This is a genomic window from Acinetobacter sp. WCHA39 (assembly GCF_002165385.1).
Classification (GTDB): Bacteria; Pseudomonadota; Gammaproteobacteria; order Pseudomonadales; family Moraxellaceae; genus Acinetobacter.
Genome location: NZ_NHRP01000011.1, coordinates 1 through 55844, shown reverse-complemented (window position 1 = coordinate 55844; position 55844 = coordinate 1). Strand labels below are relative to the sequence as shown.

General features: G+C 37.5%; 68 protein-coding genes and 1 tRNA gene (1 of these 69 running past the window's edge). 27 read left to right on the top strand and 42 right to left on the bottom strand.

The features are described 5' to 3' along the window. From CDG56_RS07515 to CDG56_RS07355, 32 genes are all read right to left on the bottom strand, one after another. Window positions 1–807 carry the 5' portion of an ATP-binding protein gene (locus CDG56_RS07515; protein WP_087547461.1) on the bottom strand. 249 nt of this gene lie to the left of the window's left edge, so the window shows 807 of its 1056 coding nt (coding positions 1–807); it begins with the start codon at window positions 805–807; its stop codon lies off the left edge, out of view. Window positions 808–948: 141 nt separating this feature from the next. Next, window positions 949–1404 (bottom strand): hypothetical protein, encoded by a 456-nt coding sequence (locus CDG56_RS07510; protein ID WP_087547460.1) that lies wholly within the window; start codon window positions 1402–1404, stop codon window positions 949–951. A 127-nt stretch (window positions 1405–1531) separates the two neighbouring features. After that, complete coding sequence (locus CDG56_RS07505) at window positions 1532–2167, bottom strand: hypothetical protein (RefSeq protein ID WP_087547459.1); 636 nt, start codon at window positions 2165–2167, stop codon at window positions 1532–1534. Next, window positions 2155–3597, bottom strand: coding sequence for a hypothetical protein (locus tag CDG56_RS07500; RefSeq protein WP_087547458.1), 1443 nt, complete (start codon window positions 3595–3597; stop codon window positions 2155–2157). The genes CDG56_RS07505 and CDG56_RS07500 overlap by 13 nt, the downstream gene beginning before the upstream one ends. Continuing rightward, the gene (locus tag CDG56_RS07495; RefSeq protein WP_046739123.1) at window positions 3581–3919 is read right to left on the bottom strand and encodes a hypothetical protein; all 339 of its coding nucleotides are present in this window, start codon (window positions 3917–3919) and stop codon (window positions 3581–3583) included. The genes CDG56_RS07500 and CDG56_RS07495 overlap by 17 nt, the downstream gene beginning before the upstream one ends. After that, window positions 3916–4281: a hypothetical protein gene (locus CDG56_RS07490; protein WP_087547457.1), complete on the bottom strand. Its 366-nt coding sequence runs from the start codon at window positions 4279–4281 to the stop codon at window positions 3916–3918. Before CDG56_RS07490 ends, CDG56_RS07495 begins: the two co-directional genes overlap by 4 nt. 150 nt (window positions 4282–4431) lie before the next feature. Then, on the bottom strand, window positions 4432–5808 hold the full coding sequence (locus CDG56_RS17280) for a hypothetical protein (RefSeq protein ID WP_227519049.1): 1377 nt from the start codon (window positions 5806–5808) through the stop codon (window positions 4432–4434). An 83-nt stretch (window positions 5809–5891) separates the two neighbouring features. Beyond that, window positions 5892–6560: a DUF4760 domain-containing protein gene (locus CDG56_RS07475; RefSeq protein WP_171295124.1), complete on the bottom strand. Its 669-nt coding sequence runs from the start codon at window positions 6558–6560 to the stop codon at window positions 5892–5894. 574 nt (window positions 6561–7134) lie between these two features. Then, a tRNA-Met gene (locus CDG56_RS07470) sits at window positions 7135–7211 on the bottom strand. Window positions 7212–7276: 65 nt separating this feature from the next. After that, window positions 7277–7624: a hypothetical protein gene (locus tag CDG56_RS07465; protein WP_087547455.1), complete on the bottom strand. Its 348-nt coding sequence runs from the start codon at window positions 7622–7624 to the stop codon at window positions 7277–7279. Between the two features lie 32 nt (window positions 7625–7656). Next, on the bottom strand, window positions 7657–8172 hold the full coding sequence (locus CDG56_RS07460) for a hypothetical protein (protein ID WP_087547454.1): 516 nt from the start codon (window positions 8170–8172) through the stop codon (window positions 7657–7659). 84 nt (window positions 8173–8256) lie between these two features. Then, on the bottom strand, window positions 8257–8550 hold the full coding sequence (locus CDG56_RS07455; protein WP_087547453.1) for a hypothetical protein: 294 nt from the start codon (window positions 8548–8550) through the stop codon (window positions 8257–8259). Then, the gene (locus CDG56_RS07450; RefSeq protein ID WP_087547452.1) at window positions 8543–10765 is read right to left on the bottom strand and encodes a hypothetical protein; all 2223 of its coding nucleotides are present in this window, start codon (window positions 10763–10765) and stop codon (window positions 8543–8545) included. The genes CDG56_RS07455 and CDG56_RS07450 overlap by 8 nt, the downstream gene beginning before the upstream one ends. Before the next feature lie 58 nt (window positions 10766–10823). Further along, a complete protein-coding gene (locus CDG56_RS07445; RefSeq protein ID WP_046739128.1) occupies window positions 10824–11264 on the bottom strand; it encodes a hypothetical protein in 441 nt (146 codons plus the stop codon). Beyond that, window positions 11251–11433: a hypothetical protein gene (locus CDG56_RS07440; RefSeq protein ID WP_087547451.1), complete on the bottom strand. Its 183-nt coding sequence runs from the start codon at window positions 11431–11433 to the stop codon at window positions 11251–11253. Before CDG56_RS07440 ends, CDG56_RS07445 begins: the two co-directional genes overlap by 14 nt. Window positions 11434–11443: 10 nt before the next feature. Beyond that, window positions 11444–11701: a hypothetical protein gene (locus tag CDG56_RS07435; RefSeq protein ID WP_087547450.1), complete on the bottom strand. Its 258-nt coding sequence runs from the start codon at window positions 11699–11701 to the stop codon at window positions 11444–11446. Beyond that, on the bottom strand, window positions 11698–11913 hold the full coding sequence (locus CDG56_RS07430; RefSeq protein WP_087547449.1) for a hypothetical protein: 216 nt from the start codon (window positions 11911–11913) through the stop codon (window positions 11698–11700). The genes CDG56_RS07435 and CDG56_RS07430 overlap by 4 nt, the downstream gene beginning before the upstream one ends. Before the next feature lie 3 nt (window positions 11914–11916). Then, window positions 11917–12594: an adenylosuccinate synthase gene (locus CDG56_RS07425; protein ID WP_087547448.1), complete on the bottom strand. Its 678-nt coding sequence runs from the start codon at window positions 12592–12594 to the stop codon at window positions 11917–11919. Next, the gene (locus CDG56_RS07420; protein WP_087547447.1) at window positions 12591–12884 is read right to left on the bottom strand and encodes a hypothetical protein; all 294 of its coding nucleotides are present in this window, start codon (window positions 12882–12884) and stop codon (window positions 12591–12593) included. The genes CDG56_RS07425 and CDG56_RS07420 overlap by 4 nt, the downstream gene beginning before the upstream one ends. Then, window positions 12877–13740, bottom strand: a complete 864-nt coding sequence (locus tag CDG56_RS07415) for a hypothetical protein (RefSeq protein WP_087547446.1) — start codon at window positions 13738–13740, stop codon at window positions 12877–12879. The genes CDG56_RS07420 and CDG56_RS07415 overlap by 8 nt, the downstream gene beginning before the upstream one ends. A 2-nt stretch (window positions 13741–13742) precedes the next feature. Beyond that, a complete protein-coding gene (locus CDG56_RS07410; RefSeq protein WP_087547445.1) occupies window positions 13743–14447 on the bottom strand; it encodes a helix-turn-helix domain-containing protein in 705 nt (234 codons plus the stop codon). Beyond that, a complete protein-coding gene (locus CDG56_RS07405; RefSeq protein WP_087547444.1) occupies window positions 14447–15133 on the bottom strand; it encodes a RusA family crossover junction endodeoxyribonuclease in 687 nt (228 codons plus the stop codon). The genes CDG56_RS07410 and CDG56_RS07405 overlap by 1 nt, the downstream gene beginning before the upstream one ends. Beyond that, the gene (locus CDG56_RS07400) at window positions 15126–15608 is read right to left on the bottom strand and encodes a hypothetical protein (RefSeq protein ID WP_087547443.1); all 483 of its coding nucleotides are present in this window, start codon (window positions 15606–15608) and stop codon (window positions 15126–15128) included. The genes CDG56_RS07405 and CDG56_RS07400 overlap by 8 nt, the downstream gene beginning before the upstream one ends. Beyond that, window positions 15605–16354 (bottom strand): hypothetical protein, encoded by a 750-nt coding sequence (locus CDG56_RS07395; protein ID WP_087547442.1) that lies wholly within the window; start codon window positions 16352–16354, stop codon window positions 15605–15607. Before CDG56_RS07395 ends, CDG56_RS07400 begins: the two co-directional genes overlap by 4 nt. Then, window positions 16347–17324: a YdaU family protein gene (locus CDG56_RS07390; RefSeq protein WP_087547441.1), complete on the bottom strand. Its 978-nt coding sequence runs from the start codon at window positions 17322–17324 to the stop codon at window positions 16347–16349. The genes CDG56_RS07395 and CDG56_RS07390 overlap by 8 nt, the downstream gene beginning before the upstream one ends. Next, a complete protein-coding gene (locus tag CDG56_RS07385) occupies window positions 17324–18478 on the bottom strand; it encodes a DNA-methyltransferase (protein WP_087547440.1) in 1155 nt (384 codons plus the stop codon). The genes CDG56_RS07390 and CDG56_RS07385 overlap by 1 nt, the downstream gene beginning before the upstream one ends. Beyond that, window positions 18475–19029, bottom strand: a complete 555-nt coding sequence (locus tag CDG56_RS07380) for a hypothetical protein (protein WP_087547439.1) — start codon at window positions 19027–19029, stop codon at window positions 18475–18477. Before CDG56_RS07380 ends, CDG56_RS07385 begins: the two co-directional genes overlap by 4 nt. Then, window positions 19026–19817: a hypothetical protein gene (locus tag CDG56_RS07375; protein ID WP_227519048.1), complete on the bottom strand. Its 792-nt coding sequence runs from the start codon at window positions 19815–19817 to the stop codon at window positions 19026–19028. The genes CDG56_RS07380 and CDG56_RS07375 overlap by 4 nt, the downstream gene beginning before the upstream one ends. Then, window positions 19814–20101 (bottom strand): hypothetical protein, encoded by a 288-nt coding sequence (locus tag CDG56_RS07370; protein WP_087547438.1) that lies wholly within the window; start codon window positions 20099–20101, stop codon window positions 19814–19816. The genes CDG56_RS07375 and CDG56_RS07370 overlap by 4 nt, the downstream gene beginning before the upstream one ends. Further along, window positions 20101–20904: a hypothetical protein gene (locus tag CDG56_RS07365; RefSeq protein ID WP_087547437.1), complete on the bottom strand. Its 804-nt coding sequence runs from the start codon at window positions 20902–20904 to the stop codon at window positions 20101–20103. Before CDG56_RS07365 ends, CDG56_RS07370 begins: the two co-directional genes overlap by 1 nt. 60 nt (window positions 20905–20964) lie before the next feature. Then, window positions 20965–21630 (bottom strand): Rha family transcriptional regulator, encoded by a 666-nt coding sequence (locus CDG56_RS07360; RefSeq protein WP_087547436.1) that lies wholly within the window; start codon window positions 21628–21630, stop codon window positions 20965–20967. 53 nt (window positions 21631–21683) lie between these two features. Further along, entirely contained in the window at window positions 21684–21911 is a 228-nt protein-coding gene (locus CDG56_RS07355; protein ID WP_087547435.1) for a hypothetical protein, read from the bottom strand. 144 nt (window positions 21912–22055) lie between these two features. Between CDG56_RS07355 and CDG56_RS07350 the strand changes: the two genes are divergently transcribed. The 15 genes from CDG56_RS07350 to CDG56_RS07280 all read left to right on the top strand — a co-directional run bounded on the left by CDG56_RS07350 (window position 22056) and on the right by CDG56_RS07280 (window position 31968). Beyond that, entirely contained in the window at window positions 22056–22787 is a 732-nt protein-coding gene (locus tag CDG56_RS07350) for a S24 family peptidase (protein ID WP_171295123.1), read from the top strand. A 169-nt stretch (window positions 22788–22956) separates the two neighbouring features. Beyond that, window positions 22957–23283 carry a hypothetical protein gene (locus tag CDG56_RS07345; protein ID WP_004661656.1) on the top strand — a complete coding sequence of 109 codons (327 nt, stop codon included), beginning with the start codon at window positions 22957–22959 and terminating at the stop codon, window positions 23281–23283. 45 nt (window positions 23284–23328) lie between these two features. Then, window positions 23329–24147 (top strand): DUF2303 family protein, encoded by an 819-nt coding sequence (locus CDG56_RS07340; protein WP_087547433.1) that lies wholly within the window; start codon window positions 23329–23331, stop codon window positions 24145–24147. Window positions 24148–24255: 108 nt separating this feature from the next. Continuing rightward, entirely contained in the window at window positions 24256–24717 is a 462-nt protein-coding gene (locus CDG56_RS07335) for a hypothetical protein (RefSeq protein WP_087547432.1), read from the top strand. Beyond that, window positions 24717–25298, top strand: a complete 582-nt coding sequence (locus CDG56_RS07330) for a hypothetical protein (protein ID WP_087547431.1) — start codon at window positions 24717–24719, stop codon at window positions 25296–25298. The genes CDG56_RS07335 and CDG56_RS07330 overlap by 1 nt, the downstream gene beginning before the upstream one ends. Window positions 25299–25310: 12 nt before the next feature. Continuing rightward, complete coding sequence (locus CDG56_RS07325) at window positions 25311–26051, top strand: hypothetical protein (protein ID WP_087547430.1); 741 nt, start codon at window positions 25311–25313, stop codon at window positions 26049–26051. A 46-nt stretch (window positions 26052–26097) separates the two neighbouring features. Further along, on the top strand, window positions 26098–26349 hold the full coding sequence (locus CDG56_RS07320) for a helix-turn-helix domain-containing protein (RefSeq protein WP_087547429.1): 252 nt from the start codon (window positions 26098–26100) through the stop codon (window positions 26347–26349). Then, window positions 26349–27596 (top strand): hypothetical protein, encoded by a 1248-nt coding sequence (locus CDG56_RS17275; protein WP_087547428.1) that lies wholly within the window; start codon window positions 26349–26351, stop codon window positions 27594–27596. Before CDG56_RS07320 ends, CDG56_RS17275 begins: the two co-directional genes overlap by 1 nt. Then, on the top strand, window positions 27589–28470 hold the full coding sequence (locus tag CDG56_RS17270; protein WP_227519047.1) for a hypothetical protein: 882 nt from the start codon (window positions 27589–27591) through the stop codon (window positions 28468–28470). The genes CDG56_RS17275 and CDG56_RS17270 overlap by 8 nt, the downstream gene beginning before the upstream one ends. After that, entirely contained in the window at window positions 28463–28909 is a 447-nt protein-coding gene (locus tag CDG56_RS07305) for a hypothetical protein (protein ID WP_087547427.1), read from the top strand. The genes CDG56_RS17270 and CDG56_RS07305 overlap by 8 nt, the downstream gene beginning before the upstream one ends. Further along, complete coding sequence (locus CDG56_RS07300) at window positions 28902–29159, top strand: hypothetical protein (protein WP_087547426.1); 258 nt, start codon at window positions 28902–28904, stop codon at window positions 29157–29159. The genes CDG56_RS07305 and CDG56_RS07300 overlap by 8 nt, the downstream gene beginning before the upstream one ends. Beyond that, complete coding sequence (locus tag CDG56_RS07295) at window positions 29156–29710, top strand: hypothetical protein (RefSeq protein WP_087547425.1); 555 nt, start codon at window positions 29156–29158, stop codon at window positions 29708–29710. Before CDG56_RS07300 ends, CDG56_RS07295 begins: the two co-directional genes overlap by 4 nt. Before the next feature lies 1 nt (window position 29711). Next, window positions 29712–29987 (top strand): hypothetical protein, encoded by a 276-nt coding sequence (locus tag CDG56_RS07290; RefSeq protein ID WP_004661643.1) that lies wholly within the window; start codon window positions 29712–29714, stop codon window positions 29985–29987. A 543-nt stretch (window positions 29988–30530) separates the two neighbouring features. Next, window positions 30531–31076 carry a 1-acyl-sn-glycerol-3-phosphate acyltransferase gene (locus CDG56_RS07285; RefSeq protein ID WP_413772784.1) on the top strand — a complete coding sequence of 182 codons (546 nt, stop codon included), beginning with the start codon at window positions 30531–30533 and terminating at the stop codon, window positions 31074–31076. Between the two features lie 142 nt (window positions 31077–31218). After that, window positions 31219–31968 carry a YebC/PmpR family DNA-binding transcriptional regulator gene (locus CDG56_RS07280; RefSeq protein ID WP_005160602.1) on the top strand — a complete coding sequence of 250 codons (750 nt, stop codon included), beginning with the start codon at window positions 31219–31221 and terminating at the stop codon, window positions 31966–31968. A gap of 43 nt (window positions 31969–32011) precedes the next feature. On the opposite strand, the gene CDG56_RS07275 is transcribed toward CDG56_RS07280, so the two are convergent. Both CDG56_RS07275 and CDG56_RS07270 read right to left on the bottom strand, forming a co-directional pair. Beyond that, complete coding sequence (locus CDG56_RS07275) at window positions 32012–32482, bottom strand: Lrp/AsnC family transcriptional regulator (RefSeq protein WP_004661600.1); 471 nt, start codon at window positions 32480–32482, stop codon at window positions 32012–32014. Between the two features lie 456 nt (window positions 32483–32938). Further along, window positions 32939–33709, bottom strand: coding sequence for a glutathione S-transferase family protein (locus CDG56_RS07270; RefSeq protein WP_087547423.1), 771 nt, complete (start codon window positions 33707–33709; stop codon window positions 32939–32941). Window positions 33710–33916: 207 nt separating this feature from the next. On the opposite strand from CDG56_RS07270, the gene ychF reads away from it, so the two are divergent. After that, a complete protein-coding gene (gene ychF, locus CDG56_RS07265) occupies window positions 33917–35008 on the top strand; it encodes a redox-regulated ATPase YchF (RefSeq protein ID WP_004661588.1) in 1092 nt (363 codons plus the stop codon). 21 nt (window positions 35009–35029) lie between these two features. Continuing rightward, window positions 35030–35875, top strand: a complete 846-nt coding sequence (locus CDG56_RS07260) for a GGDEF domain-containing protein (protein WP_087545698.1) — start codon at window positions 35030–35032, stop codon at window positions 35873–35875. Here the strand turns inward: CDG56_RS07260 and CDG56_RS07255 are convergent. After that, window positions 35868–36773: a GlxA family transcriptional regulator gene (locus CDG56_RS07255; protein WP_005160606.1), complete on the bottom strand. Its 906-nt coding sequence runs from the start codon at window positions 36771–36773 to the stop codon at window positions 35868–35870. The two genes, CDG56_RS07260 and CDG56_RS07255, sit on opposite strands and share 8 nt — an antisense overlap. Window positions 36774–36920: 147 nt before the next feature. Here CDG56_RS07255 and CDG56_RS07250 point away from each other — a divergent pair, with 147 nt between their 5' ends. Further along, window positions 36921–37709: an alpha/beta fold hydrolase gene (locus CDG56_RS07250; protein WP_087547422.1), complete on the top strand. Its 789-nt coding sequence runs from the start codon at window positions 36921–36923 to the stop codon at window positions 37707–37709. Between the two features lie 28 nt (window positions 37710–37737). Here CDG56_RS07250 and CDG56_RS07245 read toward each other — a convergent pair whose 3' ends face one another. Continuing rightward, a complete protein-coding gene (locus tag CDG56_RS07245; protein ID WP_087545699.1) occupies window positions 37738–38313 on the bottom strand; it encodes a hypothetical protein in 576 nt (191 codons plus the stop codon). 134 nt (window positions 38314–38447) lie between these two features. After that, window positions 38448–38981 (bottom strand): DUF962 domain-containing protein, encoded by a 534-nt coding sequence (locus tag CDG56_RS07240; RefSeq protein WP_087547421.1) that lies wholly within the window; start codon window positions 38979–38981, stop codon window positions 38448–38450. A 106-nt stretch (window positions 38982–39087) separates the two neighbouring features. Here CDG56_RS07240 and CDG56_RS07235 point away from each other — a divergent pair, with 106 nt between their 5' ends. Beyond that, window positions 39088–39789 (top strand): Crp/Fnr family transcriptional regulator, encoded by a 702-nt coding sequence (locus tag CDG56_RS07235; RefSeq protein ID WP_087547420.1) that lies wholly within the window; start codon window positions 39088–39090, stop codon window positions 39787–39789. A 65-nt stretch (window positions 39790–39854) separates the two neighbouring features. Here CDG56_RS07235 and CDG56_RS07230 read toward each other — a convergent pair whose 3' ends face one another. Then, a complete protein-coding gene (locus tag CDG56_RS07230) occupies window positions 39855–40319 on the bottom strand; it encodes a hypothetical protein (protein ID WP_205666493.1) in 465 nt (154 codons plus the stop codon). Window positions 40320–40513: 194 nt separating this feature from the next. Between CDG56_RS07230 and CDG56_RS07225 the strand changes: the two genes are divergently transcribed. The 4 genes from CDG56_RS07225 to dapC all read left to right on the top strand — a co-directional run bounded on the left by CDG56_RS07225 (window position 40514) and on the right by dapC (window position 46180). Further along, on the top strand, window positions 40514–40903 hold the full coding sequence (locus CDG56_RS07225; RefSeq protein ID WP_087547418.1) for a tautomerase family protein: 390 nt from the start codon (window positions 40514–40516) through the stop codon (window positions 40901–40903). A 120-nt stretch (window positions 40904–41023) separates the two neighbouring features. Then, window positions 41024–42241, top strand: a complete 1218-nt coding sequence (gene purT / locus CDG56_RS07220; RefSeq protein WP_171295127.1) for a formate-dependent phosphoribosylglycinamide formyltransferase — start codon at window positions 41024–41026, stop codon at window positions 42239–42241. A 24-nt stretch (window positions 42242–42265) separates the two neighbouring features. Next, complete coding sequence (gene glnD / locus CDG56_RS07215) at window positions 42266–44929, top strand: [protein-PII] uridylyltransferase (RefSeq protein ID WP_087547416.1); 2664 nt, start codon at window positions 42266–42268, stop codon at window positions 44927–44929. A gap of 81 nt (window positions 44930–45010) precedes the next feature. Beyond that, window positions 45011–46180: a succinyldiaminopimelate transaminase gene (dapC, locus tag CDG56_RS07210; protein ID WP_087547415.1), complete on the top strand. Its 1170-nt coding sequence runs from the start codon at window positions 45011–45013 to the stop codon at window positions 46178–46180. A 50-nt stretch (window positions 46181–46230) separates the two neighbouring features. On the opposite strand, the gene CDG56_RS07205 is transcribed toward dapC, so the two are convergent. Next, window positions 46231–46851: a LysE family translocator gene (locus CDG56_RS07205; protein WP_087547414.1), complete on the bottom strand. Its 621-nt coding sequence runs from the start codon at window positions 46849–46851 to the stop codon at window positions 46231–46233. A gap of 134 nt (window positions 46852–46985) precedes the next feature. On the opposite strand from CDG56_RS07205, the gene CDG56_RS07200 reads away from it, so the two are divergent. The 3 genes from CDG56_RS07200 to CDG56_RS07190 all read left to right on the top strand — a co-directional run bounded on the left by CDG56_RS07200 (window position 46986) and on the right by CDG56_RS07190 (window position 51941). Beyond that, window positions 46986–47438: an Lrp/AsnC family transcriptional regulator gene (locus tag CDG56_RS07200; RefSeq protein ID WP_087536207.1), complete on the top strand. Its 453-nt coding sequence runs from the start codon at window positions 46986–46988 to the stop codon at window positions 47436–47438. A 161-nt stretch (window positions 47439–47599) separates the two neighbouring features. After that, complete coding sequence (locus CDG56_RS07195) at window positions 47600–48790, top strand: efflux RND transporter periplasmic adaptor subunit (RefSeq protein ID WP_087547413.1); 1191 nt, start codon at window positions 47600–47602, stop codon at window positions 48788–48790. Between the two features lies 1 nt (window position 48791). Next, window positions 48792–51941, top strand: coding sequence for an efflux RND transporter permease subunit (locus tag CDG56_RS07190; protein WP_087547412.1), 3150 nt, complete (start codon window positions 48792–48794; stop codon window positions 51939–51941). 54 nt (window positions 51942–51995) lie between these two features. Here CDG56_RS07190 and CDG56_RS07185 read toward each other — a convergent pair whose 3' ends face one another. After that, window positions 51996–52484, bottom strand: a complete 489-nt coding sequence (locus CDG56_RS07185; RefSeq protein WP_087547411.1) for a glutathione peroxidase — start codon at window positions 52482–52484, stop codon at window positions 51996–51998. Beyond that, window positions 52481–52900 (bottom strand): peptide-methionine (R)-S-oxide reductase MsrB, encoded by a 420-nt coding sequence (gene msrB, locus CDG56_RS07180; RefSeq protein WP_087547410.1) that lies wholly within the window; start codon window positions 52898–52900, stop codon window positions 52481–52483. The genes CDG56_RS07185 and msrB overlap by 4 nt, the downstream gene beginning before the upstream one ends. A 238-nt stretch (window positions 52901–53138) precedes the next feature. Here msrB and CDG56_RS07175 point away from each other — a divergent pair, with 238 nt between their 5' ends. Further along, the gene (locus CDG56_RS07175; protein ID WP_087547409.1) at window positions 53139–54569 is read left to right on the top strand and encodes a pyridoxal phosphate-dependent aminotransferase; all 1431 of its coding nucleotides are present in this window, start codon (window positions 53139–53141) and stop codon (window positions 54567–54569) included. A gap of 184 nt (window positions 54570–54753) precedes the next feature. Here CDG56_RS07175 and CDG56_RS07170 read toward each other — a convergent pair whose 3' ends face one another. Then, window positions 54754–55650, bottom strand: coding sequence for an SEL1-like repeat protein (locus CDG56_RS07170; protein ID WP_087547408.1), 897 nt, complete (start codon window positions 55648–55650; stop codon window positions 54754–54756). Between the last annotated feature and the right edge of the window lie 194 nt (window positions 55651–55844).

The following is a 55844-nucleotide window of genomic DNA, read 5'->3' as shown; positions in this document are numbered from 1 at the left end:
ACTAGCCAATTGTATTCTTTGTGCATCATTGATTCGTCCCCAATCAGATAAATCAAGCTTAAGTAGTTGAGACAAAACTACTTTACTTTTATCTTTAAGATTTCTTGGAACCGAAACAGGAATTGTTTTTCCCAAATCAGAAATTACTACACTACATTTCGTTTCATCAATTGCAACAAATGCCAACCATTCCTTATGGCTTTCATCAGAATCATAAGCATGATCTACAACATTATTAATAGCTTCCGAAATAGCTTCATTAATAATATAAAATTCTTCATTATCAGTACTAAAATGATCCATCAGAACTTTTTCAATAACTTCGTAACCATTTGTTAAATCACTATTTGTTCCTCTTGCAATACACCATTTATTAACTTTGGACTGATTGCAAAAATATTTTTTTAAACCTAACTTTCGGTGAACCCCTAATTTTGTCAGCATAGCTCTGACAACATTTTTTTTAGATGGCTTACCTTTCATTCTTACATTTTGATATTTGTTTAAATTATGCACGAATAGGCTTGTCGAACATGCATCAAGACTTGTTAATTTTGAGAAGTCCAAGTACAGCGGTTTTTGTTCTATATCCCATTTTTGAATAACATTAATATTTTCTAAAAGTTCCGTCCTATTTGCAGGTTTGTAAATTGCTAATTCACCTGTAAAATTTAAAATTCCTGAATATTTTTTCCATGCTTGCCTCTTAAATACTTTTTTCAAATTATTTAATTTTGTATTAAAACGCAAAGTTCTAAGATTAATTTTTTTCTGTAATTGAATTTTTTCTGTATCAATTTTTTTCATTTATAAAAACTCTAAAACTTAATATCACGTAAGATACTAATTTTTTTATTAAATTAAAAGTATATTTAAAGTCATAAATCAATTTTATATATTATTTTTTAAATGCTCAGAGCAGTTTGGCTCTGAGTCTAGTCAAATCGATTATTGGACCTGTTGTCCTTCAACACCACGCGCTTGACGTTCCGCTGTGCGTGCATCAAATGCAGCTAAAGCCGTTTGCATAGCAGCAATAGCTTGTTTGTTCTGGTCTGATGGGAATTTACTGTCTAGGTATTGAGTACGATGAATCAGGATCTTTAATAATGATTCATTGGTCGCGCCATTCACACCATCAATAAATGTTGGGCCATCTTGGAAATGGAGATGAATATCAAAAGGTTCGTTATAGTCAGTAGAGCTAGGATCGGCTGAAATTTTGTAATAGGTTGCTGGTTTATAGGCTGTTACGCCTTCTACCGTTTGACCAGCCATTAATTTTTCAAATTCTTCGTCGCCAATATCTTTATCTGCGAACCCTAAGAATTGCTCCACAAGAAGATCACCATCACTACCCACATCGGTTGTTAGTGCAATTTCTTCATTATTGTCTTGAGTCATGTATAAATCCTAACAATGGTTTATGTTGTTTCATCAAACAAATACATAAAACCATTGTTAGGTGTACTTAGTTTTCTTGAGTTCCAATTATCAAACGAGTATCAAATTGCTTTCTGGTTATGGGCAATTAATTTTGAGTTATCCCATCACTTTCATCATAAATCAGATAACTTTTGCCAATTACAGCTATGCTTAGGTCCGTATGACTTTCTAGGTCTGTTTCTAATCCGTTTGCGATAACTTTTACTACAATATTAGCTGGAACTAATCTTCTTAAAATTGGTGACAGTTCAATAATTTCAGAAAGCTCTATTGAATCATCAATTGATATTTGAATACGGCTAGTTAGAAAATGATCAGGTTTTTCTTCATCAGTTAAATATAAGGGATAACTATTAATTAAGTTAATAGGATGCCACATCCTTTTAATTTGCCACTTATCTGTCCAGATCATTCTCAAAATAAATTCAAGAAAGCCTAATCCACGCTCACTTGCCAAACTGGACCAATTTGCATAAATCACTCGCATTAACGTATCTGACGTAAATGGACGGCGCAAAACAACTAATCCATCTTTTTTTGTAAAACGATCTACGACCGTACGACTGCCTAAATGTGGCGCTCCATAGTCCAAAACATCCTGTAATCTTTGCTGATAAACGTCTGCAAAGACCTGTTTAAAAGCCTTTGACATTACTGTTTCTAAGCCTGTGTGGTTGTTTGGCTGCTCATCAATTGGTCGAGTAAAACTTACAGGAACCATGCTTCACCTGTCTCTGCTGTTCGCTCAATATTAAGTGTAATACTCTCATTAGTAACAAAGACCCATTCATGTGGTTTATTCAAAATCTTTGGAACATTTACAGAGAAATCACTAATGTTATCTTGAAAGGCGACAATATTTTTTCTGAGTTGTGTAGAAATTTCTTGTGTATTAAAGCCATTCATTAACCAACGATTTGATCTTAATTGCGTCCGTCCATAGCGTTCAATCAACAACCCTTTAATCTGGCTTTTCACTCCATCTAAGTCATGTACAGAAGCTAAACGGCCATTAAGAGTGATAATAAATGGTTTTTCTTCCACGATATGAACACGTACTCTCTCTTTATAAAGACTATCAAGTTGACCAATATATTGAATGATTTCTTGCTCTAAGCTTGCTTGCTCTAAATTATTCTTTGCAACTATGGCGATATGTAAATGGTTAATATCTTGGTAAGTAACACCGTAATATCGATTCTGTTCGTTCTCATTCCATACGGCGATATAGTGGCATCGGGCCATATACTTTTGCCGTACTAAGTAATCAAAATTACCTAAGAAAACTGCATTTTCATCATAGAGTGCAGGATATGTCGAAAGCACTTTTAACTGTGAAATATTAAGTGGGTCTGCACCTTGCCGAACTACAGCTCCTTGCTTAAAACGTACTGATACTTTAGTTTCATCTAAAGTTAAAACTTCAGCTAAGGAGGCATCTTTTAGCCTTGAAACGTCAACGTCACCATAGGTCTCAAGAATACCAAAAGTAAACGTCTGGTTTGCTGCAGCTGTTCGACCTGCTCTGTCATCATCCCCAAACTCAATAAATATACGGCGTAGGCTGTCCGTTGTAAGATTAAATGCATATTCCAAAGGTGCTACATTCATCCAACGTTTTTTTTGAATATAGTTCTGATTTGTATTATCACGAACAGACAATCCAGCTAATGCCAGATCATCTTGTAACTTTAGTTCGACACGATGAAAAGTCTCTGAATTTGCGACGGTGTATTGCACTTCTCTGTATTCACTTTGTTCTACTGTTACTTCCCCAGTAGACCCAGCTTGAACTGTGACTGGTTGTAATAATCTCCAATACCGCCCACCACTATTGTCCTCAATTAATCGTCCTTGGCTGAGCGTAATACTATTCGCTGATCGATTGATAACCTCCAAAATATGCTGTGTTGGCATCCCAATAGGTAGAATACCCTTATTCGTCGCATCCGCTATAACTGAACGATCACGAGTTTTTACAAATGGTTCAAGTTCTGAGATTTCAAATTCTTGACCGAATAATGCTAGATATGCACCTAAAGAGCGTAAGAACCTTAGGACGATTGGATCTTGTGCGTTATACCGTTCCAGTATTTCAAAATCATCTATATTGGCAATCAATCGTGCTTCAAAATCAGCTTGCGTCAACATCGAAGGTTTCTCCATTTCGCGCTAATTGCTTCTCGCGCACTTCATTTAAATTAATTACGATCTGTTGACCAATTCTTAAATAGATAATTTTGGTCTCAAAACCTTCGTCTTGTGCCCACATCTGAAATTGATCTGCGCTTAACTGCTTTAAGATCGGAATATCGCTTTTCATTTTTTGAATAAATGTATTGGCGACTGGTGCGCTTAACGGTGCTAAAAACAAACTATTAAAGTCTGGGCCATAATCTGAACCAATATATCCATTGATCTCTGACTCTAACCAATGCGCAATCATTGCTAAGATTTTGTTGTAATCGATCATAAGCCTGACCTTTGTGCTGTCATCAACAACAATTTACAGAAAGTGAAAGCTGCTAAAATCGCAAAGCTATAGAGTAAAAAAGTGCTTAAAAGAATATAAAGTCCATAGCCATTCACATTCAGGAATAAAAGCAACTCATAGCTTCGCCAAGTAACAAGACAAGAAAGACATAAACAGAGAAATGACAAACCAAAAATCAATCGTTTTACTTTCTTATAAATAACATCCGTAACACCCTTATTTAACAAAGCTGATAAAGGTCCAGACATTGTTTTAATACTGCCAAATGCTAGATATACGTGCAAAATAAATGAAGTAATAATGAAAATATCGACAATCACAGATTGATAATTAAGATACATGGCTGACTCCAAAGCTTTATGTTTAGGTTATTGCTTCAGAGCTACTATTTTTTATTCTTGTTCCAATAAAAAAGACTACCGAAGTAGTCTTTTTTTGAAAGAATTAGTTTAATTTTTTGTTAGTTAAGTTGCATCATAATTGCATGAGCTTCACGTTTGTTTTGACGCAATGATTCGATCTCTGACTTCGTCAACTGTTTTACCTGAGTTGAGGATGTATTTTGCTTCCCACTCGGTGAGTTTTTTAAAGTCATACCCGAATGTTGATTTCCACCAATTTTCAAGATCGCCATATTTTACTCTCAATTCAGATAATGTAGTTTCATTTAACTTCAACTGGGATGAATATTGCTTACCAGTTAAAGCATACGCTCCAATCACCCTATTAGAACCAAGTGCTTCAACATGTCCTTTCAAAGCAGCAAACGTGCCACCTTGTGTTTGGGTGTCGTCAATCATAATAACATGATTATTATCGTTTAACATACCATCAAAACTTGGAGGGTTTGCTAACCGATGCCAACCATCTCCACCCGTTCTTGAAACCTTTATAGCTTGAACAATATTACTGTCCACTTCAACACCAAGTTTTTTTGCAATAACGATTGCTGTGGCTAAAGGAATCATATTTCGACCAACCGATTCTTCAGCATGAACAGGAACAATCGTAATATTGCGCTCACCGATAATCCCTGATAACCGATTAATCGCATCGTTAGAAACTAAATCTTTTGCAAGTTGATATGCATCCTCAATATTTCCACTTTTCGCTGACTCATATAGAGGATGTGAGGTTGCATCACCAAGAGAGCGGTCTATTACTGTATTGGGGAAATCACCCCAATCAGTACGGTATAAAGGCATATTACGATGTTGATTTGATTTTTTGGAGTTTGATTTTACACTAAATTTCCCATTCTCATCTCTTGGATGCTGCTTTTCATCCCAATCAATTGAATCAAAAGCCGAGGATTGTCCCTCAGCTATCTGCTTTCCCTGAGTGGCTACACCACCCTCCATTTGTATTTGTGCTTGTTTTAATTGATCGAGAAGTTGATCTCGTTGTGCTGTCAGATTTGATAGCTCTTGATCGAGTTGTGTTTCTTCTTCACGCTTATCACTGATTTGCTGCTGGATACTACGATTTTTTCGTGGTGGCAATTTAACCTTTTCTTTTTGGTTCTGTTGTTCCACCTTCGGCTGAGCCTCACGAATCAGTTTGGCAATCCCTGAAACGGCGTTATCAAAAGTCTGTTGGTAATCGTCACTGAAATCACCTGGTAAAACGATCTCTTTTCCATTCAATTCAGATTTGAAGACATCTGCACTTGCACGAGCGAAAAGTGTTAGCTCTTGTCCACCAGCAAATACTAAAAAGATAGGTACAACGCTTACACCACCTTTACGCTGAACCTTTTTAATTTCAACCAATGGAATGCTTTGACCTGTTGCCTTTTCCAAAGCTGATTTGATTTTTTTGATATACGGCGTATCTGGTGTAACTGCCGTTAAGTTTAAAGTACCCATATAAGAATAGCCTTATAAAATATAGAGCTATTCTCACTTAATATCAAAAACTGTTAATTTAGAAGTTCCAAAAACTTAGTGTTTCATTTTATATCATTACTTTTTAGAGGCTTTGCTTTCCATCGAATTGCTAAACATTCAAATTCTTTAAACAAAGTATCTTTCTTAACTGTTTCTCTGAGCTGGGAAACGGCTGGATTACAAATTGCCCAAAATTTAAGCATTGTAGAACAATACATTCTTTTAAACATTTCTTCATCTAATAAGTTTTTATTTATACCAATAGCATAAAACTCATACCGGTTTAATACTTTTAAAAGGTGCATCCTTACAATGGCTTCTTGTTCTGTAAGTTCTCCCTCCTCAACACTTAACAGGCTTGCTAACGTTTTACGAGAACTTACTGTGTCTTTTAACTCAGAAAAATACTTATCTGGCTTATCATTAAATCTTAATACAACTGTTTTAGAATGAAATAAGGTTTCATCTTTATTGTCATCTAGTATTGTATCTAGCGTAGCACGCTCACGAGCTGTATCACGTGATGAATGAATAGTTGAATAAGCTATGTAAGCAGAAACAGCAAACACAATTAGTTGAGAAAAAACTAACCAATCAGGAATTTTCCATTGTCCTAAGTTTAATAAACTGTAAATATTCCCAGCAATTAAAAACATGGATACTAAAAAGGCAGTTAACGCTAACAAGAACGTTACACTGCCTTTATTAAGACTAGATGTGTGATTAGCCATCCCAGCCCTCATAGAAGTTATTCATAAATATATGTTTCATAAGCTTATCCCCATATGTTGATTTTTTTATAATTACAAATCCGTTTAAATAAAATGCTTATTAGCGGTAGGAAGATACATCCAACCACTCAAGAGCACTTTTGGGTGATCTAAAAAAGGTTGTATTTTTGGCATGAACTCTACTCCTAACTCACTGTGGAATTGATTGTGAACAACTTTGTGCATAAGTTCACTATCAATTTATGCAATTATAAATACTATATGCAGCCATGCAAGAGATTTCCAAGCTAACGATATAAAATTATATGATATTGAACATAACAACAGTATATAGTTTCAATAACTTACATATCCTCCAGTTATTTTAATTTTATGTGATAAGTAATGTTTTGTTTTATGTTTAACAATCTAAATTATTTTTTGTAATCCTAAACTTAAATTTGAATAAATATAGTTTTCTAGTGATAAAGCCATTTAAGACTTCTTCATGAAAATGAAAAATTATAGGTGCAAAAAAAGTCCACTTATGTGAACTATTTTTTACTACTTACCCAAGTCAGATAGTAGTTTTAATTGGTAGCGGGAGCTGGATTTGAACCAACGACCTTCGGGTTATGAGCCCGACGAGCTACCAGACTGCTCCATCCCGCACCGACGAGTTAGCTTTGTACGCCTATATCGACTTATAAGCAAGATTTATTTAAATTTTCAATGAATTAAGTACACTTAATACTCAACTTGTTTGCATAATAGTCAGTAGCTAACTTCAAATCTTTCTTTAAGCTCATCTCATTATTCTCTTTTGGTGATAGCTTTAATAGTGCTGGCATATACACTGTGTTATAAAGCCGTGGATAATCCTCACAAAGTATTTTTGTTTGCAGCTCTTTAGATGCTTTAGGATCATCAAGTACATCTAAATACTCACCTATTTTTTTATCCGATTCATTGAATTGAGCTTCTACTTTTGAAAGTTCAGCATCAGTTAGCTTTGTTTCAGGTTGCTTTTGGCAACCAGCAAATAAAGTTGTAAGAATTGTTAAAATTATAAATTTAGTTTTCATATGCATAAGTCTTTTTATTTCACTATTTAATTTTAATTTTTACCAGCAATCATTTCCTTGGAAGCTTGCGTTATATCCTCTATTAACTTCTTGGCTTGATCTGAATTTTTAAAGTTATCCCAATCAGCATCTTTGTTCTTTAAAATTACTCCAAGCTCTCTAAATAAAGGCTCGCATTTTTCATTTTTTGGTACTAGATACGAAACTGTAAACTTATAAATTTCGTTTCTATTTCCATTACTAATATATTTTAAAGAGTCCGACTTTATTTTTTGTTGATGTGTTTTATAGCTGTTCAAAGCATATTCAGGAGAAGATAAGTAACCAGCATACAATGCCATTCCTGCTCCACCAAAAATAAGAGCTTGTGACTCTCTATCACTTTGCTGGTTAAAAGCTGTTTTTATTAATCCTGTGGTTAATGCACTTGAAGCACATTTTGTGTATTGATTTGCTTTAACTTCTTTAGGTTGTGCTTCTGTATCAGCAGCATCTGCTAATGCTGAAATACTTAATAAAATGACTAAGCTGATAATAAATTTTTCCATGTTATTAACTCTAATTTCTATATTAAACTTACAAACAGTATCACTAGATTTATGATGATAAATCTAGTGATTTTATGGCGCAAACTATTGTTTTGTCTTATCTAATTTACAAGGAATCCATTGCTTAGCAGATTCTGAAGCATCACTACGAAATGCCCCCCAGCAATACCCCTTTTTTTCAATTTTTTTTATTATATGTTCTCGTTCATCACATGCTTTCATAGTTTTAGGATCATCCCCTGAACCACCACGACACTTATCATCTAGTATCTCTGTTTTCTCTATAAGACTTTGGACATCTTTAGGCGGAAAATATCCTGCATGTACAAGAATTAAAGGCGAAAACATTAGTGAACCGATTATTAATTTTTTAAGCATTCCATTTATCCCCCATACCTAAGCCACCTGTTATTGCATGAGCTAATAATCTATTGCTCACATTTTGATTGATATTACCACTATTTTGATTAGTAACAATAACCTCCTGTGGTGTAGGTGATGTTAAAAATTCTTTTGCTGGAAGCACATTTGTATCAACTTTTGGAGGTCTATAACTAGCATCCCACGTGTTTGTGCGCGCAGCTAAAGGTTTAATTGAAGATTGCATATTCAAAACTGGTACATTGTCTTTTGCCTTTTGTACGATTGATTCTGCATTTTTCGATATCTCTGAATGTGCCAATGGTGATGACTTTTTGCTTGATATTGTATTATTTTGAGGTGTTACTTTTGCATTTTGGATTATCTGAGTTTTACCAATCGAAAAACCTTCTTCTTTTTCCATTGCATCCATAATTTTTTTTCTATCCGCAGCAGAGTATTCAGACATTTTCTTATTTTGTCCATTAACCGCAGCCAATATATTCCGTTGATATTTTAATGTATCGTTATTATCTTCAATTGGCGCATATGAAGCTATTGTTTGCTTTAAAGTTTTATCTTTATATCCTAAGCCTTGCCCATAATCTAATCTAGTAGACAAACTTTTTGCCCTGTTACTTTCAAAGATTAAATGTTCTTTTGCATTTCGACCAGAATCATAATCTGGAAAAATTGCGAATCTACCATCAGAACCTATTGCTCCATATTTTTTTGCTAATTCGCCATATTCAATATTGCCAGGATTATTATTTCTCCAATTCCTATTACCAGTGCGCTTAACCACCGAACCATCAGCTAATTCAACTATATTTGACCTACCACTTCTAGGAGTCACAATCTTCGTGATAGCTGAGCTATTTGTATTATTTGCAGCAGCCCCAAACTTAACTGGCTCCCCACCATTTTCCCCTTTCCCACCATATTGGCTTCTTAACAGGTAACTTGGATTAGGTTGTCCATTAAATTTTTCATTCCATTTTTCTTTACCCCAGTCATACAGGGACTTAGCCATTCCAGCAGGTGTAAGTTTCAAAGCAGCACTGACAAGCTTTGAAATCATTGACGGTATATCAGCCTCAATTAAAGAATCCGTCCATTCTTTTACATACGGCGCTACGATACCACCTAGCTTCTCACCAACCCATGAACCAATTGCTGCCCCTGCAATTGTCCCAACGGGACCAAAGATACTTCCTATCGCACCACCAGCAACTCCACCAACAGCCGAACCTACTGTACCGCCCTTTTCTTTAGTTGATTTAGTACCCCAATCGCTAAATGACATAGCTGTGAGTAATGCGCCAATTACAGGTAATCCTTTACCAAATTTAAGGATTTTAGCTAGACCTTTGCCTAAGCCTTTACCTTTGCCAAGTAGACCACCCAAAAGGCCACCTAGTAGACCACCACCAGCACCAAGTAGCTTTCCTAATCCACCAAGCAAACCGCCCCTAGATTGCAAATTATCAGCAATTCGCTGAAGTAGTTTTACTTGTTTTCGATTATGGTCACTTTGTTCTTTAGGCAAGGGCTCATTACGTTTGCGTGACTTCATCCAACCAGTAAGCGGACGTAGCATAAATCCAGCAGCTCGCTTCACTGGTGATAGTACCGTCGCAACTTCATTAATTGCGTCAAGTGTAGGGTCTACACCTTGCGGATTTGAAGGCATTACGCCCTTAATCGTGCTACCTATAGTCTGAGCAAGTTTGCCTAATGTTGATTGTTCTGAATTAGCTCCTATGAAACGCCCATTAGCATCACGTCGACGTTCACCAGTATTGCCAAATTCTCTTATAACGTCCTCAGTGCTATTGATTTCAATCGCACGGCGTTTAGGCTTTGCTTTAGGCTGTGGTTTGCTATCTTCTGTTTTAGTTGATTCAGCTATTAAGTCCTCAATAGACTTAGCAACACGGTCTAAAGCTAGTGAAGATTGAACTAAAGGATTTGCCTGTTCGCGGATTAGATCAGAAAAATCAGCTGGTTTAATCTGGGCATCAATGAGTGCTTGTTCTAACGCGCTTAATTTTGGTTTTGGTTGGTCCTCTTGTCGCGAATATTGGTTCTCAATATCTTTGTGCAAACCAATTAAAATATCGCGGATTTGCTCCACGTTTTTATCAATTTTGGATACGTCTTTTCCTGTTTGCTTCAGGCCAATAAGAAACCCAAGTTCATCATACTGTAAGCCACTTGCTGAATTAGACATAAAAAAATCACCCTATTTTTACATAGAGTGATTTTGCGCCATACCTAGCTCTAACATTTTATATGGTTCCAGCTTGTTTTCCTTTAATTGTGTTGAGACCAAAAGCATCTCGAATGCTCTCGATTTTCCACTTTGGCCAACGCTTTACCTGTTCCTCACATCTGTTTAAATATTCTAACAAAGATTCATTTTTTGATTGCTTGATTTGTCTATCCATAGTGAAAGACTTTCGAGAATTGTTATTTAAATTACAAACTCTTATTGCTTGACCGTTGTTTGATTCTAATCTATGACCTACGGCGACTTCTTCTTTAGTCGCTTTTCTATAATTGGTACCATACTGACTTATAACTTCACCAGACTCAGTATTTTTGATCATGTATTTCTTTCTATTAAGATATTCATCGTCCTCAATACCAATGACCTCATCAACTAAATTAAACTCATTGCCATAAATACCTAAATATAAAATTTTTTCTCCTATTTCAAACTGATTCATGGCAAACCTCATCATCGCAAAGTGATTGGTCTATATCACCTGTTAAAGCTTCAATAATATCGTTTGGATTAACTACCTGCGGCAACCAAATAAACTCATTACATGATTGAACCCAGCCACAATAACCGCAAACTAAACCACCTTTTGATCTACCGCATAATGGACACATGATTAATCACCTATAACCCTGTATTGTGGTTGACTATGTCTGAGTCTGTACCCAATCCGTTAGGCTCACCGATATGGTCTATTCTATGACCTGCTGTAATTTCTTCTGATGTTGCATGTCTTATTTGAATGCTCAATCGTCCGTAGAATAAATCATCTGGACCTTTTAGCTGATACATGCGGAAAGGTTGACCTACGACTGTAAAAATAGAGTTGTAATCATCTTCATCAGTCATAACGACTTGATCACCTACGTTGATTGCATTCATTGGCTTACCCTTTTATTTTCAAATTGATTAAATGCTCGTCTTACGGCGTAACTTCTCGCATAAGATGCGACAAAGAAAATGGCTTGAAGTTGAACGCTTTCATGAGTAGATAGCCCATAGAAACGTAAAATAATGAACGCAATAATCAACCCAAGCACGTTTTGTACTATTGTTTCTGCATGGCTTACATACCACTTTTGACCATTTTTCATTGCTCAAAATTTCTCCAAAGTTGCAATACAATTATTGAGATTTACATCTTGCTGTAGCTTTCGAATTTCATGCGCTTGTCTTTGGCATTCCATTTCTAACCGGGTGAAATTTCGTTGCATGTAAAGAATCTTTTCAGGATCTCTTAATCGAGCTAATGCCATCGTCAATAAATTGAACTCGTTCTGTACATTTCGATCATTGAAAGCAAAATCGATAAAGCTTTGTTCTAATGCTTTACCATTGCGCCAATATTGGGAATTTTGATTCCATTCATTGTCATACTTCTCTTTAGGTACAGCCATTGCGCCTTTAATGTATTTGCACCGCTTTCCATTCGAAACGTAGATCAACCCCCATCGCTCTGGTAATTCTTCAGGTTGAATTAGGTCTGTCGGGCAAATGAAATAGCGCCATTTACCAACACCCATTGCTGGATCAATACGATGTGGTTTTTTCTTATCAGCCAAGAAATCAGAACGGCTAGTTTTTGCTTCTAAAAGAATAGTACCGACATCATATCCATTGCCGTGGCGAATGCCGAAAACATCGGGATTCTCTCCATAGCAAGAAGGCTCTACGATTGAAAAATGGCAACCGTGTCCATTAGCAGATTCAGGTTTTCTCAATAACGCAGCGCCGACTTCACACAATTCTCTATGAGTTAAATTTGTTTTGATCATGCAATTGCCTCTTGTTGTACTTCAATTTTCAAACTCGCCTTAACTCTAACGATTGGTGTTAATTGCTTTTCGCTGTACCAATGACCATCATCAAGTAAATACATACGTTTGAAAAAACAGCTCCACAATCTTTTAACTTTTTTAATTTTGGATCTCTTGTAGATAGAATTTTTTTTATAATTTTCTTTGATATATTCCCTTGTAAAATCTATCGGAAATACATAAATTTTAAGATTAATATCTTGAAGTATGTGTAAAGCTACTGTCTCACCAATTTTAAAATTACCCATTTGCTATTTCCTCTTGTTCTTGTTGGTCAGGTTCTGGATCACCTGCCTCAATCATTGCTAACTTACGTGCAAAGGCTGCTTTTTTATCAGTGGCCATTTTCTCTTTGGCAAGTCTCATTCTTTCTTCAGCACCAGCAACAACCGCAGAGCGTTTCGACTGAATTTCAGACTGATCTTTGAGTTCTTCAATTTCAAAGCCCCAAAACAAGGCTTCGGATTTTGCGATATTAGCTAGAGTGATACTTTGCTTTACATTCAGTTCAACGATTTGACTGATCAAACCCATTTTGAACTTCAAGCCATTAATAACTTTGATAGCTGCTTCATCTTCTGGATCTAAATTTCCTACATCGAGCTGTAAAACTTCATCTCTGATATGAATAACACTGGTAATTGTGTCACCAGCTAATTGGCCCAAATCAGCCAGTCGAAGCCGATTCTGTTGAATAATCTGTGCTGAAGTCAGTCGATTAAGATCAGCTGTACTAAAACCCTTATTTGCATCTGATTTTTGACCCCAAATCTCAGCAATATTTGACGGCTTTTTGACAGATTTTTGACTAGTATTTACTCCTTCATTTTCATTATCTTGGGTGCTTTCTTGACTAGTCTTTTTACTAGTCAATTTTTTAATTTCGTTATTGAGTTCACGGGCAGTCTTTTTGACTAGGTTTTTCGTGCACTTTTTCCATTTTTCAGCGATTGCTTTACGGCGCACAACTGAAGGAGAAGGCATTTCACAGCCTAACTCCTCACCGACTTGATCAACCAGTTTTTGCCAGGTGATCTTAGGGGATGACTCATAAACTAATTTGAGTCGATCCCATATTTCTTGTGAGTATGATTGCACTGCCATGATTAAACCAATCCAGTACCAGATAAAAAATCAAGTTGCTGATCGTCATCATCATCCTTTTTGTCTTTTAGCGTTGTTTGAGTGAACCGTGTTTTACGTTGGCTCTTTAAGTCTTGAAGTATTTTCTCTTGAAGTTGATCCTCATCACGATCTGAAATATCTTCCAAACCTTTGGCAATATGATTGAATTGAACTGCGCGCTCTTTTTCACATTCTTGAATTGTTTGGATTAAATCCATCATTACAGGTTGTAATTTCTCTTGTTGAACGCGATCTAGTTGCAAAAATTGTTTTGCGACAGTTTTTGATTGCTCTAATAGCTGTACCTGTAGCGCCTTTGGAAATGAGCTGATATGTCTCGCACATAACAAAGAAATCTGTGCTGTAATCGCGTTTAGATTGTCAGCAAGAATATCGCCAACACTATTGAACAACACCCCTGCGACAGATTCAGTTTCATTAAGTTCAGGATTAATCGTAAAACCTAATACCCAATCGACAGAGACCCGATACATGCTACACATGACTTGCAGTAGCTCAGCGTCAGGCAATGTCTTACCGTTCTCCATTTCACTAATACGGTTCTTTTGCTCAACACCAAACAATTCAATAGCAACTTCGTGTTGAAGCATCCCACGGCGTTCTCTTGCAAGGGCAAGTTTACGACCGATCATGACTCTTTTTTCTAAATCAGTTCTTTTAGCCATTATGCAACTCTCCCAGCAAGCCAGTCGAAGTTCACTTTCTTATCTAGCCAATTTGTTTCGTTGATAAATACACATGAAAGCCATACACAACCATCTTCAGTAGGTTCTGCAAATTCAATTTTTTCTTTCACAAAAATGTTGTCATCTTTAAAAAGTAGCTCTGTACCTTTCAAAGAGTCGATTAGCAGTTTTGGATAGTTATCAATATCAAAGCGCGGATATGTTGATGCACTATAACTACGAGTTTTTCGTGGTGGCTGAACAAGCAATCGAATTTCACATTGTTGTGAAGTTGCTTTCCATTTAAGCGCTTTAAAAATTGGTGCATAAATTTCAAAAACTCGACGTTTAAATTTCTTAGCACCAACCGATAAACTATTACGTTGTTTACCTGTGCTCTCATCAATCGTGGCACGCCAAATATCATTGGCACTAATGCCATAAGGTAGTTTTACAGTGATAAAGCCTTTACCTGTAATGACTAATCCGCCTGTACTGCCTTGATGCAGTTGATCACCGTTTACAGTTTCACTAGTTACAGCACATGGCAAAATAACTTTTTTATCTAAAGCTCGACGTGCGCGTGCTTGGCGATTCGTTTTGGTTTCAATCAGTGGATGCATAGCAAAGAATTCAGTTTTGCCGTTTTTCGCCCACTGTTCCCATAAATTACGACTTTTACCCATGATGATCACCCTTTGAAGCAGTGTTCAACGTATTGAGTTTATGAAGTAAAGCCTTAGTTTCAGCACGGCTTAAGCGAAGTTCTTTCCAGAGTTCAAATGCCAATGCTACAGCTAATTTTTGATAGCCGTCGATTGAATCGTAAGTAAAAACATCCACACCATATTGATTAATCAATACTGAATATTGGTTTTGCTGTTTTAACCATGTTTCGAATTCTTCACGAATTTGCTTAATTAGTTCCAGTGAAGTGAGTTGAACAAAGTTTTCAGGGCACATAAACGGGGTGCCTTGTTCCAATTGACCGTAGACATAACCATCTTCATGGCGATCTACAATTGCATAACCTTTGATATGTTTTCCTGAAAACTCAGTGCGCGAATCACTAATGAAATCTACGTGTACTCTTGTACCCTTTTTAAATTGCGTTGTTTTCGCTTCTGTTGGCTCTTTTGCTTGAGCTATTGTCTGATTCATGCTGTACCACCAATATGCTTAATAACGGTTTTAGGGACATTCAGACCATCACGCTCACATGCTTCTAAATATTCGTCTGGTTGATCGAATGGATCAGGCCACGGCTCTTGAACTGCTGGACTTGCCAAGTTTTGTTTTGGTTCAAGTTTTTGCGGTTGTTGAATTGAGCGATTATTAATATTTAGCTTCTGCTTCAATGCGTTAAGGCGCTGTACAGCTTCATCATTAGATACTGGTACATGGCTTTTTTTCTTGTGTTCCAATTGCTTTGGCGGTACATACATTTCTTGGGTACGTCCAACTTGCTGAGCTTTGGCAACAAAGGCGTTATATGTATTGGAAAACTGTTCTCGTGCTGTTCTCATATGACCTTCATAGATCAATTGAATAACTTCATCGAGGGCAACTTTTGTTATTTGCGTGATTTGCACACTTTTGTCAGCTGTAAAACGACATGCACGCGCCCATGCTTCATCTGCTGACATCCACGTCTCACCAATGCACCAATCACGGAAATCAGAGAAAGACGGCATAAACTTTCCACCCGATTTAAGTAATCTGGTCCGTGCGCGTTCAAACTGATCTACATTGACATCACACAGGCATTCCATCGCTTTTGATTCAACAAACTCCATCGGTACGGCATTATCACCCGTTGTTGGAAAATTCTTGTTGAATTGCGCAGCGTGAATTACACGTAAATCTGAAATTAGGATGCGGATATCCTGAATCGTAATTTTATGCATGTCCGTACTCCCCACTAGCTATCAGCTTTTTTGAAGGCGTTACGTCCACAATGGTGTTTGCGCTTTGTTCTTCATCAAGAATGCGCTCAAAATAGCCCTTAGCTGGTTGATTAGTATTTACAGGTTGATTCGCTTTGGTTTGCTTTTCCCGACGTTTAATCACGTCTTGAATATTGTTTTGAATCCAACTAAGCCATTTCACAAACCAAATGCTTGGCGTGTTTTTATCGTTTTTCGCTGCAAAGAAATCACAATAATCTTGTAGCAAGGTTTGAAAATCAGTTGATGAAATTGATTCATGTCTTGGTACCGCTAGATCAATAAAGTCCATTTGAAATTGTGAATGCTCGCTTGCAAGCTCAAGTAACGAATAAAATTCTTTGTCATGTGCTTGATAGGTTGCAAACTGAATCGGGAAAAAACCAACTTTTCCATCGCTCGCGTTATTACCATTACTATCTTGGTTATTGGTTAGTGGTTCTTGGTTAATGGTTATTGGTTTAGGCTTTTTTTGGCTTTCCGTTGGGTTTTCTTGGTTAAGCGGTGGGTTTATTTCGCTTTCCGTTGGGTTTTCTTGGGTTTGTCCAGTTAGTTGTTCTCCCTGTTGAGATTCACCAGAATCATTACCTGTTTTCGCCTTGTTTTTAGACCCTTTCGGACGGCCACCTTGCTTACCATTCTCTGCCTGTTTAGCGATATAAGTTTTATATGCAATCAAATCTTCTTGTATATGATTCTGAATGTAGATGCCTTCCTCATTCATAACAAAGAATTTTTTCAAAACAAACTTAACTGCTGCAATTTCTTCATCAGTTTCAGCCCAGACCCAATCAATCGCTTGTGCTTCAGTTGGAAATGCTTCGCGGTCATAACAAGCATCCATAAGCAAGTTATAAACACCATGCTGTAAAATATTAAGGCGTCCTGCTTTACGATGGTAATCACCAATTTTCTTTTCGTAGTAATGCATTAGAGCGCCTCCATAAATAAATCTTGCTGATCTGGCATTTTTGAACTAATGCCTTCTTTGACAAACTGACATCTAGCATTAGCAATTGCGAAATACTCTGCTTCGCGCTCAATACCTACAAAGCCAAAACCTTCTAATATTGCTGCTTTGCCTGTACTACCCGACCCCATAAACGGATCAAGCACTACACCACCTTTAGGCGTAACTAATCTGCACAAATAGCGCATTAATTCCGTAGGTTTTACAGTTGGATGAAAATTCCCATTTCGCTTAGACCAATCAACATTTTCACAATCTCGCATTGTTGAATTCATCTGCAGCATTGGCTTATTTGAGCTTTCGGTACCTTCATTTCGATCTGTACGATTTGCTTTAGCGCAATAGAAAAATCTTGCTGCTGAACCTCTATCACCATATGAAACAGTTTCAGTGCCATAAGGACGGCTTTCTTTACCAAATGAATTACTGGTATTACCGTTTTGGTCCTTGCTTGAAGCTTTTATTTTGTTGTTACTTCCACTGGCGGTAATGGGAAAATTATCCATAACCTCATCACTACCATCGTGAATCAGATTTGTAGGCCAACGTCCTACCGTATCTGGCTGATTTGCACATACAGGAATGTAATTGTCAGATTGTCCAGTCAAAGATGGGCGTCCATTTGCCTTAGATTTATATCCGCCATTTAATGAAATACGACATTCATCAATATTTATTGCACCCGTTCCATGTAGTTGTACATTTTGAGCAACCGTACCAATTAAAGGCTTACGTGCGAAAGTAATCGGTTCAAGCGCTGGTTTTAATGCGGTACCCCAACCTTGCCATTCTCCATCGAGGTTATGAGATTTTGGAAAGCCTGAACCATAGATCCAAGCAATCATGTCCCTAATCTCAAAACCTGCATCTTCAATATTGCAAGCCATTCGATGCTGTGTACGAGTACCAGCAAATGCTAGTAAGTGCCCACCTGGTTTAAGAACGCGAATACATTCTTGCCAAATTTCAATGCTTGGTACTTCACAATCCCATTTTTTACCCATGAATTTCAGTCCATAGGGCGGATCAGTGACAATGCTGTCTATTGAGTTATCAGAAAGGTCTTTCAAAACCTGTAAACAATCACCTTGATATAAATTGAATGGTTGTGTCATACGCTATGGCCTTTAACTACGTACTTAACCTCTCCATTCAAGATGGCTTGGATCAAACGTTTGTGTTGGGGTGCCCAATATAGGGATTTGACGTATATCCTTAATTTTCCATAATCATGTTGTTTACGCTTAATAAACCAATCAGCTTCTTGGTACGTTAAGAAAACACCAACATCAAACCATTCAACTTTAAAATTTGTTTTATAAAGATGTAGGTCATTATCTTTTGAGAAGTTTTTTAAAACATCGCTTTGATCACATGCATCAAGATCAGTAAAGAGCTCACTATGAACATCAATTGCTAAAGCATTGAGTTCATGTTTATCTTCTGCATCTAGTTCATTAAAGTAATCAAGTGCAGTATCGAACTCTGTACCCTCTTCTCCATCTACCCAGCAACTCTTATCTGAATATTCTGAATTAAATCCATAAACCTTTTTTTCTTCCTGAACATGGAAAATTGGACTTGCAGTACCAGCATTTAATTCAGTTTGAGAAGTTTTAAGGTCAGCAACTAGTTGCAACCATTCATCAAATGTAAATTGGCTCATACCATCACCTCATCTAATTTCTTAAATTCGGCAATGACATCTTTCAGAATGTCTAATAGAAATACATAGTGGCTATTGGGCAAGCTAGGATTTTTATCCCACCACCAATCATCCCCAAGTAAATTACTTAATAACTCTAATGAATCGCTATCAAGCAAATCATAGAGGTGTGAAGCTCCATTAAACTGCTTATCTGAAATATCTTTATAAGCGGAACGCAATTTCTTTTTAGTAATTTCACCAGACTTACGTGCATCTTTAAGAACATCAAGATAGCTGGTTGCAAACCATTCAAAAAATTCCTCACCACTTTGAACAGGAACGGTATCCATCAATTTAGGGAAAAGTTTTTTTATCAAATAATATTCATCACATTGCGCAATGAACTTTTTAAATGAGGCTTGACCTACATGACTAAAAAAACTACTTCCAGCGAAATCATCACAAACTAATGTAATTCGTCCACCGCCAAGGCTATAGGTAGAATTAGGTTCAATATAGACAATTGCCCAATGATCTTTGTATGGGCCAATACTTGATAGAACTATCTTCTCAATAGGCTGGATTTTTTCTTCAGGCAAACGCTTATTAGCTTCTGCCTCTTTATTTGTCGCTTTACGTTCGATCTGTGATTCAAGATGAGCTGTTTCAGAAGATGTAGAAAGGTTCAGTAACCGATACTTACTCGTTCTTTTTCCTATATTGAAAACCTTAACGATCTGAAAAATATGATTAGATTTCTTTTTCAAAATTAAATCATTGATTTGAAACTTAGGTGTTTTTTTCATGCAGCACCTGCCCGTGCTTCATCAGCAACTACAACAAAAACGCTTTCACCATTAAAATTGATTAAGTTCGAAGCAAATAACGATGATTCAATTTGCTCACAAACGTCATCTTTTAATTGATGCTCAAAAGCCAAACGTGCTTTCCAGTCCTCACGCCAAACTTGATCGTCTGGAGAAGATGCCTGAATTGCTTCTTGCTGCATTTCTAACAAAAGAGAAATTGCCGACTTATGGAAATTGAATACACATTGGAGGTGTGAACGATTATTTTTGTTTGATTTCATTATCGAGCACCTACCAATTTTTGTAGGCGATCAAGATCAAATTTGCTTTGACATGACTTTGTTAAATAAAACCACAACAAATATGCACCATCAGCTTGATTATCAAAAGAATCAGCTTCTGAAAGATTTCCATCTTGTTGTGCAATCAATTTTTGATTGTTGAAAAACTCAATGCGGTCAACTGTGCTTTGTGTAATTTGTTCATATGTAAAATTACTTTCTGCAAAAGTTGGAATAACCTTAGGTTGATATGTCTCTAAAGTATTTTTCAGATCATTGATTGCAATACTCTCTGCAATAGCCTTACTGAATCCCATGATTCTTAATTCTTGTTTAGACCAATCGCCTTCAACCCAAATAAAGATTTCTTTTTTTAGAAAATCAATTTTCTCGAAATAACGATCAAAATGAGTCGCACCAACTGGTGCATTCTCAACAAGATATTTAATTGCTTTGATGCCACCAAAAACCGCGACAAAGTATTCATTACAAGCATTTTGAAGCTTTTCAAGAGAAATTAAATTCGATCTAACTTCAGAATCGTAGTAGTAATTCTTTTCTAATGAATACCAGTCAAATGCATCTGGATTATCATTAAGAATTTTTAGTGCCTGGTTAATGCCTCCAACCACACTTAGTAAGTGTTGTTGTGGTTGGATGTATGCAGACTCTGGTGCTAAACCTAAAGCAGCTTCTTGCTTTTCAATATGCTGAATCATGCAGTGATTACACTGCTCACCCTGTGCTTTAAAATCAGTACATTTGTTTGCACAACGATGTTCTGATAAAGTAATTGAGTTCATTTTTACCTCGAAATGAAATGAATAAAATTTTTGACCGCTTCTTGCTCCAACAAGAGGCGGTTAAACCAAACCTTCACTGGTTAATTTTTCGATTACCCAAGCCTCTCCTTTTGTTGTGAACATCGGCTGTGAAAAGCCAAGCTCTGTTTGTTTCACTTCTCCAAAACCTTTATCGATAAACCACTGTTGGAATAAACGCGCACGTTTAACGCCTTTGTGATAAACATCAAAAATGTCTAAAAGCTTGTTTAGTTTTACTGCTGAAATTTTTATTTTCTGAGCGACCTGCGAAGCATTAAGCAGTGTTGAGCGCTCAACGATCTTGTCGTAATACTCGACTTTAGGCGCTGCTAGTTCTAACTGACGTGCTTGATTTGCAGCTAATTGCAAAGCTTCAGAATATGTTTGTGGGATAGTTGGTCTAGGTTGCAGTTGGCTTTCCAATTCATGTAAACGCTGAATGACTTGATAACGCAACTTGATGCTATAGCCTGTGATTAATGTCTCGACCAAATCTTTAGGCAATAAATATTCAGTTTGTTGACGATTCATACTATCTAAATAGATACCCTCAAATTTGAGTGCATCTATTTGAAGCTCTTTAAACATCACGTCACAGTCACGCTTAACATTAAAATGTTCTTTGCCTGTCAACTCAGCAACTAACCGAGTGGACATGGTTAAAGTCTGTTGCTTGGCTTGTTCTGAAAAAGCAATTTGATTCATAGTTTTTCAACCTCTCCCTTTTCTAGCAACACAATTCCCAAAAGACCCAAAAATTAAAGATTAGAGGCAGTAGTATTTTCTCTTTTAATTTCAAAATAGAATTTTCTTACTGCATCTACTTTTTCAAATGTAGGTCTCTTGAAAGTTCCCTCTTTAAATCTAAAAATGTCTGACTGAGTGACTTTTACATTGGAGAATTTTGAAACCCTTGAAGCCAATTCTTGTTGTGTCAAACGACCATCAGTCATAAGTTCATTTACATAATTTTGGACATCATTCATCTATGACATTCCCTAACGCTATAATGAATAATATTATTCATTTATGAATTATTGTCAATCAATATTGTATTTCTTATGAATTGGACTTATTCTAATGTGAATAATTAATATAGGCACTGAAATATGAATTATGGATTTGCTAATATGTCTGTTCAGAAAAATTTGCAATATTTATTAGCTCAACGAAATTTAAATGCTAATTCATTAAGTGAAGCTTCGGATGGTATGTTAGCTCAACCTACTACTCGGCGAATTTTACAAGGTGAAAGTACAGATATAAGAGATAAAACTCTTGATAAGTATGCAAAGTTCTTCAATGTGGATTTAAAAGACTTGAAATTCGGTGATCTTGAGCATGGGATTAGTATCACGGAACAAACAGATAATGTACATTTATCTGACTTCAACTTATGGGACTCAAACACTCCATTAGAATCAGATGAAATTGAACTACCATATTTTAAAGAAGTTTTATTTTCCGCAGGAAGCGGTGCTACACAAGTCATTGAAGAAACGGCAAAAAAATTGAGATTCAGTAAAAGAACTTTGAAGAACGCTGGTGTTGATCCAGAAAATGCAGCATGCGGTACAAACCATGGTAGAAGCATGGAAAATACAATTTTAGATGGTGCAGCACTGGGAGTTGATAAGAGCAAACTAACCATCAAAGATGGAAAAATATTTGCTTTTGATCATGGTGGAATGTTTAGAGTTAAGCGATTACATAGATTACCCTTTGGAGCGGTTCGCATATCAAGCGACAATACAGATAAAAATGAATTTCCAGATGAAATCATGTCGGCTGAAAAATGGGAAAGTGAAGTTAAGCTTTTAGGATGGGTATTCTGGTGGTCAACAATTGATACTTGGAAATAATTTACCTAAATGAAGCCACTCAATTTGAGTGGTTTTTTTTCGCCCATGAATTAAAAATACAAAATAATAAAAAATAATTCACTTTTGAATAATTAATTATTGACTAAAATAATTCAATATTGAATAATCATTTCACCAACAACAAAACCTAAAATTTAGGTGGTGAAAAATGTCAAACAAACCAACCGATGCACAGCAATTTATCGAAGATATTGGCGCTGGTGTATTTTCAAAACAATTTGGCGTAGCCATTACAGAAGTCGCAAATAGCGTTGTTTCAACTGGCAAAGTCGGTGAAATCAATATCAAACTTAAAGTTAGCAAACTTGCAGACTCTCAAGTCCAAGTAGAAAGCAAACTCTCATTTAATGAACCTCTTGCAAAAGGCAAACGTGTTGAAGAACACAACGAAAAAACACCTATGCACGTCAATTTAGGTGGTGACGTTTCCCTTTTCGCCAAGCACACCGAATCCCTTTTTAAAGACGAAGTTTAATACTTCACCGTAGCTCCCCCTGTACTTACTAGGATTTTAAATCTCATGTCACTAGAAAAAACCGAAGTTGCTTCTGTAGTTGAATTATGTTCTCCGTTCAAACAATTTGACCGTGGTTCGTTAATTGCTTTGCACCAAAACTTCAATATCCATGATACTGAAGAATATCAAGGTGGTCGTAATCGCGCTCGTGGTTCTTTTAAAACCCCTTCATTTGTTGATTTTAAAAGTTTTGTTTTGGATAACACCACCCCTCATAAGCATGACGCTGCACCGATTTTTGTCGATCACAAAAATATCACCGCTGTTTCTGTGTTGAATTTTGATGAAGATAATCTGCCTCAAGGCCATTGCGACTATACGGCTACCTTAGAACTTGAACCAACAGTTCTTTGGAAAAAGCTTAATGAGTTAAAAGACAAAAAGTTAAATCAAAAATCTTTCGCTGTTTTACTTGAAGATTGGGCAGATGTAATTATTGCTTACTCTGCAAATGATGAGCAAATTGCAAGTGGTGCAGCGATTCATGCTGTTCGAAATATGACAATTGGTAGTAGCGTTAAATCTGACTCAGTAGTTAATAACACTAGTGAATCACGTTCTAAACTTGAACAAGTTGAGATTAATGCTACTGAAAATTCCCTGCCAGCATATTTCAAAGTTACAGACCCCGCTTACATTGGTTTAACCCAAAAAGTAATCCGTTTACGTCTAATCGTAAATGCTGGTGATCAAGATCCTGTTTTTGCGATTCAAATTGTCCGTGAAGAATTATTGAAAAATGAAATCATTCAGGATTTCAAAGAAAAAGTAATTGAATTGTTACCTGACAACCCAGTTCGTATCGGAACATTTAAAGCATAACCTTTAAATTTTAAACAAAAGAAAGCCCCGAAATTTTGGTAGAGGACGGGGCATTCTTAAGGTCAATCTTCTTTGCGATTAGCAAGAAAATTATGGAACGAGAGCATTATGGAACAAAAGCTATCTCAAAACAATATTACATTTAGTTTCTCAAATGTAATGTTTATCTCAGCAGTTATTGCGTTAATAGTGATTGCTGGAATCACAATCGCATTTTCTCAACCTGTAAGCTCTAAAGCTGATGAAACCACATTTATCCCTGATACACGCCCTTCTAGCTTGGGCGTAATCTATATTTCAATTACGTCAAAAGATACTGGTATCGGAACAGTTAATCTTGATGGTTATCTTGTTCCTGTGGAATTCAAGTTTGAAGCAAAATTAAGGGATTATGGTGTAACTGAAAGCCAATATCCTGATGTAACTATTACACGTTTGGATATCGGAAAAATTAAAAATAGTGTGACCGGCGAATACGTGGATGACTTCACAATTTACCAAGATCATAAACAGATCAACGAAGCAATTAAAAACTTTATTGAATCTAATAAATTGGTGGAGGTTCGCTAATGTCTACAGCAGCCCAACACCCAAATCAAGATCCATTCGAAGCTTTCAATCAAACGATTAGCCCTGCTCAAATGCTTGAATCTTTAAGCAAAGGCATCGGTATTGAATATGCAGAAGTTGATACAAAAGACTGGACCTTCATAGAAAAGAATTGCCCAATTTCAATTGCAGATATTTTTAGCGGTTGTCTTAAGTTTCGCTTTTCAATGAAAACTTATGAGACTCAAAAGCATAAGGAAAAATCTTCAAAGTATTTCTGCGAATACTTAAATAACGATGGTGATGGTAATGAACGTTATCGCGTGGGATTCGAGAATTACTCTGTGTATGTACTTAAGCGCAATCCTGATTCTAAATTGCCTATTGGTTTAACCAAATATTTGACTTGGGGAACTTATCTTAACGGCTTCGATTTTTATGTCGAACGGAATGGTCAATTAATTGCTATTACACCGTCCGAAAAAGTCACACCTCATCTATATAAAGCTAGACAAGCAAAAGAGTTAGTACGTCGTACTAAATATCTTGATGAAAAAGGTTTTTTCGAAAGTGACCCTAAACAACGCACGATTTTAGGTTAGGAGGTTGTGATCATGGGAAATGGTAACAACCAAAACATGGATTTATGGCATTCAGTTTGTATTACTGATCCGACACAAACCAAAGATATTGTAGGTAAACCATATAAAGGAACTTCACCAAAAGCTTATTGGTTAATTCAAAGAGCTACTGAGACCTTCGGACCTATTGGTCACGGTTGGGGCGTAGATGTAAAAGATCATGGATTCCAAAAAATTGATGATGTGACTATACACCATTGGATAGTAATCACGCTCTGGTACATGAAAGATGGTCAAAAGTGCTGTTTTGATCAAACTGCTGGTTCAAAGGCTTTATATAAAGCAAGCACTGGACTGGTTTATGACGAAGACGCGATTAAGAAGTCAAAAACCAATGCAACTGTTAAAGCTTTAAGTCTACTGGGGTTTGCTGGCGATATTCATGCTGGATACTGGAATGCACCAGGTTATCAGCAAAGAGCTTTTGACCATTATTACAGTAATTCTCAGACTGTAAATTCAAATCAGCAAGCTCACCAGCAACAGGCCACTGTAGTTAAAGAAACTAAAGACGTTCAACAAAATGTGAGTGAATCCAAGCCTAAGCGCACTGAAAACCAGCTTTTTAATGATGTAATTTCAGCAATTAACAAAGCTACTGATACTTCCGTTTTAGATGCTGCATATAACCGTTTTAAAGGCACTACTTTCGAAAAAGCCATCGTTGCAGCATGTAAAAACAAAAAAACTCATGAGCGATGGGGCCAAGCCTAAATTTTGGTGCCCTTCTCTAAAGCTGTCTCAAATATTGGAAAAGTAAATGAATACAAAAGTTAATTTGCCTATTTACACCGAACAACAAGTCAAAGCGATTGTTCGCTCAATTATCGAGTCTAAAGATAGCAATATCTATAACGAAGTTGTGCAAGTTTTCGAAAAGCCACTTATTGAAGAATTACTAATTCAAGAACGGGGTAATCAAACACGGGTAGCACTTCGATTAGGTCTAAACCGCGGTACTCTTCGCAAAAAGTTATACACACATGGTATTTTGAATGAGGGAAATTTCTAATGGATAATAAAATACTTGTTCCCCTTGCCCTCCTTCGAGCTGCTTTAATTGCATCAAAAGATGAAGATGAATGGGATTTCAGAAATTTAGATGCAATCGCAATCAACAAAGGACATATTGTTGCAACCGATGGGTGCATCCTTTTTTATGCAAAATTGGATAATGTTGAAAATGATATTTCTTTTATTATTCCTAAAGCTTATGCCCAAAGCTTTGTAAATAAAACTGAATGTTATTCTGGTTTGACTAATTGCCAGATTTCATATGATGCCGAAACCAAAACAGGTTTAATTGAAATCCCAAATCATCATAATGCTTATGAAGGTTTCAAAATATTTTTAAGTGAATCATACATTGATTGGCAGAAAGTTTTACCTACAAACGATGTCGAATACAAAGGCTTTGTTCGTTTTGGTGGGGATTACATAAAAAAGCTTGAGGAAATTTCAGGCTTACTAGGCAGTATTTGTTGCCATAATTTGAAACCAACAGGATTAGCCAAAGCAGCAAATATTAATTTTACATTTAGTGATTTTGAAAATGTAAATGCTATTTTGATGCCTAGAAGTAACAATCCAGATGCAGAACTATTTTGTGTAGCTATCTCAGATAGTCATGAAGATGAAGTATCACTGTTACCAGCTGCAACCGCAGAATTAGCATTTAAAGCTGCACAACGTCTGAGAAAAGACTTTATTTTTAATCCAAGATTTTCAGATGACTATTCACCATTTAGTGATGGAGCAAGTTGGATTTATCCAACCGTCTGGAATGGTTCTAAAGACGCTCATGCAGATCAATTAGAAATAACAGAAGAATGGTTTTCAAAGCCATTAAAACGTTATGACGATGCAGAATTAGCGATTAAATACATCAATGCGGTTAATGACTGTGTTGAATGTTATATCGGTGATAAATCAATTACAGCAACTACAGTGGATGAAGTGACAAAGTTCTTTGATGAAAATAAAGCTTTGATCAAGGCAAAGCTTTGGAGTGTAAATATTCCTGAAGAACCAGATTCACCACCAATTTTACACCCTGTCCCTTCCCAGAAAATTGGAAAGCAATTAGTACACAGGCTAAAAAAGGAGGCATTGAAGCAATTCCCTACCGTTGGTCAATCTATTGCTGATGCTGTAACACTTGAAGAATGGAACGGTACTGAAGCTGAACATGCTGAGTATTTAAAATCAAATCCGAAATGGTGGAATGACACAACGTTTTTGGAGAATGGTGATGCTTGATCTTAATTTTGCTAACGAAATCCAGTCTTGGATTGCTGTTAAGTCATTTGCTGTTGAAGATGCACATCCTGATTTGCCAATTATTGATGCAAATGAGCTTGCTGATTTTATTACTAGTCTTGTTTCTAAGTATCAAGATGAAGCCAATATATCTAATTTGAGCCCAGATACAAATGAGCTAATTGATAACTTTGCGCGTCAAATGAAAGTTAAATTACATAAAGCTCAAGAGAAATATGGATATAACGACAATTGGAAAAATTCAGATTGGGAAACTGCATGTAAAGTTGAACTATATCGCCACCTCGATAAAGGCGATCCAATAGATGTAGCTAATTATTGTGCATTTATGCATTTCCATAAGTGGCCTACAAATTTTGAAAATTCAGCTTATTCACTTATGCCATATGAACCAACCAAAGAAATGATGCTTGGGGCTTTACAAGCTATCAAATCCGAAATTGGTAAAGAACATATTGATGTGAAAATTATCCATGCATGGAAATCCATGTTCCATACGTTCAACGTAGCAGTAGCAGATGCTGCGAATCAATTGTTTTTAACCATTAATACATCATCAATTCCGCCTGACCTACGTGATGCATATATTCATGGGTTAGATGAAATAAAAGCAACTCAAGCTAGACCGAAATTAAGTGTCACACTCAGTTGCAATGATTTACTTGAAGTTTTGCATTATGGCGCACCAGATTATGCCAATGAAGATGCAAATTGCGATGATATTCAGCAGCAACTAACGACTGAAATGACTATTGAGCTATGGGAAAACGGTCATAGTGGTAAAGGCTACTATGCTTTTTACACCGAATACCCAGAAGAAGGTTCGATTAAATTGGGTGGTAATGATGAGTAATTTATTAGACAAAATCGAATTAATTATTCGTGATATTTGTGAACTTTCAGATAGATCAAGCCCTGAAGAATACCCTGATCATTTGCTTGTTCTACCAGATGAACTAGAAATGTTTATTAGTCAACGTTTGGCTGAATGTTTCCCAAATATTTTAGAAGCAGCTACAGAAATCTGGTGTGACAATGGCATGATTAATCGTCATGAGCCATACGGTGTAAAAGTTGAATTATTAAATCAATGGTTGATGACTTTAGACAGCAATGAATTAATGTTGGCTGAAACAGAGCTGTCTAAATTAAGCGAAGATGATCTTCATACTCTATGCTGCGGTGAAGAAACAGAACAAGAGCGCATTGGTTCGCCATTCATCAATGAATTTCTAAATAGAATTTTTGATGAAGAATATGAGCCAAAAGCAGCGAGGGACGGAAATGAGTAATCAGAAAATTAAAACTTGTGACCATTGTGATGATGGAAATGGAGAATGTATTTTTCCTTATTTCGGACTTGGCCCTCATATTCATACAAAACCAATTGGTGGTACAGAATTTTTAGATGCGCCATTACCTGAAAACTTTAGCCCAGATGGCGATGGGCTTGGTGTTTATACTCATTGCTTAAACTGTGGTGGGGACGGAACTTTTGATGGTGTAGTTTTAGAACCGAAAGCAGATACGGAGGAATTATGATTAATTCTAAAAATGAAATTGATGAGAAAATAATTCTTCCTGACTCAAGCGAAGCAGCGTGGCCAATTAATGTGACTGCTTGGCAATCAAAAACAGGACATATTTATCTTGATGAGCGAATTGCAAGATACGATGGTTCTACTCATAGTTTATGCAAGCGCGGACATTTGTATCGTAAACAAAGTTATTGCGAAGAATGTGTTCCTTATGAAAACAAGGAAAAATACGCATCATTCCCTACGCAACAATGGAAAGATGAACCATTATATTCTATGACATTGGACCAATGGTTTTTTGATAAAAAATCTGTTTTTGACGTTTTGCAGGAAACTGGTGAATCAGCACAAGAATTAATGCTTGTTATTTGTGAACCACAAATGGCTTATGAAATAGATCCAGAAGATTTCTATGATGAGCATTTACCAGATGGAATAAATGTGCCAGACGATATCGCAGCAGCATTTGAATCGCTAAATAATGCTATTAGGAACTGTGGAAATCCATTGTGTTACTACCCCTCTAATATAGCAGCTATAGTAAAGGAGGAATGAGATGGCTCGACTAACCAAATTAGATCAAATGACTTCGGAAGAAAAAGCAGCAGAGGCAATTAAGTATTGGGCTGCTCCAAAAGATGCAACTTTCACCCCTGAAGTTTTGGCTATTGTGTACAAAAAATCTTTATCCTGGTTTCAGCTAAAACGTTGCGCTGGTGGAGGAATCCCATTCAGCAAAGAAGGACGTACCATCCTTTATAAGAAGCAAGATGCCATAGATTATTTCTCCAAACAGTTCCATGAAAGTACATCATCAGCCGCTTACATTTAGCGGCTTTTTTCTTTGTAGGCGTGTAGGCGTTTTGTAGGCAGTCTACAAAAAAAACTTGTAGGCAATTTGTAGGCATTTAGATTATTGCGAATTAGTGTATATTATTGCGAATTAGTGCAATTTTTAAAATATAGTGATTTAAATTAATTACTTAGATAGGAATTTTATTGCGAATTATTGTTTGTTATTGTCTATTGTTGCGAGGTATTTTTTGTAACTTTTGAATTATGAGTCCGCTGCTCTAACCAACTGAGCTATAGGCCCTAAACTTTGATCATATATTTGATATGAAAAATGCGACTTAATCTTAGTTAAATTTAACTTAAATTACAAGCATATGATTTTATCAAATTACTAAAATAGTGTTAAAAATCATAAAGTGAGCTGATTCTATATGATCTTTACAGCTTGAGTAAAGATGATATTGCACTATTTTGATCATTAATAAGACATCTAAATTTATTTCGATATGGTCTTGTCGGATATATGTTTTCCTAAAAAGTCGTATTACACTGCTGCAACTCAAAGCCTATGATGATAAACATGAAAAAATTTTTAGGAAAATCTATTTTTAAAGCAACAGGTTGGCAATACAATGTTGATCCAAAACTTCTAGAAAAAAAACAAGTTATTATTGGATTCGAGCATACATCAAACCTAGATACCATCCTTTCTCTGGCTTTATTTGAAATTTTAGAATTAAAAATACATACACTGATAAAAAAAGAACTATTCAAAGGCCCTCTCAAGCCTATTTTAGAAAAACTTGGTGGTATTCCTGTTGATCGCAAAGCCAACAAAGATATCGTGACTCAAATGGTTGATCTATTTAATCAAAATGATAATTTTAATTTGGTTATAGCTCCTGAAGCGACACGAGCAAAAGATGGTGAAGCGCGAAAACCCATTCGCACTGGTTTTTGGCATATTGCAAAAGCAGCCAACGTACCGATCATCTTGATGTATGCAAATGCCCGAACTAAACAAGGTGGCATTTTAGGTAAAATTCACCCTACTGATCTGCAACAAGATTTAGAAAAAATCAAAGCACTATATACCGAATATGATATTGATGTAAAAATTAACTAAATCGTCTGAACCATCTGATCATTTTTTGATGCTTAATCAAAATTTTAAATTTTGAATATGAGCTATGGCAGTTTTCAAGAAAACTATCGCTATGCTAATATTCACGCACTTTTTTGAGTTTTAATTTTTTGGAGTTACTTCCATGGCGGGTCATTCTAAATGGGCCAATATTAAGCATCGTAAAGCTAAACAAGATGCAAGTCGCGGTAAAGTTTTTACCAAATATATCCGTGAAATCGTAACCGCTTCTAGATTGGGCGGCCCAGATGCGGCGAGTAACCCTCGTTTACGTGCTGTTGTTGAAAAAGCACTTTCTGTGAATATGACACGTGACACCATCAACCGTGCGATCCAACGTGGTGCTGGTGGCGAAGATAATGATGATTTAAAAGAAGTAACCTATGAAGGTTATGGTGTTGGTGGTGTTGCAGTTATCGTTGAAACCATGACTGATAACTTAAACCGTACTGTTCCAGATGTTCGCCATTGTTTTTCTAAAACCAATGGTAACTTGGGAACCAACGGTTCGGTGGCTTACCTGTTCACAAAACGTGGCGAAATTTCTTTTGAAGATGTTTCTTTAGAAGACAAAATCATGGAAGTCGCTTTAGAAGCGGGTGCTGATGATATCGAGATCGATGAAGATAGTATCTTGGTAATCACCAGTCCAGAGAGCTTTGGTGATGTTCAGGATGCACTTACAGCAGCAGGTCTAAAATCTGATAATGCTGAAGTTGTGATGAGCCCATCAACTAAAGCTGAAATCAATGATATTGATCAAGCCAAACAAATCATGAAAATGATTGATATGCTTGAAGATCTTGATGATGTTCAAAACGTTTATACCAATGTTGAATTCTCTGAAGATGTATTAGCGCAACTTGATGCTTAATTCATTCAGATCAGTAAAAAATGCATCTTTTTAGATGCATTTTTTATAACTTATTTAACAGTTTATAGCAGTTAAATACGTTGTATTCTTTGATCACGAAACTAGAATGTAGCGCAACGACGCTGTCAATTTTACCAATACGGCGTAATAGAATTTCACTATAGTCATCCATATTACGAGCCACCAATTCCAAAATAAAATCGGCGCTCTGCCCTGTCACTAAAAAGGCATTGGTGACTTCAGGAATATCTTCAATTTCTTGTAGAAATTTATCAAAGGTTTCACTGTCATGTTTGCTCAAAGAAACCTGTAAAAGTATATGTAAACTAAAACCGAGCTTATTAAAATTAATTTCTCGTTTGAGCTGTCCCATCACTTGGGATTCAATCAGGTTTTTAATGCGTCGATGCACCGAACTCACCGAGAGATTAATACGCTCTGAAAGCTCATTTAGATTGACATCTTCATGGGTCAAAATTTCAAGAATTTGTTTATCAAAACGATCCAATTCCATTCTACAGTTCTCACTCTGAATTTATGCTTCTATCGGAACTGCTCACTCAGTAATTTTTAAGGGTCAAGGGAAAACATTCGTTTAACTTTTGACGATGCTGCATGGATAACGCAAACATGATTCCGATAAACTTTTGGTTTATCTTTGTCTCAAAGCCGAAACAAGACCTTTTGAGCAACTGTTCAACTCATCTCCCAATAGTGAACAACTCGTTTCGATCCCCATCACACCCTGAAACATAAGATAGCAAAGACTTTTTATAATTATTTCCCTCTTTTCAGTTTTTTTAAAGTAAATTTGGCAATAATTTCTAATATTTTCTATTTATAACGAATTTTCTTTTAATAATTAATTTTATTCACCGATAATTTTTTACTTTATTGACTATTTTGCTCTTTTCTTTCGCATAAAAAAGCCCCGATTATTTTCAATCAGGGCTTTATTCATCAACAAATCTTATAAACCGCGCCAATCAACCCGTGCATTACGTTCAGTCGCATAAATACGCTGTGCATATTGTCCAAGCGGTAAATCTAATAAATAGTCATGATATTCCTTCAATTCACCCGTGAATTGTTCAATATCATCATTTTCCAATTCCCACGGCGTACCCTTAATCACGAGTAAAGGCGCAAGAATTGAACAAACTGCTATATCTGCTAAACCTAGACGATCGCCAACCAAATAACGCCCTTGATTATCAATCAAGCGTTGATTGACGTCGGTAATCAGCTCAGTCATTCTCACTTTAGATTTTGCGACTTTCTGAGGATTTAACTTATAGTTTGAAGAAACTAAACTCTTTAAAATTGGTTTAGAAATTTTTTCAAACTGACGTAAATAGCCTTGCTCACCCATCATAATTTCGAGTGGATGATCGCCAACAGATAACGCTTGCGCCAATGACCAACGTCGGACATGCACACCCAGCTCACCTGATAATTTATCAATTTCTAAAGCTTGCTCACGTAACTGTTCATCACGTCTTAATAATGCATGTTCAGGATAAGTACTATCAAGATATAAAGCGATTTGTGTTGAATCAGCAACCCAGCGTTTATCATCTTTCAACATCGGCAATAGATATTGCCCAGATTTGAGATAGGTAAATGCTCGGTGAAAACCAGGAATTAAATTATGTGCCACATAGTCCAATTCCTTATGATCTAACAACCAGCGAGCTTTTTCACAATAATGAGACAAAGGAAATTGGTATAAAACCCGCATAAACTCTCCAAATTTATTTTTCTACTCGATCAAACCTAAGGTTTGCTCTACTTTAGAAGTAAAAATGAATGATTACAATGTCGTTTTTTTCCTATCTCCTGTAATTTGGGCAAGATCAAGTTTTCATTACAGCCATGACCTGACTTTGTCATGGCTTTCATGTAAAATCATCAGCAATTTTTAAATAACACATTTGTGAGTGGTTTCATGGGTTTTAATTGCGGTATTGTTGGTCTGCCAAACGTAGGTAAATCTACATTGTTCAATGCATTAACAAAGGCAGCGATTGCAGCTGAAAACTTTCCGTTCTGTACCATTGAACCGAATACAGGCATTGTCCCTGTTCCAGATCCACGCCTAGATAAACTTACAGCGATTGTTAAACCTCAACGTGTTATTCCAACTACGATGGAATTTGTTGATATCGCAGGTTTAGTTGCTGGTGCATCTAAAGGTGAAGGCTTGGGTAACCAATTCCTTGCCAATATCCGTGAAACAGATGCCATTGCTCATGTAGTTCGTTGTTTTGAAGATGAAAACGTGATTCACGTAAATGGTAAAATTGACCCATTAGATGACATCGCAACCATCAATACTGAACTTGCGCTTGCTGACCTTGATACCGTTGCAAAAGCTTTGTTACGTTTAACTAAAGCGGCAAAAGGTGGCGATAAAGATGCGATTGCCACTAAAGCAGCTTTAGAAAAAATTCAACCTTTACTCGATGAAGGCAAACCAGCACGTGCGGCTGACCTTTCGGATGATGAACGTAAAGCGGTACGCGGTTTCGGTTTAATGACGCTTAAACCAACTATGTACATTGCCAACGTGGCAGAAGACGGTTTTGAAAATAACCCACATCTTGATGCAGTAAAAAAACTGGCTGCTGAAGAAAATGCGATTGTTGTACCCCTTTGCAACCAGATCGAAGCTGAAATTTCATTATTAGAAGATGAAGACCGTGCTGAATTTCTGGAAGCGATGGGTATGGAAGAACCAGGCTTAAACGTGGTGATTCGTGCAGGTTATAGCTTACTTGGCTTACAGACTTACTTCACTGCGGGCGTACAAGAAGTTCGTGCGTGGACGGTTAAAGTCGGTGCGACTGCGCCACAAGCAGCGGGTGTGATTCATACCGACTTCGAAAAAGGCTTTATCCGTGCTGAATGTGTTGCTTATGATGACTTCATTCAATACAACGGTGAAAGCGGTGCCAAAGAAGCAGGTAAATGGCGTTTAGAAGGTAAAACTTATGTCGTACAAGACGGCGATGTATTACACTTCCGTTTTAACGTGTAATTATTTCAACATAAAGACACTATGGAAAGAACATTAGAACGATTATTCGCACATAATCCAATGATACGGCGGTTGTTGATTCTGCTCATCACTGCTGTGCTTGGTATGATTGACTTGGCAACAGGTTATGAGTATTCGTTCTCGGTGTTCTATCTACTGCCTGTTTCAATTGCAGCATGGTACGACCAATTTAAGATCACTGTGCTGACCATTATGCTGTCAGGCATGACTTGGTTGATTGCAGACATTCATGCTGGTCATCATTATTCCAATACATTTATCCCTCTTTGGAATGCTTTCGTTCGTTTAGGTTTTTTTTCAATTGTTGCATTTTTGCTGATCCATGTTCGAAAAAACTGGCAAGAAATGAAAAAATTAGCAATGAAAGATCAGCTCACCTCTCTCGATAATAGCCGTGCTCTCGATATTGAATATCGTATTTTGCGTAAATTAAATTTTCGTAAACAGTCGCTGTTCGCTGTTGGAATTATTGATCTCGATGGTTTTAAAGCAGTGAATGATACTCATGGGCATCATCGTGGTGATGAAGTTTTATTACAATTTTCACAAATTCTAAAAAAATCATGTCGTTCTTCAGACATTGTTGCCCGTTTAGGCGGTGATGAATTCGCAATTATTTTATTAGATATTGATGAAACCCAAGCATATCTTTGTGATCATCACTTGCGAACATTATTTGCAGAAAGTGGCTTAAATCAAAAATATGGCGTCGATTTTAGTATGGGTTTAGCCATTTTATCCGAATTACCAGAAAACCTTGAAGATGCAACCAAGACGGCAGATCAGCTCATGTATCAATCAAAATCTTTAGGTAAATCACAAACCACGATTCAATCATTTATTTGACCCATTGCGTTGGTGTACAAGCTGTGACCTTTTTAAATATTCGAATAAAAAAACTTACATTTTCATAGCCCACTTCATAAGCAATTTGCTGAATCTTCATATCTGTGGTTAATAATAACTTCTTGGCTTTATCAACTCTCACCTGTTGCAAATATTGATTGGGAGAAATCTGCGTCGCCAATTGAAAACGCCGTTTCAAATTCCGCTCACTAAAATTAAATTGCTGGGCCAGATCGGCAATCTTGTTTTCCTCAGCACAATGTTCATCTAGCCAATCTTGTACTTGCAATACGGCTTCATCACAATGATTACGATACATCGGTAATACAGGATTTAGTAATTGCGGTGAGGTCATCAATAAATGGCTTGCACACAATTGTGCAAAATAATCCCCTTTATGCTGTGCAACAATGCCCAGTAAAGCATCAAATGTACCCATTAATGTCCCTGTACTATAGATCGATCCTGCGTATAGATAATTTCGATTTTTAGTAAATGAACAGCTAGGAAATAAACCATTTAGCTCACGAATAAAAGCCCAATGGGTTGCTAACAGGATGTGATCAGCAAGTTTAGTTGCTGCAATAAAATAAACACCCGTTGTAACCGCTAAAATAGCAATCTGCTGTTGTATTAAACGTCTAATCCACAGCACTAAATCATGGCTTTGTAATGTTAATGTTGCTAACTGCTTCCCCTCAAAACTAGGAATAATCACCAAATCATAAATGCGATCTAGCATGATATGCCCATTGACATCGATCTGTGTTCCACTTGCACTCTGTTTCGCTAATCCATCGATACTTAGAATTTCAACTTGGTATGTTGCAACCTGCCCCTGTCGCGCTTCCAACAAAGCCACGACATGAAAAAAATCCTTAACCATCATCAGGCTCATTGCCCAACATCCGTCATAAGCAACAATTGCAACTCTTTTCATTTCAATATGGCACGATCAGACTATTTATCGTCATGATTATATCTATATTACACAATGGTTTTTAACTATTCTGATATTCAATTTATACATTTGGATTATCTTGCCATGCGACACTGTGAAACCGTTAAAAAAAACATCTCATCCCTTGAAGGCAATCTCTTTGTAAAGATATGGCAACCACAACAGACTGAGCCAAGTAAACAAATTCCGATTCTATTATTCCATGACTCTTTAGGCTGCGTGCAACTATGGCGAGATTTTCCTGAACAACTTTGCATCGAAACCAATCGCATGATTATTGCCTATGATCGTCACGGCTTTGGACAATCTGATGCAAGCGACACACAACTCTCTACCGATTTTATCCAACAAGAAGCTCTTGTTGCTGCTGAACTTTTAGATCAGCTTGAAATCTCACAAGTGATTGCGCTAGGTCATAGTGTTGGTGGTGGCATGGCGGTCAGCTTTGCAGCACAATATCCATTCAAATGTGTTGCAGTGATTACGGAAGCGGCTCAGGCATATATTGAACAAAAGACCTTAGATGGCGTTTCTGATGCAAAACAGATGTTCCAACAGCCTGAACAATTGCAAAAACTCAAAAAATATCATGCAGAAAAAGCACAATGGGTTTTGGATGCTTGGACCGAAACATGGCTTTCACCTGCATTTCGCAATTGGACTCTGGACAATGACCTCAAAGCATTACAAACAAAATTGCTCGCCATTCATGGTCACAATGATGAATATGGCAGCTTAGCGCAACCTGAGCGATTAGCTAAATATACGGATGCAGAATTACATTTGATTGAAGCGTGTGGGCATGTTCCCCATCGAGAAAAACCTCAACTGATTGTTCAAATCATCAAGGAATTTGTTGCACTCTACGCCTAAAATGACATTAAAAATCGGTCATCCCATCTTACTGATTTTTTAATAATTTCTGTAATTGTTTGGTCACATGCACTCTAGCCTTCTTCTGTTTAAAAATCGTCGGGATATGCAACAAAAAGAAAGAGTGGCGATATTTTTTATGATCACGTAAATCTTCTTTTAAATAATCATAGAGATCTATCGCCGCTTCACGATGAAATGCCCATAGCGCTTGTTGTTTATACATCACCACATAATAGGCATCATTCGGCCAATTCAGTTCATGTTTTTGACGACAATCACAAGATTCACACACTACTCCTCCTTTATTCATTGAAGAGTAAGGAGCAGACCATTTTTGTAGATCATAAGTCTCAGGTAAATCGCGGATCTGCTGCAAATCAACCGATAAATTAGGATAGTAAAAAGCAGCATTCCAATAACCACCACAACTATCCTGAAAACGCTGATATTCAAAATCTGGATGCTGCTGAAAATAATCGATGTCTTTTTTGAGTTGAATCTTGGCAAATCGAGCAAATTCAAAATTCGCTTTGTGCTGACATGATGGGCATTTAATGCTTAACTTGTGTGGTAATGACCAATATTCGTAAAGTCCTGTCATTTGCTTTTAAATATAGATCTTGAGTTAAAGACCAATCAGCATAACAAGCAGATGGCACATTTTTAAATGATCTATTTATTGCAATAAATAAACCGAAATCTAAATGATCTCGGCTCTTTTAAAATTATCTGGGCTTAAGATGCTGTTTGGACCTTCATATCCATCGCGGCACGTTTGCTTTCAGCTTCTTTCAAAATACGTTGATGTAATGGTTTACGGTAACCTAGTAAGAATACAAACTCAGCTAAAACGAACAATGGGCCAATTGCCAAACCAATCAGATCATCAACAAATGCTGGTTTTTTCTTTTCAAAATAATGTCCTACAAACTGAAAAACCCAGCCTACAACAAAAATACCAACACTTGCACCTAACCAACTCCACATGGATAAAGCCGCAACTTTTAAAGTTAGAGGGTAAGCCAACACCAATAAAATCAGCATCAATGCACCAAACAACTTATCAAGTGTAAGATAATAAATACTACTTAAAGCAATCAGTATCATAGCTAAGGTTATAGAGAAACCAGAGATTTCAATACCAGCTCGTGCAGTTAAGCATAAGATAGAGAAAACGATTAAAGGAATGCCTACAAAATGAGTCATAATATTATTTCGATCTAAATGGTAAGCAGCATACTGACTGAGTTGTCGTTCCAAATTTGTCATTGCTCATTCCTCATATATTTAGTTTATGCTGTTAATCTATAAGAAATGAGTATGTGAAATTGTCATATAGCTGACAAATGGATTTATTTTTAACAAAGGAAATGTTGTGCTAGATGCAATTTATATTAAACATTTACATCAAAATGCTTGGTTCAGTCACCTAGATTTACCATTTCAAAACTTCATCATCGAGCATGGAAAAAAATATAGCATAGAAAAAAATGCTGCCGTATTTCATGCTCAAGACCTTTTTGATGGTGTTTATGGTGTGCTTGAAGGATCGATTAGTTTGGGATACATCGATGTGAATGGGAATGAAGCGATTGCTGCAATTGCTGAACCCATCATGTGGTTTGGTGAAATTTCTCTTATTGACCAGCAACCACGCTCTCATGATGCTATTGCATTAAAGAAAAGTGTCATTTTACAAATTCCAGCACAACCACTTAAAGCATTTCTACTGCAAAATCCCTATTACTGGTATTACTTTGCTTTGCTTAGCAGTCAAAAACTCCGTTATGTTTTTTTAGAACAAATTGCAATTCAGACTCAAAGTATCAGCCAGCGTCTTGCACAACGTTTATTATTTATTCTTGAAGGCTATGGCAATCGCGCTTGTATCCAAGATTTCAATATTCAAATTTCACAAGATCAACTTGCCAACATGCTAACAATCTCAAGACAAACTGTTAATCAAGAATTAAATCTATTTGAAAAACAAGGAATCATACAACTTGGTTTTAAAAAAATTGAGGTGATTGATATTGAAAAGTTAAAGAAAGTCGCTGCTGTCGGTTATCTAAAGTAATAAAGTGTTACGGCGAACGCATAATAGCTTTAACCAGCTGAAGCGAGATTCATCATCTCGCTTTTTTATTTAGGTGAGGTATTGCCTAAAGCTGGATTATCAATTGCATCTTTACACTGTGCCTTGTCTCGTTCGTAATCCGCTTGCTTTTGCGTTGACGAACTCACATTCTCTTTAACATCTCTTGCCCAAGTATCCAGACTAGTCAATGCTTTACGGCATAGCGCATATTTTCCTTCAGTCACAGAATCCGTCATTTTGACATTAATTCGCCAATCGGTACTGAGTTGTCGTAATGGTTTTCTGACTTTATCTTCGATCTCAGCAGATTGTTTATTGTAGACAATTGAATCAATTTCATTAATCAGCTTCCAAGCAGCTTGTGCGTAACTTGTTGCATCATTATTAAGTTTGGGTGCTGCTTTAATTTCCACTTTTTTTTCTGGCTGATTGCTTGAATGATCACATGCAGTCAATAAAAGGCTGCTAAACAACATTATTGTCGCTACATGAGTTTTTGTACTAAACATATCAAATCGCCAATGGAACATTTGTGCAGTATGCTAGTCAATTCAGCAACAATACTCAATCGTTGTTACTTATTTATTCCATAGAACAATCTGCGTTCTAAAGAATTGATTTAATGCCAATATCATTTAAAGTGGTGAAATAAAAATATCATGTGAATCAAAATTTCTAATCTTAATTTTGGAATAACTTATTTATGTCTCAAATCAAAATTTATGCACTATATCAAACGATTCAACAATTTAGAACTCAATTGTCAGATGCTATTCACCAAGCACTGGTCACAAGCCTCGATTATCCTGTAGAAAAAAAATTTCAGCGCTTTATTGCTTTAGCCCCAGAAGATTTTATATATCCAAATGATCGCAGTGAACAATATTTGATTATTGAAATTTCAATGTTTGAGGGGCGAACAACTTCGGCAAAAAAACAATTCATTCAATCAATTTTTTCTAATATTCAGCAGCAATGCGGTATTTCCCCACAAGATATTGAAATTACAATTTTTGAAACCCCAAAATCAAATTGGGGAATCCGTGGTGAAAATGCAGATGACTTACGACTTAACTATCAAGTCAATATCTAAACAGATCAACACGATGATAAGTCATATTTTTTGTCTAACAAAACCTTGTTTTTTTGTATCAGGCAAGCTTAATTCATCAAAAAGTTCTGCTATGCTTAACCACAAATTACTCAGGATAGGATTACACGCATGAGCGTCACTCTTGGAACTCCACTTCAATCTTCTGCATTTAAGGTTTTACTGTTAGGTTCTGGAGAGCTAGGTAAAGAGGTTGTGATTTCTTTACAACGCTTAGGTGTCGAAGTTCATGCCGCAGATCGTTATGATCATGCACCAGCCATGCAAGTTGCACATTTTTCTTATACATTGAATATGGCTGATCCAACTGAATTAAAACAACTCATTGAAAAAATTCAACCCAATTTGATTGTTCCTGAAATTGAAGCGATTGCAACTGAAGTACTTGTAGAAATTGAACAAAGCCAAACAGCAACTGTTATTCCTTCAGCTAAAGCAGTCAATCTCACAATGAACCGCGAAGGAATTCGTCGTTTAGCTGCTGAAGAACTCGGTCTACCAACATCCGCTTATCGCTTTGCCAGTACTTTAGAAAGCTTTCGTGCAGCCTGTGACGACATCGGTTATCCAAACTTTGTAAAGCCAGTGATGTCATCATCGGGTAAAGGTCAGTCTCGCGTTAAAAGCTTTGATGAAGTTGATGCCGCGTGGGAATATGCGATGCAAGGCGGTCGTGTGAATCAAGGTACCGTGATCATTGAATCACAAATTGATTTTGATTTTGAAATCACCTTATTAACAGTTCGTGCAAAAAATCCTAAGACTGGCGAAATCGAAACCCATTTCTGTGATCCGATTGGACACCGTCAAGATGCGGGTGACTATGTCGAAAGCTGGCAACCTCAACCAATGACTGCTGCTGCCTTACAAGAAGCTAAACGTATCGCACACAAAGCAACAACTGCATTAGGTGGCTGTGGTATCTTTGGGGTAGAACTATTTATCAAAGGCGATAAAGTTTGGTTCAGCGAAGTTTCCCCTCGCCCACATGATACGGGTCTCGTAACTTTAGCTTCTCAATTCCAAAGCGAATTTGAATTGCATGCGCGTGCTATTTTAGGTTTACCTGTGAATACAGCTCGCCATAGTACTGCTGCAAGTGCCGTGATTTATGCAGGTGTGGATGCGAACAACCTCAGCTTTGCTGGCTTGAATCTTGCTTTAGCCAATCCGAATACTGACTTACGTTTATTTGGTAAACCTGAAGGTTTTAAACGTCGCCGTATGGGAGTTGCAACAGCACGCGCTGAAACAACAGACCAAGCACGTGAATTAGCGCAACAAGCTGCTGACCAAGTGAGCGTACACACAAACTCTTAACTTAAATTGAGTAGACCCATTTTCATGATCAATACATCTCCTTTGCTGAACTATGTCACCAGTCATCATGATATTAAAGCCATTAATCAATGGCGAACAGATGTAGAAAAGCAATTACAAGAGAGTTATGAAAATGGGCAAGCCATTCGTGAAGTGATTAAGGCTCGTTCAAACTCGATTGATGAGGCCTTAGTCTTTTTATGGAATCATGCTGAATTAAATAAAACTGAATTAGGTTTATTTGCGGTCGGAGGATATGGTCGTCGCGAAATGCTGCCATATTCCGATACTGACATCATGATTTTATCTGAAGATGAAATCAGCGAAGAACAAGAAAAACTGATCTCAACTTTTATTTCATCCTTATGGGATGTTGGTAATTTTAAACCTGGAATTAGCGTTCGTACGATTCAAAACTGTGTTGAACAAGCAGCAAATGATTTAACTGTTGCTTCAACTTTAATCGAAGCACGTTTAATTACAGGCAATGAACAACTGACTAAATGGCCACGTCGTATTGTCGCCCAAACATGGACAGATAAAACGTTCTATGATGCCAAAATGGCGGAACAGACCAAGCGCTACGCTCAACACAATAATACTGAAAGCAATTTAGAACCAGATATCAAAAATGCACCTGGCGGTATTCGTGATATTAATCAGATTGGTTGGATTGCCAAACGTCACTTCCGTGTCAATCGTATTTATGATTTAGTTCACTTAGGCTTTATTACTGAATTTGAATTAGGCGTGCTGGAAGAAGCTGAAAGTTTCTTATGGGAGATTAGAACCCATTTGCATCGTATCGCTAAACGAGATGAGAATCGCTTATTATTTGAATATCAAAGAGATATAGCAGCAAAATTTGGTTATGTTCGTGAAGAAGGTCAACCTGTGAACTTTGCAGTTGAACAATTCATGAAGCGTTATTATCGAACAGCGCAACAAGTTTCAACGCTGAATGAGATGTTACTTGCTTACTTCAATGAATCAGTCATTACCCCTCGTCTGCCTGATTATGAACGCCAAATTATCGACATTAATGACCGCTTTAAAATTGTAGACGGTAAACTCGCTGTTCAGCATCACAAAGTATTTTCTGAAGAACCGAGTGCAATTTTAGAACTATTCTATCTGTTAGCCAATCGACCAGAAATTACAGGCATTCGTGCTCGCACCTTGCGTCTTCTTGTGCTCGCAGCAAAACGAATTGATCAACGTTTCAGGGACAATCCAGAACATCAAGCATTATTCATGTCAATTATTCGCTCACCGCACTTATATGACACGATGGTGGCGATGAAACGTTATGGCGTACTAGGGAACTACATTCCTTCGTTTGGACAGATTACAGGATTAATGCAGTACGATCTGTTCCATATCTACACGGTAGATGCACACACCTTATTATTACTCAGAAACTTAAGTCGCTTTAAAGAACCTGAATTCGCTAAAGAATTCCCTGTGGTGAGTTCAGTATTCCAACGTATTGCGCGTCACGATATTGTCTATATGGCAGCAATTTTCCATGATATTGCGAAAGGTCGTGGCGGCGATCATAGTGAATTAGGGGCATTAGATGCCATCGAGTTCTGTCGCAAGCATGGTTTTACTGAACGTGAATGTAAACTTGTAGCATGGTTGATTAACAATCATCTACTCATGTCCCTTACTGCACAGAAAAAAGATATTTCTGATCCAGATGAAGTCAAAGAGTTTGCCGAAAAAGTCGGTGATATGGAACATTTAGACTATCTATACACTTTGACGGTCGCTGATATTAATGCCACGAATCCTAAACTTTGGAATACATGGCGTGCTTCTCTTATGCGCCAGTTGTATACCTATGCTCGAGATGTCATTCGTTCAGGCTTAGGTCGTCCAGTGGATTATCAGATGCTGATTGAGGACACCAAGTTTGCAGCCAGTGAATTACTGGTCAACGACTTCTCGCTCGCCGAAGTAGAAAAAGTCTGGCAAGAACTCGGTGATGAATATTTTGTCAAGGAGTCTGCCAATGAGATTGCATGGCACACTCAGGCGATTCTACAGCACGGCGACAACCCTGAACCGTTGGTTTTACTCCGCGCACATCGTAATGCCGCAGATGATGCGGTGCAAATCTTTATTTATACCCGTGACCAGCCTAACCTGTTTGCCACCACGGTAGCGGTACTGGATCGGATGAACCTTGATGTTCAGGATGCCAGAATTATCACAGCAAGTACTTCATTTAGCTTGGACACATATTTGGTACTGGATCGTTTTGGCACATTGCTTACCGATCCAGAGCGTGAACGCAAAGTCAAAGCTGCACTTGTAGATGCGCTCAGCCATTCAGATCAATATCCGGGTATTATGCAACGCCGTATTCCACGCCATTTACGTCATTTCGATGTGCAAAATACCGTGGATATCGTACTCAACCCAACTTTACAGCAACATATGGTTGAAATCTCAACGCTCGATCAACCGGGTCTCTTGGCTCGGATTGGCGCCTTGTTTATGCTACAAGGACTGGATATTCACTCCGCTAGAATTGCAACACTGGGTGAAAGAGCAGAAGATATTTTCTTTGTGACAAAGAAAAACGGTATATTACTCACCCATGAAGAGGTGAAAGCTTTTGCGGAAACGCTCAAAGCAGCTTTAGATGAAGCATCGAATCAAATTTGTAATCCATCTTAAAATCCCCTGAATCCCCCTTGGGTATGATGATCATGTCGTATCTTTGGAGACTTATAACGCTTATTTTGGGTAATTGTTTAAATGAACTCCAGCTTGTCTTTATTGCATCCCTATCCTTTTGAAAAGTTAAATCAACTTTTTAAAAATGTGCAACCTGCCAATTTACCATTGATTCCATTATCAATTGGTGAACCAAAACATCCTGCACCAGAGTTCGTTAAACAAGCAATCATTGATAATTTTGCACATTTGTCGACTTATCCTAATAGTAAAGGGCAACCTGAACTGCGCCAAAGTATTGCACAATGGCTGAGCAATCGTTTCAAACTGAACCATATTAGTGCAGAAGAACATATTTTGCCTGTTTCTGGTACACGTGAAGGTATCTTTTCTTTTGTGCAAGCCTTAATTAAACGCGAAGATGCACCGTATATCGTGATGCCAAATCCGTTCTATCAAATTTATGAAGGTGCTGCATTATTGGCAGGTGCAAAGCCTTACTTTATCAACTGCACCGAGGAAAATGGTTATTTAGGCGACTTTGATGCCGTGCCTGCGGAAGTATGGGAAGAAACAGCATTATTATTCGTTTGCACACCGGGTAATCCAACAGGTACTGTACTTTCAAAAGAGCAATTCAAAAAGTTGATTGCACTTTCTGATCAATATGGTTTTGTGATTGCTTCTGATGAATGTTATTCAGAGTTATGGTTTGATGAAGCACCGATTGGGCTTTTAGAAGTTTGTGCTGAATTGGGACGCGATGACTATAAAAACTGTATCGTGTTCCATTCCCTTTCTAAACGTTCAAACCTCCCGGGTATGCGTTCTGGTTTTGTTGCGGGTGATGCAGCATTATTAAAACCTTATTTGCAATATCGTACCTATCACGGCGCTGCGATGCCTGTTCAACATCAATTGGCTTCGATTGCGGCATGGAATGATGAGGCACATGTAGAAGAAAATCGTCAACAATACCGTGCTAAATTTGATTTATTCCAAACAGAATTAGGACATTTACTACCGTTACAAAAACCTGATGCAGGTTTTTATTATTGGTTAAAAGTTGATAATGATGAAACTTTTGCGAAAATGTTGATGGAAAAAGCCCATATTAAGGTGTTACCAGGTCGATATTTATCTCGTGATACCGAACAAGGTAATCCGGGCGAAGGACACGTTCGGATGGCACTCGTCGCAGATTTAGCACAGTGTGAAGAAGTGGTAAAACGACTAAAAGCAATTCTTTAATCAATAAAATATCTGAAGAATCTATGTCAAAGCATGGATTCTTCAGCAACTTATGAAAGCTGTCCAATCATCAATATGGTGGCAATCAAAATCATTAAGCTCCCCGAAATACGACTGACTATTTTTACAGCTTGAGGTCGTGTACTTAATAATTTCTTCGCTGCGATTCCAACCAATACATAAACAATCGCGCAACTAATTAGATGAATAATACCTAAAGAAAGGATCTGAGCTGTAGCTGAAAATTGCAAATTTGGGTGAATAAATGGCGGTAATAGTGCAAAAAAGAGCAATAAAACTTTTGGATTTAACCCACTAATTCCCACACCTTTAACGAACCAAGACTTTGCTGAATCAAACGCAGATATCTGCTGTTCAGTACTTGAGATGGTAGCTGGTCGAATCAACAAGCTTATTCCCATCCACAATAAATAACATGCCCCAACAATCGTTAAAGATGTCAATAAAATTGGATAATGACTAACTAAAGTGCCCACGCCAGCTGCAACACACAAAATCGCTAAAAAATGCCCCAGTACAAGCCCTGAAACAGCTGTAATAATAAACTTCCCCTTTATGCCAGCTAGAATCGCATAAGCCCAATCTGCGCCCGGTGTTAAAACAAATAAAATTGAAACACACCAAAAAGCAAAAATTACACTTAGATCCATATCAGACACCTACTCTTCATCATTGTTATTTTTCACCATTTGGTGAAAATAGAATTGAGAGAATAGACTTTAATGCTTAAAATGTTATTCCAAATGTTTGCTTGTTTTCAAAACTAAAAGGTAGATTATTCCAAATGGATCGTATTGATAAGAAAATTATTGCTGAACTACAGGCAAATGGGCGATTATCTATCACCGAATTGGCTGAAAGAATAGGCTTAAGTCTATCCCCTTGTCATCGCCGAGTGAAAGCTTTAGAAGAATCTGGGGTCATTAAGGGCTATCATGCCGATCTTGAAGCATCTCAAATTGGCTTTAATTTTGCGGCAATTATTTTTGTGACTTTAAAAGATGGTGATAAGCGGGCTTTGTCTAGCTTTGAAGAAAAGGTCAGTGAAATTACCAATGTGATTCAAGCACAGCGACTGTTTGGCAATCCTGATTATTTGTTGCATGTGGTGACCAAAGATCTGGCAAGTTTTCAAAAACTTTATGACGACAGTCTGTCTGCTTTACCGAATGTACAGCGCCTTACTTCAACGATTGTAATGAAAAGCGTAGTGACTAATCGCTTACTTCCTTTATAGCAATCTGAAATTATAGCGAGTGATCACTTTATAAGCCGCATCCTGTTAGATTGTGTTGAAACTCGTCCTTTATTAATTTTTTCATCTGTCAGTTTACTATTGACCATCTCTTGAAATCTTCGTCTATACTTAGGTCATCAATATTTGGCGATTATGGAAAGATGGCTTCTCAAACTCCCCAGAAAACTAAAAAAAAAATTTGGTTTATTTTAGCGATCATTGTTGTTTTTTTAATTATTGCAATCATGTTTTGGCAAACAAACAAAGCCAAAAACTCAGCAAATATGGAAAAGCGCAAAGGGGCAAATTCAGCAGAGCAAAAAGCAGCCCTGACGGTGACGGTTGTTCAACCTGAACAGCAAAATTGGAAACAAAGCTTTACTGCAAATGGAAACATTGCGGCATGGCAAGAAGTTGTCATTGGGAGCGAGCTATCAGGTCAACGACTTACTCGCGTCAATGTCAATGTCGGTGATGAGGTGAAACGCGGTCAAGTTTTAGCTGAAATCAATAGTGAAACAATACGTGCTGACCTCGCAGCAGCTCAAGCAAGTTATGCTGAAGCGCAAGCTGTTTTAGCTGATGCGATTACCAATAACAAACGTATTCAACAGCTTAAAAATACGGGTGCAATTTCTGCTCAAGAATCCACGCAATATCAAACCTCACAAGCGACTGCACAAGCTCGTCTTGATGCAGCTAAAGCTCAAATTAAAAGTAATCAATTACGCCTAGCTCAAACCCAAGTGGTTTCACCTGATAATGGTGTTATTTCAGCACGAACTGCCACGGTTGGATCTCTAGCACAAACAGGACAGGAACTGTTTCGCCTGATTCGGGATCACCGTCTGGAATGGCGCGTGGAAGTCACCACTTCGGATTTGTATAAGCTCAAGCAAGGGATGAATGCGCGTATTTTCTCGCCTGACCCTGCCCAGCCTGCCATTACAGGCAAGGTTCGAATGATTGCCCCTGTAATTGATCCACAAACCCGTTATGGCTTGGTTTATGTTGACTTGCCAGCCACTCAGGCGGTTCGGATGGGCATGTTTGTAAAAGGTGAGTTTGATTTAGGTGAGAAACCAGCACTCACTATTCCACAAACTGCCTTGTTGCTACGCGATGGCTTTGCCTATGTATTTATTGTGGGGAACAACAACCGTGTGACACAGCAAAAAGTGACTGTTGGGCGACGTTTGGCTGATCGTGTTGAGATTCTGGACTTGCCTGCCAATGTAAAACTGGTTGCCTCTGGCACAGGCTTCCTTGCCGATGGTGATTTAGTCACTGTCGCCAAAGATATCCCTGATACGCCATTGACCAAACAACTTGTGACCACACAGGGGAATTAAAATGAATTTCTCTGCTTGGTCAATCCGCAATCCCATTCCAGCCATTTTATTGTTTATTATGCTGGGATTGACGGGTTTAATGTGTTTTAAATGGATGAAAATCCAGCAATTCCCCGATATTGAATTGCCAATGGTGACTGTGACCGCAGCCCTGCCAGGTGCTGCACCACCACAGCTGGAAACTGAAGTTGCCCGTAAAATTGAAAACTCGATTGCCACCCTGCAAGGTTTAAGGAATCAGTACACCAATATTCAAGATGGTGTTGTTACGGTCACAGCAGAGTTTCAACTGGAAAAACCGCTACAAGAAGCGGTTGATGACGTTCGCAACGCGGTTTCTCAGGTGCGTTCAGACTTGCCTGCCGATTTACGTGACCCAATTGTCAGTAAAATCAACCTGTCAGGCTCACCTATTCTGACCTATACGATCCAGTCTCCCAAAATGGATGAAGAGGCACTGTCATGGTTTGTGGACTATGATATTGCCCGCGCCATGCTACAGGTTAAAGGTGTAGGTGCAGTCGCCCGTGTGGGCGGTGTTACCCGTCAAGTTGAAGTTGAACTCGACCCTGAAAAATTACTGGCATTAAATGCAACTGCTACAGATATTACCCGTCAATTACGCTTGATTCAGCAAGACGCCTCAGGCGGTCAAACCAAAATTGGGGGCAGCGAACAGTCAATTCGTACTATTGCAACCGTCAAAACGGCTGCAGAGATTGGTGCAATAGATCTTGCGCTCAGTGATGGTCGCCATATTCGCCTTGATCAAGTTGCATCTATTCGTGATGGAATTGCAGAACGACGCTCTGCCGCATTGCTGAATGGACAACCTGTGATTGGCTTTGAAATTACCCGTAGCAAGGGTGCCAGTGAGGTTGATGTTGAGAAAGGTGTAATTGAAGCACTGGATAAACTCAAGGCTGCACATCCAGACATTAAAATCACCGAAGCATTTAACTTTGTTAAGCCCGTTGCTGACAACTATAAAGGTTCAATGTCGCTTCTTTATGAAGGGGCAATTTTAGCAATCTTGGTAGTTTGGCTATTTTTACGTGATTGGCGTGCAACAATTATCGCTGCAACTGCCCTACCACTGTCTATATTACCCGCCCTGATTGGGATGTATTACTTTGGATTTACCCTAAATACAGTGACTTTACTCGCCATGTCATTAGTGGTTGGTATCTTGGTTGATGATGCAATTGTAGAAATTGAAAATATTATTCGGCATCTGCGAATGGGAAAAACCCCGTATGAAGCAGCAATGGAAGCAGCGGATGAAATTGGTTTAGCAGTCATTGCAACTACGTTCACGTTAATTGCAGTATTTTTACCAACAGCGTTTATGAGTGGAATTGCAGGTAAGTTCTTTGTTCAATTCGGTTGGAGTGCTGCATTGGCAATTTTTGCTTCTCTATTAGTTGCACGCCTGCTTACACCAATGATGTCTGCTTACATTTTAAAACCATGGATTGGTCAAGTTGAAAAGCAAGATGAAACTTTAGATAAGCAATCAAAACTAGATCATGGTACAACAAAACTAGCTAAAGATCGCGCCAACGATGGACGTGTCATGCGTGGCTATATGCGTTTAGTCACATGGTGTTTAAATCATCGTTGGGTCACTTTATTTGGGGCAATTGCCTTTTTCGTTGGCTCAGTGATGCTGATTCCTTTACTGCCAACAGGTTTCGTTCCACCACCTGATACAGGACAGACTCAAGTTCGTTTAGAGCTTGCACCCGGTTCGCAATTTGTTGACACCTTAAAAACAGCAGAATACGCACGCAATCTGATTAAAGATCATCCTGAAATCAAGAGTATATACACAACGATTGGTGGTGGTGCAGCAGGAACAGATCCTTTTTCAGGTGGTGCTTCAAGCGAACCAAGAAAAGCCACATTAACCATTCAGATTACTGGACGTTCTGATCGTAGTGCAAGTTTACAAGAGATTGAAAATCAAATTCGTCAACGTTTGGCTCCACTGCCGGGTGCTCGAATACAAGTTGGTCTAGCTGGAAATAATAGTCAGTACCAACTTGCTCTTTCAGGTGATGATCCTGAAGCTTTAATGTCTACAGCACGTAAGCTTGAACGAGAATTACGCACTATTCCAAATATTGGGAGTATTACTTCAAGCGCGGCTTTAATTCGTCCTGAACTGGTCATTCGTCCTGATTTTGCTAAAGCCGCAGATTTAGGTGTCACCACCTATGATATTGCTGAAACTTTGCGTATCGCCACGGCTGGTGATTTTGATCAAAACTTGGCTAAATTAAACTTATCTCAACGTCAAGTTCCCGTTGTGATTAAACTGCCTTTGGCTGCTCGCCAAGATCAGGAGTTAATGAAACGCTTGATGATCAAAGGCAGCCACGGCCCTGTGATGTTAGGGACGATTGCAGATGTCAATATTGAAAGTGGGCCATCGCAAATTGATCGTTTCAATCGTTTGCGTAATATCAATTTTAATATCGAGCTGAATAATCAACCGTTAGGTGATATTGCTGCTAAAGTTGACCAACTTCCAACCATGAAAAACCTACCACCAACAGTTAAACGTACCAATATTGGTGATGCTGAAGTCATGCAAGAGTTATTCTCAAGCTTTGGTTTGGCAATGCTGACAGGTGTATTGTGTATCTATGTTGTTCTGGTTCTTTTATTTAAAGACTTCCTACAACCGATCACTATTCTGGTCGCTCTACCTCTATCACTCGGTGGCGCATTCGTACTCTTACTTTTAGCAAAAAGTAGCTTCTCGATGCCAAGTTTGATTGGTTTGATTATGTTAATGGGAATTGCAAGTAAAAACTCGATTCTATTGGTCGATTACGCAATTATCGCGAGAAAGGAAAAAGATTATTCTCGATTGAATGCGTTGTTGGATGCCTGCCATAAGCGAGCACGCCCAATTATCATGACAACTCTAGCAATGGGCGCAGGTATGCTACCGATTGCGTTGGGTATCGGAACAGATCCGAGTTTCCGTGCACCAATGGCAATTTCTGTTATTGGCGGGTTAATTACCAGTACCTTTTTATCGTTATTGGTTATTCCTGTAGTCTATACCTTCATTGATGATATCAACCGTAAATTACACAGCTTTAGAAAAACAAAGCTCACATCAATTGAACAGTCTTAAGCAATATTCCAACAAAAAAGACGGTCAAATGACCGTCTTTTTTGTTGCTCAATATTATTTTTTTGCTAATGCTTTTTCAATATCTGCTTCTAAGGCATCTGGTTTAGTCGTCGGAGCATAACGGCCTAAAACTTCGCCATTACGCCCAACAAGAAACTTGGTAAAGTTCCATTTGATATTGCGACTACCTAAGATGCCTTTCGCTTCACGCGTTAGAAATCGAAAAATAACATGTGCTTCAGGACCTTTTACATCGACCTTTGCAAACATTGGAAAACTTACACCATAATTTCTTTGACAGAATGCGCCAATTTCTTTATTCGTGCCGGGATCCTGACCACCAAATTGGTTACAAGGGAACCCTAAAACTTCTAAGCCTTGAGCTTTATATTTTTCATAGAGTTTTTCAAGCCCTGCAAACTGTGGGGTAAAACCACACTTACTTGCAGTGTTTACAATCAGCATGACCTTACCCTTATAGTCGGCGAGCGCCTTTATATCTCCCTCTAACAATTCAGCTTCAAACTGATAAATGTTACTCATGGATAAGTTTCCTCGTCATTCTTTTCTTCTGTTTTAAGTTGTAATGATGCCGAATTCACGCAATAACGCAGTCCTGTCGGCTGTGGACCATCCTCAAACACATGACCTAAATGTGCATCGCAATCATGGCAGACAATTTCCGTTCTAACCATACCATGCGATAAATCTTCATGTTCTTCTATTGCAACACCATCAATTGGTCTATAAAAACTTGGCCATCCACAACCGCTATCGTATTTCGTTTCAGATGAAAAGAGTTCTGCACCACAACATCGGCAGACATAAATACCATGCTGTTTGTTATTCCAATATTGCCCTGTAAATGCTGGTTCTGTGCCTTTCTGACGAGTAATACGATATTCTTCTGGTGATAGTTCTCTTTGCCATTCCCGCTCTGTTTTATTGACTTTTCCCATAACCTACACCTTTTATTCTGATGTTAAAAATATCTCGATGATCAGGTTTTATATTTACGCCATTCATAACAAAAACTCTAGTCTCATAACGTACAATTTAGTGAAATTTAAGCATTAATTTTTAATAGCAAAAAGAAAGCAATTTTAAATTTAAAGGTAAGCAAATTTTAACAAAACTATCTTTCTCGTAAGCAAAGATAGTGTTATCCTTGTTTGGCACGGTTGTATAGGACAAAAAATGTCTCAGAAAAAAAGTGTGGTTTTTCAAAAACTCTTACCAACAATCAAACAATATCAACAATCAGGTTTTACCTATGAAAAAATTGTTGAATTACTTAGAGATCAACATGATCTAGATTTGGTAAGTGTCGAAACCTTTAAAAGTTATTTATACCGATATGCAAAAGTGAATCCAGCTATGTCTAAAAATACTGTTACATCCCACTCTGCTCAATCAAATCGTGAAATCAAGAAATCATCGAAACTTGAGCATGTTTGCTACGACATTCGTGGACCAGTATTACGCGCTGCCAATGAAATGGAGGAGCAAGGACACAAAATCATTAAGCTCAATATCGGCAACCCTGCACCTTTTGGTTTTGAAGCTCCACAAGAAATTATCAATGATGTTGCATTAAACCTACCGAATGCGATTGGTTATACAGACTCCAAAGGGATTTTCCCTGCGCGTAAAGCCATTTGCCAGTATTATCAGCAAAAAGGCGTTTTTGATATGCACGTTAATGATGTGTATGTTGGAAATGGCGTGTCGGAACTGATTGTGATGGCAATGCAAGGTTTATTGAACGATGGCGATGAAATGCTTGTTCCTATGCCTGACTATCCATTATGGACGGCAGCAGTCAATCTCTCTGGTGGTAAAGCTGTTCATTATAAATGTGATGAAGAAAACTATTGGTATCCTGATCTTGGCGATATGGAAAGCAAAATCACAGCAAACACGCGTGGTATTGTCATTATCAATCCAAACAACCCAACAGGTTCTGTTTATCCACGTCATGTATTGGAGCAAATTGTTGCTTTAGCTAAAAAGCATGACTTAATTTTGTTTGCAGATGAAATCTACGACAAAATCGTTTATGACGGCATTGAGCATGTTGCTGTTGCAGCTTTGGCTGGCAATCAACTTTGCATTTCATTTAATGGTTTATCAAAAGCCTATCGTATTGCTGGTTATCGTGCAGGTTGGATGGCGATCACAGGTGATAAATCACGTGCTGCAGACTATATTGAAGGTTTAGACATGCTTGCTTCAATGCGTTTGTGTGCGAATCATCAAGCACAATATGCAATTCAAACTGCACTCGGTGGCTATCAGTCTATCAATGATTTAATTCGTCCAGGCGGTCGTCTGTATGAACAACGTAATATTGCATGGGAAATGTTAAATGAGATTCCTGGCGTAAGTTGTGTTAAGCCTGACGGAGCAATGTACTGTTTCCCAAAACTTGATCCTGAGATTTATCCAGTTGAAGATGATGAAAAACTGATGTTAGATCTATTAAAAGCGGAGAAAGTTTTATTGGTTCAAGGCACAGGTTTTAATTGGCCAACACCAGACCATTTCCGTGTGGTGTTCTTACCTGCTGAAAATGAGCTACGTGAAGCAATTAATCGTTTAAGCCGTTTCTTGGCGAAAATGCGTTAAGCAGAATTAGTAATGAAAAAGGAAGAAAATCGCTTCCTTTTTTAAAATGCTTTTTCTGATATATGAAAATTTATTCTACTCAAGTGTCTTAATAGACTGAATAATTTGTCAATTTTCTCATTTCTAGATAAATATAAAAGCAAAGAGTCACCTATACTTCTTTGCTTTTATAACATTTTAAAAATTAATTTTTTTCAGTTTGCAACTCATCCCACTGCGCTTCATACTCTTTCGACTTCTTTAAATTCTTAGCTAAGCCAAAACCGCCATTTTCATATAAACGCGCCAAATCCAACAATGCTTCATTTTCACCCTGCTCTACCGCAAGTGCATAATATTCAGCAGCTTTTTTATAATTTTTTTCAACGCCCTTACCTTCCTCATAAACATAAGCAATATTTGACGAACCTAAGCCATTTTCGGCTTTAGAGGCTAGAGTAAAGAGACGCAAAGCTTCTTTGTAATCTTGCTTTAAGCCTGCTTTGCCTTCCAAATAGAAAATACCAAGATTGTTAATTGCTGAAGATTCATCTTGCTTTACAGCTAACTGATAGTAATGTAATGCTTTTTTAAGGTCTTGAGCGACTTCATCATTCCCATCACTATACAAATGACCTAATTCAGCTTGTGCAAGATCCAATCCCGCATCAGCAGATTTAGTCATCCATTCCAAGCCCTTTTTAGTATTAATACTAACGCCGTCATCACCATAGAGGTATAAAAAACCTAAATAATACTGAGCGTATAATTGCCCTTTTTGTGCCGCCTGTGTATACCACTTTAACGCTGTGGGATTATCTTCTTCAGTCCCTTCGCCATAGTCATACATATACCCTACGGAAAAAAGTGCATCAGCATTTCCCTTTGCAGCCGCCTTTTTGAACCACTCTAATGCTTTACCAAAATCTTGATCGACATCATTTCCATAATAATAAGCATCTCCAAGATTATTTTGGGCAATCACATCACCGCTTTTTGCTTGTTGAACGAGTTCTTGGCTAAAAGATACATCCTCAGCTTGAGCTAAAGAAATTGCGCTCATACTTAATAATATTGAAAATACGATATTCTTTAATTTCATTCTTGAACCCGCTTTGGTACATTTTTATGCAGATACATTCTAGCGGTTAAACAACTTAAGTAAATGTATATTTATATTTCCATATAAATCAAAAGTTAATTTTTATTAATTTATCTTTGTACACGACAAAAAAAGATAACTCATTGAAATAATGGCATAATACTTGTTTTCTGACGACGAATATGATGACACAT

Coding starts and splice junctions, on each gene's coding strand:
- CDG56_RS07325 (WP_087547430.1), top strand. CDS start 25,311: ATGGGAAATGGTAACAACCAAAACATGGATTTATGGCATTCAGTTTGT.
- CDG56_RS07445 (WP_046739128.1), bottom strand. CDS start 11,264: ATGAATCAGTTTGAAATAGGAGAAAAAATTTTATATTTAGGTATTTAT.
- CDG56_RS07295 (WP_087547425.1), top strand. CDS start 29,156: ATGATTAATTCTAAAAATGAAATTGATGAGAAAATAATTCTTCCTGAC.
- glnD (WP_087547416.1), top strand. CDS start 42,266: ATGATCAATACATCTCCTTTGCTGAACTATGTCACCAGTCATCATGAT.
- CDG56_RS07370 (WP_087547438.1), bottom strand. CDS start 20,101: ATGAAATCAAACAAAAATAATCGTTCACACCTCCAATGTGTATTCAAT.
- CDG56_RS07285 (WP_413772784.1), top strand. CDS start 30,531: ATGAAAAAATTTTTAGGAAAATCTATTTTTAAAGCAACAGGTTGGCAA.
- dapC (WP_087547415.1), top strand. CDS start 45,011: ATGAACTCCAGCTTGTCTTTATTGCATCCCTATCCTTTTGAAAAGTTA.
- CDG56_RS07230 (WP_205666493.1), bottom strand. CDS start 40,319: ATGTTTAGTACAAAAACTCATGTAGCGACAATAATGTTGTTTAGCAGC.
- CDG56_RS07335 (WP_087547432.1), top strand. CDS start 24,256: ATGGAACAAAAGCTATCTCAAAACAATATTACATTTAGTTTCTCAAAT.
- CDG56_RS07510 (WP_087547460.1), bottom strand. CDS start 1,404: ATGACTCAAGACAATAATGAAGAAATTGCACTAACAACCGATGTGGGT.
- CDG56_RS07460 (WP_087547454.1), bottom strand. CDS start 8,172: ATGGAAAAATTTATTATCAGCTTAGTCATTTTATTAAGTATTTCAGCA.
- CDG56_RS07205 (WP_087547414.1), bottom strand. CDS start 46,851: ATGGATCTAAGTGTAATTTTTGCTTTTTGGTGTGTTTCAATTTTATTT.
- CDG56_RS07360 (WP_087547436.1), bottom strand. CDS start 21,630: ATGAATCAAATTGCTTTTTCAGAACAAGCCAAGCAACAGACTTTAACC.
- CDG56_RS07305 (WP_087547427.1), top strand. CDS start 28,463: ATGAGTAATTTATTAGACAAAATCGAATTAATTATTCGTGATATTTGT.
- CDG56_RS07345 (WP_004661656.1), top strand. CDS start 22,957: ATGTCAAACAAACCAACCGATGCACAGCAATTTATCGAAGATATTGGC.
- CDG56_RS07375 (WP_227519048.1), bottom strand. CDS start 19,817: ATGAAAAAAACACCTAAGTTTCAAATCAATGATTTAATTTTGAAAAAG.
- CDG56_RS07505 (WP_087547459.1), bottom strand. CDS start 2,167: ATGGTTCCTGTAAGTTTTACTCGACCAATTGATGAGCAGCCAAACAAC.
- CDG56_RS07240 (WP_087547421.1), bottom strand. CDS start 38,981: ATGACAAATTTGGAACGACAACTCAGTCAGTATGCTGCTTACCATTTA.
- ychF (WP_004661588.1), top strand. CDS start 33,917: ATGGGTTTTAATTGCGGTATTGTTGGTCTGCCAAACGTAGGTAAATCT.
- CDG56_RS07495 (WP_046739123.1), bottom strand. CDS start 3,919: ATGATCGATTACAACAAAATCTTAGCAATGATTGCGCATTGGTTAGAG.
- CDG56_RS07195 (WP_087547413.1), top strand. CDS start 47,600: ATGGCTTCTCAAACTCCCCAGAAAACTAAAAAAAAAATTTGGTTTATT.
- CDG56_RS07475 (WP_171295124.1), bottom strand. CDS start 6,560: ATGGCTAATCACACATCTAGTCTTAATAAAGGCAGTGTAACGTTCTTG.
- msrB (WP_087547410.1), bottom strand. CDS start 52,900: ATGGGAAAAGTCAATAAAACAGAGCGGGAATGGCAAAGAGAACTATCA.
- CDG56_RS07190 (WP_087547412.1), top strand. CDS start 48,792: ATGAATTTCTCTGCTTGGTCAATCCGCAATCCCATTCCAGCCATTTTA.
- CDG56_RS07410 (WP_087547445.1), bottom strand. CDS start 14,447: ATGGCTAAAAGAACTGATTTAGAAAAAAGAGTCATGATCGGTCGTAAA.
- CDG56_RS07420 (WP_087547447.1), bottom strand. CDS start 12,884: ATGGGTAATTTTAAAATTGGTGAGACAGTAGCTTTACACATACTTCAA.
- CDG56_RS17270 (WP_227519047.1), top strand. CDS start 27,589: ATGCTTGATCTTAATTTTGCTAACGAAATCCAGTCTTGGATTGCTGTT.
- CDG56_RS07365 (WP_087547437.1), bottom strand. CDS start 20,904: ATGAACTCAATTACTTTATCAGAACATCGTTGTGCAAACAAATGTACT.
- CDG56_RS07170 (WP_087547408.1), bottom strand. CDS start 55,650: ATGAAATTAAAGAATATCGTATTTTCAATATTATTAAGTATGAGCGCA.
- CDG56_RS07270 (WP_087547423.1), bottom strand. CDS start 33,709: ATGCGGGTTTTATACCAATTTCCTTTGTCTCATTATTGTGAAAAAGCT.
- CDG56_RS07245 (WP_087545699.1), bottom strand. CDS start 38,313: ATGACAGGACTTTACGAATATTGGTCATTACCACACAAGTTAAGCATT.
- CDG56_RS07340 (WP_087547433.1), top strand. CDS start 23,329: ATGTCACTAGAAAAAACCGAAGTTGCTTCTGTAGTTGAATTATGTTCT.
- CDG56_RS07415 (WP_087547446.1), bottom strand. CDS start 13,740: ATGGCAGTGCAATCATACTCACAAGAAATATGGGATCGACTCAAATTA.
- CDG56_RS07330 (WP_087547431.1), top strand. CDS start 24,717: ATGTCTACAGCAGCCCAACACCCAAATCAAGATCCATTCGAAGCTTTC.
- CDG56_RS07355 (WP_087547435.1), bottom strand. CDS start 21,911: ATGAATGATGTCCAAAATTATGTAAATGAACTTATGACTGATGGTCGT.
- CDG56_RS07280 (WP_005160602.1), top strand. CDS start 31,219: ATGGCGGGTCATTCTAAATGGGCCAATATTAAGCATCGTAAAGCTAAA.
- CDG56_RS07390 (WP_087547441.1), bottom strand. CDS start 17,324: ATGCATTACTACGAAAAGAAAATTGGTGATTACCATCGTAAAGCAGGA.
- CDG56_RS07385 (WP_087547440.1), bottom strand. CDS start 18,478: ATGACACAACCATTCAATTTATATCAAGGTGATTGTTTACAGGTTTTG.
- CDG56_RS07300 (WP_087547426.1), top strand. CDS start 28,902: ATGAGTAATCAGAAAATTAAAACTTGTGACCATTGTGATGATGGAAAT.
- CDG56_RS07320 (WP_087547429.1), top strand. CDS start 26,098: ATGAATACAAAAGTTAATTTGCCTATTTACACCGAACAACAAGTCAAA.
- CDG56_RS07275 (WP_004661600.1), bottom strand. CDS start 32,482: ATGGAATTGGATCGTTTTGATAAACAAATTCTTGAAATTTTGACCCAT.
- CDG56_RS07185 (WP_087547411.1), bottom strand. CDS start 52,484: ATGAGTAACATTTATCAGTTTGAAGCTGAATTGTTAGAGGGAGATATA.
- CDG56_RS07465 (WP_087547455.1), bottom strand. CDS start 7,624: ATGAAAACTAAATTTATAATTTTAACAATTCTTACAACTTTATTTGCT.
- CDG56_RS07430 (WP_087547449.1), bottom strand. CDS start 11,913: ATGAAAAATGGTCAAAAGTGGTATGTAAGCCATGCAGAAACAATAGTA.
- CDG56_RS07260 (WP_087545698.1), top strand. CDS start 35,030: ATGGAAAGAACATTAGAACGATTATTCGCACATAATCCAATGATACGG.
- CDG56_RS07455 (WP_087547453.1), bottom strand. CDS start 8,550: ATGCTTAAAAAATTAATAATCGGTTCACTAATGTTTTCGCCTTTAATT.
- CDG56_RS07395 (WP_087547442.1), bottom strand. CDS start 16,354: ATGCATAAAATTACGATTCAGGATATCCGCATCCTAATTTCAGATTTA.
- CDG56_RS17275 (WP_087547428.1), top strand. CDS start 26,349: ATGGATAATAAAATACTTGTTCCCCTTGCCCTCCTTCGAGCTGCTTTA.
- CDG56_RS07175 (WP_087547409.1), top strand. CDS start 53,139: ATGTCTCAGAAAAAAAGTGTGGTTTTTCAAAAACTCTTACCAACAATC.
- CDG56_RS07350 (WP_171295123.1), top strand. CDS start 22,056: ATGTCTGTTCAGAAAAATTTGCAATATTTATTAGCTCAACGAAATTTA.
- CDG56_RS07440 (WP_087547451.1), bottom strand. CDS start 11,433: ATGTGTCCATTATGCGGTAGATCAAAAGGTGGTTTAGTTTGCGGTTAT.
- CDG56_RS07400 (WP_087547443.1), bottom strand. CDS start 15,608: ATGAATCAGACAATAGCTCAAGCAAAAGAGCCAACAGAAGCGAAAACA.
- CDG56_RS07405 (WP_087547444.1), bottom strand. CDS start 15,133: ATGGGTAAAAGTCGTAATTTATGGGAACAGTGGGCGAAAAACGGCAAA.
- CDG56_RS07425 (WP_087547448.1), bottom strand. CDS start 12,594: ATGATCAAAACAAATTTAACTCATAGAGAATTGTGTGAAGTCGGCGCT.
- CDG56_RS07435 (WP_087547450.1), bottom strand. CDS start 11,701: ATGAATGCAATCAACGTAGGTGATCAAGTCGTTATGACTGATGAAGAT.
- CDG56_RS07290 (WP_004661643.1), top strand. CDS start 29,712: ATGGCTCGACTAACCAAATTAGATCAAATGACTTCGGAAGAAAAAGCA.
- CDG56_RS07380 (WP_087547439.1), bottom strand. CDS start 19,029: ATGAGCCAATTTACATTTGATGAATGGTTGCAACTAGTTGCTGACCTT.
- CDG56_RS07450 (WP_087547452.1), bottom strand. CDS start 10,765: ATGTCTAATTCAGCAAGTGGCTTACAGTATGATGAACTTGGGTTTCTT.
- CDG56_RS07250 (WP_087547422.1), top strand. CDS start 36,921: ATGCGACACTGTGAAACCGTTAAAAAAAACATCTCATCCCTTGAAGGC.
- CDG56_RS17280 (WP_227519049.1), bottom strand. CDS start 5,808: ATGGGTACTTTAAACTTAACGGCAGTTACACCAGATACGCCGTATATC.
- CDG56_RS07255 (WP_005160606.1), bottom strand. CDS start 36,773: ATGAGCCTGATGATGGTTAAGGATTTTTTTCATGTCGTGGCTTTGTTG.
- CDG56_RS07200 (WP_087536207.1), top strand. CDS start 46,986: ATGGATCGTATTGATAAGAAAATTATTGCTGAACTACAGGCAAATGGG.
- CDG56_RS07490 (WP_087547457.1), bottom strand. CDS start 4,281: ATGTATCTTAATTATCAATCTGTGATTGTCGATATTTTCATTATTACT.
- CDG56_RS07500 (WP_087547458.1), bottom strand. CDS start 3,597: ATGTTGACGCAAGCTGATTTTGAAGCACGATTGATTGCCAATATAGAT.
- CDG56_RS07225 (WP_087547418.1), top strand. CDS start 40,514: ATGTCTCAAATCAAAATTTATGCACTATATCAAACGATTCAACAATTT.